General features: G+C 62.7%; 51 protein-coding genes and 2 tRNA genes (1 of these 53 cut by a window edge). 24 read left to right on the plus strand and 29 right to left on the minus strand.

All coding sequences use genetic code 11. The features are described from left to right. Positions 1-248 precede the first annotated feature (248 nt). Together NCR40_RS08975 and NCR40_RS08980 are read right to left on the minus strand one after the other, a co-directional pair. On the minus strand, positions 249-1001 hold the full coding sequence (locus NCR40_RS08975; protein WP_250509260.1) for a 5'-methylthioadenosine/adenosylhomocysteine nucleosidase: 753 nt from the start codon (positions 999-1001) through the stop codon (positions 249-251). Next, complete coding sequence (locus tag NCR40_RS08980; protein ID WP_250509261.1) at positions 998-3361, minus strand: UvrD-helicase domain-containing protein; 2364 nt, start codon at positions 3359-3361, stop codon at positions 998-1000. The genes NCR40_RS08975 and NCR40_RS08980 overlap by 4 nt, the downstream gene beginning before the upstream one ends. A gap of 198 nt (positions 3362-3559) precedes the next feature. Between NCR40_RS08980 and NCR40_RS08985 the strand changes: the two genes are divergently transcribed. Beyond that, entirely contained in the window at positions 3560-6427 is a 2868-nt protein-coding gene (locus NCR40_RS08985; protein WP_250492593.1) for a valine--tRNA ligase, read from the plus strand. Between the two features lie 100 nt (positions 6428-6527). Continuing rightward, on the plus strand, positions 6528-7409 hold the full coding sequence (gene galU / locus NCR40_RS08990) for a UTP--glucose-1-phosphate uridylyltransferase GalU (protein ID WP_244825674.1): 882 nt from the start codon (positions 6528-6530) through the stop codon (positions 7407-7409). A 76-nt stretch (positions 7410-7485) separates the two neighbouring features. Here the strand turns inward: galU and NCR40_RS08995 are convergent, their stop codons facing one another. The 4 genes from NCR40_RS08995 to NCR40_RS09010 all read right to left on the minus strand — a co-directional run bounded on the left by NCR40_RS08995 (position 7486) and on the right by NCR40_RS09010 (position 10668). Next, positions 7486-7713 (minus strand): sulfurtransferase TusA family protein, encoded by a 228-nt coding sequence (locus NCR40_RS08995; RefSeq protein WP_062601442.1) that lies wholly within the window; start codon positions 7711-7713, stop codon positions 7486-7488. A 66-nt stretch (positions 7714-7779) separates the two neighbouring features. Beyond that, complete coding sequence (locus tag NCR40_RS09000) at positions 7780-8796, minus strand: Gfo/Idh/MocA family oxidoreductase (RefSeq protein WP_250509262.1); 1017 nt, start codon at positions 8794-8796, stop codon at positions 7780-7782. Next, positions 8793-9797 (minus strand): inositol 2-dehydrogenase, encoded by a 1005-nt coding sequence (gene iolG / locus NCR40_RS09005; protein WP_250509263.1) that lies wholly within the window; start codon positions 9795-9797, stop codon positions 8793-8795. Before iolG ends, NCR40_RS09000 begins: the two co-directional genes overlap by 4 nt. Next, positions 9787-10668 carry a MurR/RpiR family transcriptional regulator gene (locus NCR40_RS09010; RefSeq protein WP_244825677.1) on the minus strand — a complete coding sequence of 294 codons (882 nt, stop codon included), beginning with the start codon at positions 10666-10668 and terminating at the stop codon, positions 9787-9789. Before NCR40_RS09010 ends, iolG begins: the two co-directional genes overlap by 11 nt. A gap of 229 nt (positions 10669-10897) precedes the next feature. Between NCR40_RS09010 and NCR40_RS09015 the strand changes: the two genes are divergently transcribed. From NCR40_RS09015 to iolB, 7 genes are all read left to right on the plus strand, one after another. Then, the gene (locus NCR40_RS09015) at positions 10898-11950 is read left to right on the plus strand and encodes a sugar ABC transporter substrate-binding protein (RefSeq protein WP_244825678.1); all 1053 of its coding nucleotides are present in this window, start codon (positions 10898-10900) and stop codon (positions 11948-11950) included. Positions 11951-12077: 127 nt separating this feature from the next. Beyond that, on the plus strand, positions 12078-13244 hold the full coding sequence (locus NCR40_RS09020; protein WP_244825679.1) for an ABC transporter permease: 1167 nt from the start codon (positions 12078-12080) through the stop codon (positions 13242-13244). A 10-nt stretch (positions 13245-13254) separates the two neighbouring features. Beyond that, positions 13255-14043: an ATP-binding cassette domain-containing protein gene (locus NCR40_RS09025; RefSeq protein ID WP_244825680.1), complete on the plus strand. Its 789-nt coding sequence runs from the start codon at positions 13255-13257 to the stop codon at positions 14041-14043. A 19-nt stretch (positions 14044-14062) separates the two neighbouring features. Beyond that, positions 14063-16051, plus strand: coding sequence for a bifunctional 5-dehydro-2-deoxygluconokinase/5-dehydro-2-deoxyphosphogluconate aldolase (locus tag NCR40_RS09030; protein WP_250509264.1), 1989 nt, complete (start codon positions 14063-14065; stop codon positions 16049-16051). Next, a complete protein-coding gene (iolD, locus tag NCR40_RS09035) occupies positions 16048-17916 on the plus strand; it encodes a 3D-(3,5/4)-trihydroxycyclohexane-1,2-dione acylhydrolase (decyclizing) (protein WP_250509265.1) in 1869 nt (622 codons plus the stop codon). The genes NCR40_RS09030 and iolD overlap by 4 nt, the downstream gene beginning before the upstream one ends. 10 nt (positions 17917-17926) lie before the next feature. Beyond that, positions 17927-18829: a myo-inosose-2 dehydratase gene (gene iolE / locus NCR40_RS09040; protein WP_250509266.1), complete on the plus strand. Its 903-nt coding sequence runs from the start codon at positions 17927-17929 to the stop codon at positions 18827-18829. Beyond that, positions 18826-19632, plus strand: a complete 807-nt coding sequence (gene iolB / locus NCR40_RS09045) for a 5-deoxy-glucuronate isomerase (RefSeq protein WP_244825684.1) — start codon at positions 18826-18828, stop codon at positions 19630-19632. Before iolE ends, iolB begins: the two co-directional genes overlap by 4 nt. Position 19633: 1 nt before the next feature. On the opposite strand, the gene NCR40_RS09050 is transcribed toward iolB, so the two are convergent. From NCR40_RS09050 to alaS, 8 genes are all read right to left on the minus strand, one after another. After that, positions 19634-20332 carry an ABC transporter ATP-binding protein gene (locus NCR40_RS09050; RefSeq protein ID WP_244825686.1) on the minus strand — a complete coding sequence of 233 codons (699 nt, stop codon included), beginning with the start codon at positions 20330-20332 and terminating at the stop codon, positions 19634-19636. Further along, complete coding sequence (locus NCR40_RS09055; protein ID WP_250509267.1) at positions 20329-21066, minus strand: ABC transporter ATP-binding protein; 738 nt, start codon at positions 21064-21066, stop codon at positions 20329-20331. The genes NCR40_RS09050 and NCR40_RS09055 overlap by 4 nt, the downstream gene beginning before the upstream one ends. A gap of 76 nt (positions 21067-21142) precedes the next feature. After that, positions 21143-22270 carry a branched-chain amino acid ABC transporter permease gene (locus tag NCR40_RS09060; RefSeq protein ID WP_250509268.1) on the minus strand — a complete coding sequence of 376 codons (1128 nt, stop codon included), beginning with the start codon at positions 22268-22270 and terminating at the stop codon, positions 21143-21145. Beyond that, the gene (locus tag NCR40_RS09065) at positions 22263-23144 is read right to left on the minus strand and encodes a branched-chain amino acid ABC transporter permease (RefSeq protein WP_250509341.1); all 882 of its coding nucleotides are present in this window, start codon (positions 23142-23144) and stop codon (positions 22263-22265) included. Before NCR40_RS09065 ends, NCR40_RS09060 begins: the two co-directional genes overlap by 8 nt. Positions 23145-23214: 70 nt before the next feature. Then, positions 23215-23652 carry an acyl-CoA thioesterase gene (locus tag NCR40_RS09070; RefSeq protein ID WP_244825692.1) on the minus strand — a complete coding sequence of 146 codons (438 nt, stop codon included), beginning with the start codon at positions 23650-23652 and terminating at the stop codon, positions 23215-23217. A gap of 17 nt (positions 23653-23669) precedes the next feature. Further along, the gene (locus tag NCR40_RS09075) at positions 23670-24707 is read right to left on the minus strand and encodes a threonine aldolase family protein (RefSeq protein ID WP_250509342.1); all 1038 of its coding nucleotides are present in this window, start codon (positions 24705-24707) and stop codon (positions 23670-23672) included. A 400-nt stretch (positions 24708-25107) separates the two neighbouring features. Further along, complete coding sequence (locus tag NCR40_RS09080) at positions 25108-25344, minus strand: hypothetical protein (protein WP_244825693.1); 237 nt, start codon at positions 25342-25344, stop codon at positions 25108-25110. 124 nt (positions 25345-25468) lie between these two features. Beyond that, positions 25469-28093: an alanine--tRNA ligase gene (alaS, locus tag NCR40_RS09085; protein WP_250509269.1), complete on the minus strand. Its 2625-nt coding sequence runs from the start codon at positions 28091-28093 to the stop codon at positions 25469-25471. Between the two features lie 251 nt (positions 28094-28344). On the opposite strand from alaS, the gene NCR40_RS09090 reads away from it, so the two are divergent. Continuing rightward, positions 28345-29565, plus strand: a complete 1221-nt coding sequence (locus NCR40_RS09090) for a CaiB/BaiF CoA transferase family protein (RefSeq protein WP_250509270.1) — start codon at positions 28345-28347, stop codon at positions 29563-29565. 16 nt (positions 29566-29581) lie between these two features. Here the strand turns inward: NCR40_RS09090 and NCR40_RS09095 are convergent, their stop codons facing one another. Further along, positions 29582-29782, minus strand: coding sequence for an ornithine carbamoyltransferase (locus NCR40_RS09095; protein ID WP_244825697.1), 201 nt, complete (start codon positions 29780-29782; stop codon positions 29582-29584). A 373-nt stretch (positions 29783-30155) separates the two neighbouring features. On the opposite strand from NCR40_RS09095, the gene NCR40_RS09100 reads away from it, so the two are divergent. Further along, a complete protein-coding gene (locus tag NCR40_RS09100) occupies positions 30156-31865 on the plus strand; it encodes a glutamine--tRNA ligase/YqeY domain fusion protein (RefSeq protein WP_244825698.1) in 1710 nt (569 codons plus the stop codon). A gap of 123 nt (positions 31866-31988) precedes the next feature. Then, positions 31989-32972 (plus strand): transporter substrate-binding domain-containing protein, encoded by a 984-nt coding sequence (locus tag NCR40_RS09105; RefSeq protein WP_244825699.1) that lies wholly within the window; start codon positions 31989-31991, stop codon positions 32970-32972. Positions 32973-32974: 2 nt separating this feature from the next. Here the strand turns inward: NCR40_RS09105 and NCR40_RS09110 are convergent, their stop codons facing one another. The 3 genes from NCR40_RS09110 to NCR40_RS09120 form a co-directional block, all read right to left on the minus strand. Then, positions 32975-33424: an NUDIX hydrolase gene (locus tag NCR40_RS09110; protein ID WP_250465229.1), complete on the minus strand. Its 450-nt coding sequence runs from the start codon at positions 33422-33424 to the stop codon at positions 32975-32977. Between the two features lie 36 nt (positions 33425-33460). Beyond that, positions 33461-33859 carry an RT0821/Lpp0805 family surface protein gene (locus tag NCR40_RS09115; protein WP_244825701.1) on the minus strand — a complete coding sequence of 133 codons (399 nt, stop codon included), beginning with the start codon at positions 33857-33859 and terminating at the stop codon, positions 33461-33463. Between the two features lie 152 nt (positions 33860-34011). Next, the gene (locus NCR40_RS09120; protein WP_250509271.1) at positions 34012-35355 is read right to left on the minus strand and encodes a cytochrome-c peroxidase; all 1344 of its coding nucleotides are present in this window, start codon (positions 35353-35355) and stop codon (positions 34012-34014) included. 243 nt (positions 35356-35598) lie between these two features. Here NCR40_RS09120 and NCR40_RS09125 point away from each other — a divergent pair, with 243 nt between their 5' ends. Further along, positions 35599-37161 (plus strand): acid phosphatase, encoded by a 1563-nt coding sequence (locus NCR40_RS09125; RefSeq protein ID WP_250509272.1) that lies wholly within the window; start codon positions 35599-35601, stop codon positions 37159-37161. 46 nt (positions 37162-37207) lie between these two features. On the opposite strand, the gene NCR40_RS09130 is transcribed toward NCR40_RS09125, so the two are convergent. Continuing rightward, the gene (locus NCR40_RS09130; protein ID WP_250492607.1) at positions 37208-37894 is read right to left on the minus strand and encodes a GntR family transcriptional regulator; all 687 of its coding nucleotides are present in this window, start codon (positions 37892-37894) and stop codon (positions 37208-37210) included. A 130-nt stretch (positions 37895-38024) separates the two neighbouring features. Here NCR40_RS09130 and NCR40_RS09135 point away from each other — a divergent pair, with 130 nt between their 5' ends. Further along, positions 38025-39215, plus strand: a complete 1191-nt coding sequence (locus tag NCR40_RS09135; RefSeq protein ID WP_250509273.1) for an amidohydrolase family protein — start codon at positions 38025-38027, stop codon at positions 39213-39215. Beyond that, a complete protein-coding gene (locus NCR40_RS09140; protein ID WP_250509274.1) occupies positions 39212-40516 on the plus strand; it encodes a cyanate transporter in 1305 nt (434 codons plus the stop codon). The genes NCR40_RS09135 and NCR40_RS09140 overlap by 4 nt, the downstream gene beginning before the upstream one ends. Here NCR40_RS09140 and NCR40_RS09145 read toward each other — a convergent pair. Next, a complete protein-coding gene (locus NCR40_RS09145; protein ID WP_244825711.1) occupies positions 40416-40871 on the minus strand; it encodes a response regulator in 456 nt (151 codons plus the stop codon). The two genes, NCR40_RS09140 and NCR40_RS09145, sit on opposite strands and share 101 nt — an antisense overlap. A gap of 368 nt (positions 40872-41239) precedes the next feature. Here NCR40_RS09145 and NCR40_RS09150 point away from each other — a divergent pair, with 368 nt between their 5' ends. After that, positions 41240-41662 (plus strand): ribbon-helix-helix domain-containing protein, encoded by a 423-nt coding sequence (locus NCR40_RS09150; RefSeq protein WP_244828079.1) that lies wholly within the window; start codon positions 41240-41242, stop codon positions 41660-41662. Positions 41663-41700: 38 nt separating this feature from the next. Then, positions 41701-42744: an extracellular catalytic domain type 1 short-chain-length polyhydroxyalkanoate depolymerase gene (locus NCR40_RS09155; protein ID WP_250509343.1), complete on the plus strand. Its 1044-nt coding sequence runs from the start codon at positions 41701-41703 to the stop codon at positions 42742-42744. Between the two features lie 128 nt (positions 42745-42872). On the opposite strand, the gene rpoD is transcribed toward NCR40_RS09155, so the two are convergent. The 3 genes from rpoD to NCR40_RS09170 all read right to left on the minus strand — a co-directional run bounded on the left by rpoD (position 42873) and on the right by NCR40_RS09170 (position 45653). After that, complete coding sequence (rpoD, locus tag NCR40_RS09160) at positions 42873-44933, minus strand: RNA polymerase sigma factor RpoD (protein WP_250509275.1); 2061 nt, start codon at positions 44931-44933, stop codon at positions 42873-42875. Between the two features lie 103 nt (positions 44934-45036). Then, positions 45037-45252: a hypothetical protein gene (locus NCR40_RS09165; RefSeq protein WP_244825715.1), complete on the minus strand. Its 216-nt coding sequence runs from the start codon at positions 45250-45252 to the stop codon at positions 45037-45039. Positions 45253-45371: 119 nt separating this feature from the next. Beyond that, positions 45372-45653 carry a hypothetical protein gene (locus tag NCR40_RS09170; RefSeq protein ID WP_244825717.1) on the minus strand — a complete coding sequence of 94 codons (282 nt, stop codon included), beginning with the start codon at positions 45651-45653 and terminating at the stop codon, positions 45372-45374. An 871-nt stretch (positions 45654-46524) separates the two neighbouring features. Between NCR40_RS09170 and NCR40_RS09175 the strand changes: the two genes are divergently transcribed. After that, on the plus strand, positions 46525-47547 hold the full coding sequence (locus tag NCR40_RS09175; protein WP_250509276.1) for a S1 family peptidase: 1023 nt from the start codon (positions 46525-46527) through the stop codon (positions 47545-47547). Positions 47548-47702: 155 nt separating this feature from the next. Here NCR40_RS09175 and NCR40_RS09180 read toward each other — a convergent pair. Next, positions 47703-47779 (minus strand) — tRNA-Arg (locus NCR40_RS09180). A 109-nt stretch (positions 47780-47888) separates the two neighbouring features. Next, on the minus strand, positions 47889-48719 hold the full coding sequence (locus NCR40_RS09185) for an undecaprenyl-diphosphate phosphatase (protein WP_250509277.1): 831 nt from the start codon (positions 48717-48719) through the stop codon (positions 47889-47891). Positions 48720-49284: 565 nt separating this feature from the next. Here NCR40_RS09185 and NCR40_RS09190 point away from each other — a divergent pair. The 3 genes from NCR40_RS09190 to NCR40_RS09200 all read left to right on the plus strand — a co-directional run bounded on the left by NCR40_RS09190 (position 49285) and on the right by NCR40_RS09200 (position 51336). Continuing rightward, complete coding sequence (locus tag NCR40_RS09190) at positions 49285-50187, plus strand: aldose epimerase family protein (protein ID WP_250509278.1); 903 nt, start codon at positions 49285-49287, stop codon at positions 50185-50187. A 113-nt stretch (positions 50188-50300) separates the two neighbouring features. After that, a complete protein-coding gene (locus NCR40_RS09195; protein WP_250465238.1) occupies positions 50301-50987 on the plus strand; it encodes a peptidoglycan DD-metalloendopeptidase family protein in 687 nt (228 codons plus the stop codon). 28 nt (positions 50988-51015) lie between these two features. After that, the gene (locus NCR40_RS09200) at positions 51016-51336 is read left to right on the plus strand and encodes a hypothetical protein (RefSeq protein ID WP_370652024.1); all 321 of its coding nucleotides are present in this window, start codon (positions 51016-51018) and stop codon (positions 51334-51336) included. Between the two features lie 38 nt (positions 51337-51374). Here the strand turns inward: NCR40_RS09200 and NCR40_RS09205 are convergent, their stop codons facing one another. The 3 genes from NCR40_RS09205 to NCR40_RS09215 all read right to left on the minus strand — a co-directional run bounded on the left by NCR40_RS09205 (position 51375) and on the right by NCR40_RS09215 (position 52146). Continuing rightward, positions 51375-51518, minus strand: a complete 144-nt coding sequence (locus NCR40_RS09205) for a hypothetical protein (RefSeq protein ID WP_250509279.1) — start codon at positions 51516-51518, stop codon at positions 51375-51377. 289 nt (positions 51519-51807) lie between these two features. After that, positions 51808-51987: a hypothetical protein gene (locus NCR40_RS09210; protein WP_250509280.1), complete on the minus strand. Its 180-nt coding sequence runs from the start codon at positions 51985-51987 to the stop codon at positions 51808-51810. 82 nt (positions 51988-52069) lie between these two features. Next, a tRNA-Pro gene (locus NCR40_RS09215) sits at positions 52070-52146 on the minus strand. Positions 52147-52284: 138 nt separating this feature from the next. On the opposite strand from NCR40_RS09215, the gene NCR40_RS09220 reads away from it, so the two are divergent. Together NCR40_RS09220 and NCR40_RS09225 are read left to right on the plus strand one after the other, a co-directional pair. Continuing rightward, entirely contained in the window at positions 52285-52743 is a 459-nt protein-coding gene (locus NCR40_RS09220; protein ID WP_250509281.1) for a SixA phosphatase family protein, read from the plus strand. A 139-nt stretch (positions 52744-52882) separates the two neighbouring features. After that, the gene (locus tag NCR40_RS09225) at positions 52883-53695 is read left to right on the plus strand and encodes a GNAT family N-acetyltransferase (protein ID WP_250509282.1); all 813 of its coding nucleotides are present in this window, start codon (positions 52883-52885) and stop codon (positions 53693-53695) included. A gap of 18 nt (positions 53696-53713) precedes the next feature. On the opposite strand, the gene ppx is transcribed toward NCR40_RS09225, so the two are convergent. Continuing rightward, on the minus strand, positions 53714-55225 hold the full coding sequence (gene ppx, locus NCR40_RS09230) for an exopolyphosphatase (RefSeq protein WP_244825732.1): 1512 nt from the start codon (positions 55223-55225) through the stop codon (positions 53714-53716). A 252-nt stretch (positions 55226-55477) separates the two neighbouring features. Here ppx and ppk1 point away from each other — a divergent pair, with 252 nt between their 5' ends. Then, a protein-coding gene (ppk1, locus tag NCR40_RS09235; protein WP_244825734.1) for a polyphosphate kinase 1 crosses the window boundary here: on the plus strand, positions 55478-57381 show its 5' portion. The gene runs 160 nt beyond the window's last position; only the first 1904 of its 2064 coding nucleotides appear in the window; its start codon is at positions 55478-55480; its stop codon lies off the right edge, out of view.

A 57381-nucleotide genomic window follows, 5' to 3' on the forward strand; every position in this document is an offset into this window, starting at 1 on the left:
TTCGGGCCTCGTTGGTCGGACGACGCCGGCGTTTTCGCGCCGGCTTCGGCTCCGATGCAAAGCTACGGATAAGCGCTGACGGCAGCGCTGTGTCTCGGATCAGGCCGGGATGGCGGTCGTCGAAGCAGCGGTTCGCGCTTCTTTGCGGCATGCCGATATCCGCGCTTGGGATGCATTGTATTGAGAATCATTCTCAATTACAAGCGGCAAATGGTCTGGCGGCAGAAGGGAAAACCCGAGCGTTGGAGCTAATGCACAGACCGAAGAAACCGCACCAGAATCCCCGACGAATACGCACCCGCGATCGCCACGAGAAACTCCGCGAACGATTCAGGCGCGGCGGCATCGGCGGTATCCGAGATGGTGCGCACGACGGCGCACGGCACCGCGTGTTCGAAACAAACCTGCGCGAGCGCCGCGCCTTCCATTTCGACCGCGAGCGCATCGGGCAAGGCGTCGCGAAGCGCCAGCACGCCTTCGTTGCTCGCGACGAAGCGATCGCCACTCACGATCAACCCGCGATGCACACGCGGCGCATGCACCGCGAAGCGCTCGGCAAGCGCGCTGCCCTCATCGGCGATGAAACTCGCGGCGGCCAGCGCGAGCGCATCGGAAAAGCTGGGATCGGCGGCGAAATGAGAGCGGGCCAGAAGCGGCACTTCATAGCGCGGAAAAAGCGGCGAGGCATCGAGATCGTGCTGCAGGAGCGTATCGCCGATGACGATGTCGCCCACCCGGACATTTGCATGCACGCCGCCCGCGACACCCGTGAAAACGATCGCATCGACCCTGAACACGTGAATGAGCGCGCTCGCCGTCGCCGCCGCCGCGACCTTGCCGATGCGCGCGAGCGTCGCCACCACGCGCACGCCATGCGCGTGGCCGACGTGATACTCGCGCTGACCGAGCGTCACCGTCTCGACTGCGCCCGCCGCATGCATCTGCGCGACGAGATCGCCCAGTTCCTGCGGCAGCGCCGCCATGATGCCGAGCATCGTCATTCGACCGCTTGCAGTTTCGCCACCGCGAGCGCGAGCCATTTCTCGCCGTGCCGCTTGAAGCGAACCTGCGCGCGCGCATCGCCGCCGGAGCCTTCGAGCCCGATCACCGTGCCCTCGCCGAACTTCGTGTGGAACACCGCTTGTCCAACCTTGAAGCCGCTTTCCGCCGCGCGCTGCTCGTTGGCGAACGACGGCAACGCCGGTGCGGACGCGGCGGAACCGCCGTAAGCCGAACCGCCGCGCTCCTGGCCTGGGCGCGCGAACCAGTCGCGGCCCCAGCCGGCGTTATCCGCGCGCCCGCCCCAACGCGCGCCCGGCTCGATCTTCGGCGTGAGCCACTTGAGCGAGCCTTCGGGCAATTCGTCGAAAAAGCGCGAGCGAATGTTGTAGCGCGTCTGTCCATGCAGCATCCGGCTCTGCGCGAACGACAGATAAAGCCGCTCTTTCGCCCGCGTGATCGCCACATAAGCGAGCCGCCGCTCTTCTTCGAGGCCGTCGGTTTCCTGCGCGCTGTTCTCGTGCGGAAAGAGCCCTTCTTCCAGTCCGGTGATGAACACCGCCGTGAATTCCAGCCCTTTCGCCGCGTGCACGGTCATGAGTTGCACGGCATCCTGGCCGGCCTGCGCCTGGTTGTCGCCCGCTTCGAGCGATGCATGCGAGAGAAACCCCGCGAGCGGCGTCATGGTATCGGGGTTCTGCGCGGGATCGGCAATGCCGGGCGCGTCCAGCACTTCGATCTCGCCGTCCTCGCTCACGATTTCCGGCGCCGCCGTCGCGCCGGGGCGCAGCGGCACGGAACGCGCGGGAGTATCGAGCCCGTAGCCTTCCTCGCTCACGAACGCCGCCGCCGCGTTGACCACTTCCTGCAAGTTCTCCAGACGGTCCTGGCCTTCGCGCTCGGTCTCGTAGAACGCGGCGAGACCGCTCGCGCGCACGACGTATTCGACCGTTTCCGGCAGACTCATCTGCTGCGTTTCGGCGCGCATCTTCGCGACGAGCGTGGCGAAAGCGCCGAGGCTCGAAGCTGCCTTTCCCGTGACGTAGGGCACGGCGGCGGCCATCGAACAGTTGTAGAGACGCGCGGCGTCGGCGAGTTGCTCGATGGAGCGCGCACCGATGCCGCGCGTCGGGAAATTGACCACGCGCGCAAACGCCGTGTCGTCGTTCGGGTTGTCGATCAGACGCAGATACGCGAGCGCATGCTTCACTTCCTGACGCTCGAAGAAGCGCAAGCCGCCATACACGCGATACGCAATGCCCGCGTTCACGAGCGTGTGCTCGATGGTCCGCGACTGCGCATTGCTCCGGTACAGCACCGCAATCTCCCCGCGCGCGAGACCCGTATTGATGAGCGCCTTGATCTCCTCGACGATCCAGCCCGCTTCCTGCGAATCCGTCGCGGCTTCGTAGACGCGCACCGGTTCGCCGTGCCCCGCATCCGTGCGCAGGTTCTTGCCGAGCCGCCGCGAGTTGTTGGCGATCAGGAAGTTCGCGGTATCGAGAATATGGCCGTGCGAGCGATAGTTCTGCTCCAGCTTGATGAGATTGCGCACGCGGAATTCGCGCTCGAAGTCGTGCATGTTGCCGACGTTCGCGCCGCGAAACGCGTAGATGGATTGGTCGTCGTCACCGACCGCGAAGATGGCGTTGCTCTCGCCCGCGAGCTGCTTGAGCCACGCGTACTGCAGCTTGTTGGTGTCCTGAAACTCGTCGACGAGGATATTGCGAAAGCGCGCCTGATAATGCGCGCGCAGCGGCGCATTGAACGCGAGCAGTTCGTGGCAGCGCAACAGCAGTTCGGGGAAATCCACGACGCCTTCGCGCTGGCATTGCTGATCGTAGGCTTCGTACAGTTCGACGAACTTGCGGTTGAAGGCGTCCGTGGCGTCCACGTCCTTCGGACGCAAGCCCTGCTCTTTCGCGTTGTTGATGAAGTACTGAAGGTTCTTCGCCGGATATTTTTCGTCGTCGACATTGAGCCCTTTCATCAGCCGCTTGATGGCGGAGAGCTGATCGGCGGTGTCGAGAATCTGGAAAGTCTGCGGCAGCCCCGCGTCGCGATAATGCGCGCGCAGCATGCGGTTGCACAGGCCGTGGAAGGTGCCGATCCACATGCCGCGCGTGTCGATGGGCAAGAGCGCCGAGAGCCGCGACATCATTTCGCGCGCGGCTTTGTTCGTGAAGGTCACGGCGAGAATGGTCGGCGGCGACGCGTAGCCCTGCTGGATCAGCCACGCAATTCGCGTGATGAGCACGCGCGTCTTGCCGCTGCCCGCGCCGGCGAGAATCAGCGCGGGCTCGTTGGGCAGCGTCACGGCGGCGAGTTGTTCGGGGTTGAGGTTCGCGAGCAGGTCGGGCATGGGAGCAGGTGGACGGCGAAAAGCGGGCCAAAGTCTCTGGCGGCGGGCCGACCATTATAAGACCGCGCCGATGGCGTCGCCGGCGCCTGGCATCCGCGCCTGGCCGCAAGCCACCCCGAATTCGTCCGATTGACTCGCTCGAACCTTATAATCAGGGATTACCCCGCACTTTTCACGCATTTTTCGGCAGATTTCACGATGAGCGACAACACGCTTGCGAAGAGCTTCGAGCCTCAGAACATCGAGTCCCAATGGGGCCCGGAATGGGAAAAACGCGGCTACTCCGCCCCGACCTTCCAGGAAGGCGCGAAGAATTTCTCCATTCAACTGCCGCCGCCGAATGTCACCGGCACGCTGCACATGGGCCACGCGTTCAACCAGACCATCATGGACGGCCTGACGCGCTATCACCGCATGCTCGGCGAAAACACGCTGTGGGTGCCGGGCACGGACCACGCGGGCATTGCCACGCAGATCGTCGTCGAACGCCAGCTCGACGCCAAAAAAATCTCCCGCCATGACCTCGGCCGCGAGGAATTCCTGAAGCGCGTCTGGGCGTGGAAGCAGGAATCCGGCTCGACCATCACGAATCAGGTACGGCGTCTGGGCGCTTCCATCGACTGGTCGCGCGAATACTTCACGATGGACGACAAGATGTCCGCCGCCGTGCGCGACGTCTTCGTGACCTTGTACAAGCAAGGGCTCATCTATCGCGGCAAGCGGCTCGTGAACTGGGACCCGGTGCTGGGCACGGCCGTGTCCGACCTCGAAGTCGTCAGCGAGGAAGAAAACGGCAGCCTTTGGCACATCAAGTACCCGCTGCCCGACGGCTCCGGCCATCTGACGGTCGCGACCACGCGGCCCGAAACCATGCTCGGCGACGTTGCGGTGATGGTGCATCCCGAAGACGAGCGGTATCGGCATCTGATCGGCAAGACGGTCGTGCTGCCGCTTGGCGACCGCGAGATTCCGGTTATCGCGGACGACTACGTGGACCGCGAGTTCGGCACGGGCGTCGTGAAGGTCACGCCCGCGCACGACTTCAACGACTACGCGGTCGGCCAGCGCCACAAGCTGCCGCAGATCGAAATCCTCACGCTCGACGCGAAGATCAACGACAACGCGCCCGCGAAATATCGCGGCATGGATCGCTTCGACGCGCGCAAGGAAGTGGTGAAAGATCTCGAAGCGCTCGGCCTGCTCGAGTCCGTGAAGCCGCACAAGCTCATGGTGCCGCGCGGCGACCGCACCAACGTGGTCATCGAGCCGATGCTGACCGACCAGTGGTTCGTCGCAATGACCAAGGCCGCTCCGGAAGGCACGTTCAATCCGGGCAAGTCGATCACGGAAACGTCGCTGGACGTGGTTCGCGGCGGGCAGATCAAGTTCGTGCCCGAGAACTGGACCACAACTTACTACCAATGGCTCGAAAACATCCAGGACTGGTGCATCTCGCGCCAGTTGTGGTGGGGCCATCAGATTCCCGCGTGGTATGGCGAAAACGGCGAGATCTTCGTCGCGAAAACGGAAGACGAAGCGCGCGCCGAAGCCGACGCCAAGGGCTACAAAGGTGCGCTGCGCCGCGACGAAGACGTGCTCGATACGTGGTTCTCGTCCGCGCTCGTGCCCTTCTCGTCGCTCGGCTGGCCGGACGAAACCAGGGAACTGAACGCGTTCTTGCCCTCCACCGTGCTCGTGACGGGCTTCGACATCATTTTCTTCTGGGTTGCCCGGATGGTGATGATGACCACGCACTTCACCGGCAAGGTGCCGTTCCACACGGTCTACGTGCACGGCCTCGTGCGCGACGCGGAAGGCCAGAAGATGTCGAAGAGCAAGGGCAATACGCTCGATCCCATCGATATCGTGGATGGCATCGAGCTCGAACCGCTCGTTGCCAAGCGCACCGCCGGCCTCATGAATCCGAAGGCCGCCGCGCAGATCGAAAAGAAAACGCGCAAGGAATTTCCGGAAGGCATTCCGGCCTTCGGCACCGACGCGCTGCGCTTCACGATGGCTTCCATGGCCACGCTGGGTCGCAATGTGAATTTTGATCTGGCACGCTGTGAGGGTTATCGCAATTTCTGCAACAAGCTCTGGAACGCCACGCGTTTCGTGTTGATGAATTGCGAAGGCCACGACTGCGGCTTTGCGAACCCCGGCGACTGCAAGCCGGGCGATTGCGGCCCCGGCGGCTACACCGATTATTCGCAGGCGGACCGCTGGATCGTGTCGCTCCTGCAGCGCGTCGAAGCGGAAGTCGAAAAGGGTTTCGCGGACTATCGCTTCGACAACGTTGCGAGCGCAATTTACAAGTTCGTCTGGGACGAATACTGCGACTGGTATCTCGAACTCGCGAAGGTGCAGATCCAGACCGGTACGCCCGAGCAGCAGCGCGCCACGCGCCGCACGCTGTTGCGCGTGCTGGAGACGGTGCTGCGGCTCGCGCATCCGATCATCCCGTTCATCACGGAAGCGCTGTGGCAGAAGGTGGCGCCGCTGACCGACGTTTTGCCCGAAGGCACGAAGGAAGGCGAGTTGTCGATCATGACGCAGGCCTATCCGCGCGCCGAGACGAAGAAGATCGACGAAACGGCGGAACAGTGGGCGTCCGAACTCAAGGCTGTCATCGACGCATGCCGTAATCTGCGCGGCGAAATGAACCTGTCGCCCGCGGTGAAGGTGCCGCTGCTCGCACATGGCGACGCCGCGCGTCTCCATACGTTTGCGCCGTACGTCGCCGCACTGTCGCGTCTTGCCGAAGTGAAGATCATCGACGACGAAGCCGCGCTCGATGCCGAAGCGGAAGGTGCGCCGGTGGCGATCGTCGGCGCGAACAAACTCGTGCTGAAGGTGGAGATCGATGTCGCCGCCGAACGCGAGCGTCTCACGAAGGAAGTAGACCGCCTGACTGTCGAAGCAGGCAAATGTAACGCGAAGCTCGGAAATGAAAGCTTTGTTTCAAAAGCGCCGCCCGCCGTCGTTGAACAGGAGCGAAAAAGGCTGGCAGAATACGAAACCACTATCGAGAAGCTTCGGGCGCAAATTTTGCGGCTGCCTGTCTGATTGGGCTGTCGTGAAGTAGCATCGCCGCGTGATCGGGGATGTTCGTCCGTTCGCCCAACTGCTCGACGTTCCAAATGATTAAGAGGATCAGGGTTATCACATGCTAAAAGTTACCAAAGCGGTTTTCCCCGTCGCGGGTCTCGGCACTCGGTTCCTCCCCGCGACCAAGGCGAGCCCGAAAGAAATGCTGCCCGTCGTCGACAAGCCGCTGATTCAATATGCGGTGGAAGAGGCAATGGCCGCCGGTATCACCGAAATGATCTTCGTGACCGGGCGCAGCAAGCGCGCGATTGAAGACCACTTCGACAAGTCTTATGAGATCGAAGCCGAACTGGAAGCGCGCGGCAAGGACAAGCTGCTCGAACTCGTGCGCAGCATCAAGCCGAGCCATGTCGATTGCTTCTACGTGCGTCAGGCCGAAGCGCTCGGTCTCGGCCACGCGGTGTTGTGTGCCGAAAAGCTCGTCGGCGACAACCCGTTCGCCGTGATCCTCGCGGACGACTTGCTGTACGGCAAGCCGCCCGTGATGTCGCAGATGATCGAAGTCTTCGACCACTATCACAGCTCGGTGATCGGCGTCGAGGAAATCCCGGCGGAAGATTCGAAGTCCTACGGCATCATTGACGGCAAGGAGTGGGAAGACAACATCTTCAAACTCTCGGGTATCGTCGAAAAGCCGGAACCGGCCGTTGCGCCGTCGAACCTCGGCGTGGTCGGCCGCTATGTGCTGAAGCCCCGCATTTTCGATCACATCCGCTCGATCAAGCCCGGCGCGGGCGGCGAACTGCAACTGACGGACGCCATCATGTCGCTCCTGTCGGACGAACAAGTGCTCGCGTACAAGTACCACGGCACGCGCTTCGACTGCGGCAGCAAGCTCGGCTATCTGAAGGCGACGGTGGAATTCGCGCTGCGCCATCCGGAAGTGTCGAAAGACTTCGACGAGTATTTGCGCACGCGCTCGCCGAACCTGGCTAGCTGAGTTGAAGTAAGTCGAAGTCGCCCGCGTCGGCAGGCGAAAAAAAAGCCCATCGCGTCATGTGATGGGCTTTTCCTTTTCAGCGGCGTCGCATCAGAAAGGTGAACACTTTGTCCTGCGTGGTTACTTCGACGATCTCGTTGCCGGTCTGCCTTGCAAACGCCGCGAAATCGCGCTGCGATCCGGGGTCGGTGGCGAGCACCTTCAGAATCTGGCCGCTCGTCATGTCGGCGAGTGCTTTCTTTGCCCGCAGGATCGGCAACGGGCAGTTGAGCCCGCGCGCGTCGACTTCCTTGTGAACTTCCATCGCGATTTGAATTCCGTTAAGCCTTGCGTGTTGCGAAACATCGAAGGCCCGATTCTAACGCAGCGTTCACAAGTCCACCGGGCGGCCGGTCTCGTACGCCTGCCGCATGGCGATGCCAATCCTCGTCGCCTCGCGCGCATCGTCGAGCGTGAGGCCGGTCGCCGTGCCATCTCGCACGAGCGCGACGAAGGCTTGCGATTCGCGTAAAAACGCATCTTCGAAGCGCTCGAAGAAAGTCGGCGTGCAAACGTTTCGCATGCCGTGTGCATCGGCGATCTCGACGCGGTTCGCACGCGGATTGCGCCCAATGGCAAGCGCGCCCGCCGTGCCGATGACTTCTGTCTGCGTGTCGTGGCCATGAGCCATCGTGCGGGAAGCGAATAGCACGGCAAGCCGGCCATCGTCGAATTCGATCGTGCCCACGCCATTGTCGATATCGCCACATTCGCGCAAGCCTTCGTGGATTGCTATCGTGCCGCTCGCGAACACGCGCTTGGGCTTCGGATTACCGAGCATCCAGCGCGCGAGGTCGATGTCGTGCACGCTGCAATCGAGAAAGAGTCCGCCCGATGTCGGCGCGAAACGCACGAAAAAACCATCCGGATCATTCTTGTCGCAGGTCTGCGAGCGCACCATGAACGGCCGGCCGATCGCGCCTTCGCCAATGCGCTCGAAGGCATCTCGATAACTCGCATCGAAACGGCGCACGAAGCCGATCATTACATGCAGATGCGCATGCCGCGCGTGTTCCTCGATCACGCTGTCGCATTCGGCGAGATCGAGCGACAGCGGCTTCTCGCAGAACACATGTTTGCCCGCGCGCAACGCGGCGATGATCTGCCGCGCGTGCAGCGAAGTCGGCGTGACGAGCCACACGGCGTCGATGGACGGATCGGTCAGCAAGTCGGCGTAATCGGCATGGAGCGCGATTTCCGGCAGGTTGTCGCGAGCCCATTCGCGCTCTTGCTCAACCGGGCTGCACGCCGCGACGAGCCGCGCGCCCGGCACATGCCACGCGAGGTTTTCCGCGTGTCTGCGGCCGAGCCGCCCCAGCCCGACAATGCCCACCCGCACCGCGCTCATGCCGCGTTCTCCCCGAGCTTCACGATGCGCTTTTCGCGCCACGAAAGCGTCGCGGCCTCGGCGAGTTCGAGCGCCTTGAGGCCGTCGGCAACAGTGGTGCGCACGGGCTTGCCATGGGTCACGGCATCGAAGAAATGCGCGATTTCCGCGGCATACGCCGCGCGATACCGTTCGAGAAAGAACGCCTCGGGCACGTCGCTCGACACGCCCTTGGTCGAATATGCCGTCACTTCGGTCGGACGCACGTTGCCCGCTTGCAGCATGCCGAGACTGCCGAGCACCTCGAAGCGCTGATCGTAGCTGTAGCCCGAGCGCCGCGCCGTGTTGATCTGGCAGAGGCGTCCGCGTTTCGTGCGGATGGTGACGGCTGTCGAATCGATATCGCCGGCTTCCGCGATGGCGGGATCGGACAAACAACTGCCCGTGGCGTGCAGCGTGTCGGCTTCGTCGTCGAGCATCCAGCGGAAGATGTCGAAGTCGTGGATCAGCATGTCCTTGAAGATGCCGCCCGAATGCTTGATGTATTCCACGGGCGGCGCGCCCGGATCGCGGCTCGTCACGATCAGCATTTCCGGTTCGCCGATCTCGCCCGCTTCCACGCGCGCCTTCAATGCCGAGAAAGTTGGGTCGAAGCGCCGCTGAAAGCCGATCATGCAGACCACGCCCGCTTTCTGCACGGCATCGGCGCAGGCGCGCGCGCGTTCGAGCGTGAGGTCCACGGGCTTCTCGCAGAACACGTGCTTCTTTTGCGCCGCCGATGCGAGGATCAGGTCCGCATGCGTGTCCGTGCTCGAACAGACGACCGTTGCGCCCACCGAGGCGTCGCCCATGGCGGCATCGACATCGGCGACTTGCGCGCCGTATTGCGCAGCGAGCGCCGTAGCGGCCTCGCGGTTCACATCGACGACATACTTGAGGCGCACGCCAGGCTGCCGCGCGAGATTGGCCGCGTGAATCTTGCCAATGCGCCCTGCTCCGAATACCGCCACGTCAATCGTCATAGCCGCCTGTCTCCTTGGATTCTTCTACGTTGAGTTCGAGCCGGTACGCGAGCGCGATGAACAGCGCCTGGCACAAGCAAATGGTGCTCGTGAGCGAGCGGAACGCGAACGCGCTGCCCTCCTTCACGAGCAGACTCGCGCTCGCGTGACGCGCGAGCGGCGAAAGCTGGCTGTCGGTGATCACGAGCGTCTTCGCGCCGTGATGCTGCGCGGCGCGCACGCAATACTGCGTTTCCTTGCCATAAGGCGCGAAGCTGATGGCCACGACCACGTCGCCCTTTCTCACGCTCTTGACCTGTTCGCGGAACATGCCGCCGATGCCGGAGATCAAATGCACGCGCTTTCTCGTGTGCTGCAACGCGTAGACGATATAGCTCGCCACCGCGAACGAGCGCCGCACGCCGATCACATAGATGTTCTCCGCGTGTTCGAGCATTTCCACGGCGGCGTCGAACTGTTCGTCGTCGAGACCGGCTTCGAGTTCGTCGAGTCCCGTGCGGCTCGCCGCGATGAATTCGCGCGCCACGGAGACACCGGAGGCATCGCCCGCCTTTTCGTCGATGAGTTTGCGAATGCGCTGCTGATAACTCTGCTGCGAGCCATTGCCGCCCGCGAACGCCTGCCTGAACACGGCCTGCAAGTCCGAGAAGCCCGAAAAACCGAAGCGCTGCGCAAAGCGCACCACGGCCGACGGATGCACGCCGCACGCGGTGGCGATATCGCTCGTACGATCCATCATCACGCTCGACCGATGCTGCTCGATATACGTCGCGACGTTCTTCAACTGACGCGGCAACGTGTCGTAAGCGTCGGTGATGCGCTGCATCAGATCGTCGACGCTCTGCACGTCGGTGCTGGTCTCATCCTGCATGGATAGCTCATGTCGATGGCGCCGCGAAGGCAGACGCCGTGGAAGCGATTATAGGAAGTCCGCAAGGAAAATGGAACGTATTTTCCATTTATGGCATCGGTGCAATTCCTATTGCAGACCGGGAAAACTTGGCCTACTCTTGGTGCTGAGCTCGAAGCGGCCCCAAGCAACGGCTGCATCGGCTCGCGGAAAAGTCAGATCAAACAACAAACCGAGATAGGTGGAGACAATGACCATTCGCAATGGACGAGCCGCGTTGCGCGCGCTCGCGGCAGCCGCAATCCTGAGCAGCACAGCCTTGTTGACGGCGTCCCCCGCTCACGCGGCGCCCGACGCCAAGTTCGTCCTCATCAGCCACGCGCCCGACTCGGACTCGTGGTGGAACGTCATCAAGAATTCGATCAAGCAAGCCGACGAGGACTTCAACGTCCAGACCGACTATCGCAATCCGCCCAACGGCGACATTGCCGATATGTCGCGTCTCATCGAACAGGCCGCCGCGCGTAATTACGACGGCGTGATCACCACCATCGCGGACTTCGACGTATTGAAGAGCGCGCTCAACAAGGTGACGGCGAAGAAGATTCCGCTCGTCACGATCAACTCGGGCACCGAAGAGCAAAGCGAGCAACTCAAGGCGATCATGCATATCGGCCAGCCGGAATACGTGGCGGGCAAGGCCGCAGGCGAAAAGGCGAAGGCCGCGGGCGTCAAATCGTTCCTGTGCGTGAACCATATCGCGACCAACACGGTGTCATTCGACCGCTGCCGTGGCTTCGCGGAAGCCATCGGCGTCGACTACAAGGCGTCCACCATCGACTCCGGTCAGGACCCGACGGAGATTCAGTCGAAGGTGTCGGCTTACCTGCGCAATCATCCCGATACGCAGGCTGTACTCACGCTCGGACCCACGCCCGCCTCGGCGACGCTCAAGGCCGTCACGCAAATGGGCCTGCAAAACAAGCTCTATTTCGTGACCTTCGACTTTTCCGATGACATCGCGAAGGGCATCAAGGACGGCACGATCAAGTTCGCAATCGATCAGCAACCGTACTTGCAGGGCTATATCCCCGTGGCCGTGCTCGCTATCGTCAAGAAGGATCACACCACGGACCCGGTGAAGATTCGCCAGATTCTCGAAGCGAATCCGAAGTTCAAGGCGCGTCTCGAAACGTATGGCCTCGCGCCGTCGTATGGACCGAAGAACATCCGTTCGGGTCCGGGTTTCATCACCAAAGAGAATCTCGACAAGGTCGTGAAATACGCCGGTCAATATCGTTGACCGTTCAGGGCGGCCGTCTTTTCAGCGCCGCCCGCTATCACTGCATTTCCGCGGAACGTCGTGTGTCTGCTGCGTCTATTCCCGACGCGGCAGGAGCGCGCGCATCGGTATCAGTCAAGGAGCCATCATGGGCGTAGCCGGCAAGCATTACCCTCCACATGCGAATCCACAGCCAGAGTCGGCCGAGACGCAGGAGGCAGCAAAGCCCTCGGACGAACGCGTGCGCCGGCAATCGTGGTTCGGCCATCTGCTGAACCGGCCGGAGTTCGCCGCGATCTCGGGCACCGTGCTCGTGTTCATCGTGTTCGGCTTCGCGGCGGGTTCGTCGGGCATGTTCAACCTCGACGGCGTGATGAACTGGTCGCAGGTCGCCGCCTACCTCGGCTTGCTCGCGGTCGGCGCGTGTCTTCTCATGATCGCGGGCGAGTTCGATCTGTCCATCGGCTCTATGATCGGCTTCGCGGGCATGATGGTCGCGCTGCCCTCGGTTTATCTGCACTGGCCGTTCTCGCTGTCGATTCTCTTCGCGTTCGTCGCTTCCATGCTGCTCGGCGCGTTGAACGGCTACCTCGTGATGAAGACGCGGCTGCCTTCGTTCATCGTCACGCTCGCGTTTCTGTTCATCCTGCGCGGCCTCACGCTCGCGCTCTCGATCATGTTCGCGGATCGCACCATCATTTCCGGCGTCGGCGATCTCGCTCAACAAGACTGGCTCGCCGACACGCTCTTTCGCGGCGTCGCGCTGCACGGCCTCTTCGCGTGGCTCGCGCACATGGGGATCGGTCAGTTGCTCGATAACGGCCAGCCGCTCGTGCCGGGCATTCCGAAGGTCATCATCTGGTGGCTCGCGCTCGCCGCCGTCTGCGCCTTCGTGCTCGCCAAGACGCGCTACGGCAACTGGATTCTCGCGGTCGGCGGCGACGCCAACGCGGCCAAGAACGTCGGCGTGCCGGTACGGCGCGTGAAGATTTCGCTGTTCGTGCTCACCGCCTTCTGCTCGTGTCTCTTCGCCGTGCTGCAGGTGTGCGATATCGGCTCGGCAGCGGCCGATCGCGGCTTGCAGAAGGAATTCGAGGCGATCATCGCGGCGGTCATCGGCGGGACGCTTTTGACGGGCGGTTATGGCTCGGTCGTCGGCGCGTGCTTCGGCGCGCTCATCTTCGGCGTCGTGCAGATCGGCATCACTTATACGAACGTGAGTTCCGACTGGTTCCGCGTCTTTCTCGGCGTGATGCTGCTGCTCGCCGTGCTGTTCAATCACTACGTGCGCCGTCGCGTATCGCAAGCTCAGTGAGGCCAACGCCATGAACGACGACAACATTCTCGCGCTGGAAAACGTCAGCAAGTTTTTCGGCAAGGTCATCGCATTGAACGGCGTGACCTTGCGCCTGCGACGCGGCGAAGTGCATTGCCTGCTGGGCGATAACGGCGCGGGCAAGTCCACGCTCATCAAGACGCTGGCGGGCGTGCATACGCCGTCCGCCGGCGACTATCTCGTCGATGGCAAGCCAGTGCGCTTCGAGTCGCCGAAGGAAGCGCTGGATTTGGGCATCGCCACGGTTTATCAGGATCTCGCGCTCGTGCCGCTCTTGTCCGTTGCGCGCAATTTCTTCATGGGCCGCGAGCCGCAGAAGAAACGCTTCGGTCTCTTCAGCGTGATGGATCTCGATCTTGCCGCGGAGACTTCGCAGGCAAAGCTCGCGGAAATGGGCATCAACGTACGCGATCCGCATCAGCCTATCGGCACCATGTCCGGTGGCGAGAAGCAATGTCTCGCGATTGCGCGCGCCATTCACTTCGGCGCACGCGTGCTGATTCTCGACGAACCGACCGCCGCGCTCGGCGTGAAGCAGAGCTTCAACGTGCTGAAGCTGATTCACAAGGCGCGCGAAAAAGGCATTTCCGTGATCTTCATCACGCACAACGTGCACCACGCTTATCCGATCGGCGACTCCTTCACGCTGCTCAATCGCGGCCGCTCGATGGGCACCTACACCAAGGACACCATCTCGAAGAACGAAGTGCTCGACATGATGGCGGGCGGCGCCGAGATGCAGACGATGATCAACGAACTCGAAGGCGCGACGATCTGAGGATCGAGGACCACAAGCCATGCCAGAACAACACACCTCACGTTTTGCAGCGGACCGCGCGCACGATATCGTGTGCCTCGGCCGCCTCGCGGTCGATCTCTACGCGCAACAGGTCGGCGCGCGGCTCGAAGACGTCGCGACGTTTGCGAAGTATCTCGGCGGGTCGTCGGCGAATATCGCGTTCGGTTGCGCGCGGTTGGGGCTCAAGTCGTCGATGCTCGCGCGCGTCGGCAACGATCACATGGGACGCTTTCTCGTCGAAACACTCGCGGGCGAAGGCTGCGATGTGAGCCACGTGCGCACGGACTTCGAGCGTCTCACCGCGCTCGTGCTGCTCGGCATAAAAGATCGCGATACCTTTCCGCTCGTGTTCTATCGCGAGAATTGCGCCGACATGGCCGTGGACGAAAACGATTTCGACGAAGCGTATATCGCCTCGTCGAAGGCATTGCTCATCACGGGCACGCACTTCTCCACGGAACAGGTGAATCGCACGAGCCGCCGCGCGCTCGAATACGCGCGCCGAAACAACGTGCGCACGATTCTCGACATCGATTATCGGCCGGTGCTGTGGGGTCTGACAGGCAAGGCCGACGGCGAAACGCGCTTCGTCGCCGATGAAAGCGTCACCGCGCATTTGCTGCATATCCTGCCGCTGATCGATCTCGCGATCGGCACGGAAGAAGAGTTCCGGATTGCGGGCGGCAAGGACGATCTGATCGATGCGCTCGCCATGGTTCGTACCGTTACTCATGCCACGCTCGTCGTGAAGCGCGGGCCGCTCGGCTGCTCGATCATCGAAGGCGCGGTGCCCGCTTCCATCGACGATGCGCCCATTCATGGCGGCGTCGAAGTCGAAGTGCTCAACGTGCTCGGCGCGGGCGATGCGTTCGCGTCCGGCTTCCTCTCGGGCTGGCTGCGCGACGAATCGCTCGAAGCGTGTGCGCGCGCGGCAAATGCGTGCGGCGCGCTCGTCGTTTCGCGTCACGGCTGCGCGCCCGCCATGCCCACGCCCGAGGAACTCGTGTACTTCCTCGCGGCCGCAAAAGAAGACCCGGCACGCATGCGCCGTCCGGATCGCGATGCAAGCCTCGCGCGTCTGCATCGCGTGAGCCCCAAGCGCAAGCAATGGGACGAAGTGCTCGGCTTCGCGTTCGATCATCGCAACCAGTTTTTCGAGCTTGCGCAGCAGACCGGCGCAAACGAAACGCGCATTGCGAAGCTGAAGGGTCTTTTCGTCGATGCCGTCGCGAAGACGGAAGAAGAACGCGGACTGGCCGGCCGTATCGGCGTATTGATCGACGACCGCTACGGACAGGATGCGCTCAATGCCGCGACTGGCCGCGGCTGGTGGATCGGCCGTCCGGTCGAGTTGCCGGGCTCGATGCCGCTCGTGTTCGATCACGGCCGCGACGTCGGCACGACGCTCATCGAATGGCCGCGCGAGCATATCGCGAAGTGTCTCGTGCACTATCACCCCGATCATCCGCATGACGTGCGCCTCGAACAGGAAGCGCAACTGCGCGCGCTCTACGATGCAACACAGGCGAGTGGCAATGAACTGCTGCTCGAAGTGATCGTGCCGAAGAACGGACCGCCCGTGGAGGACGACACGGCGTATCGCGCATTGAAGCGCCTCTACAACCTCGGCATCTATCCCGAATGGTGGAAGCTCGAACCGATGAGCGCACAGCAATGGCAGGCCGTCGATGCGCTGATTGCCGAGCGCGATCCGTATTGCCGCGGCGTCGTGCTGCTCGGGCTCTCGGCGGCGGTCGATCAGTTGCGCGATCGCTTCAAGGCGGCGGCATCGTCCAAAACGTGCAAGGGCTTCACGGTCGGACGCACCATCTTTCACGAGCCGAGCCGCGCATGGCTCGCGGGCGAAATCGGCGACGACGAGTTGATCGCGCGCGTTCGCCACACGTTCGAAACGCTGATTTCCGCATGGCGCGAGGCGCGCGCGTCGCTGAATGCCGTGCAGCCAAGACAGGAGCAAGCAGCATGAATCAGCACGCTACCATCCGGCTGACCACCGCGCAGGCGCTCGTGCGCTATCTCGCCGCGCTGCGCACGGAAAGCGGCGAGGCGCTCTTCGGCGGCGTCTTCGCAATTTTCGGGCACGGCAATGTCGCGGGCATCGGCGAGGCGTTGTATCGGCATCGCGAGGAATTGCCGACGTATCGCGCGCACAACGAGCAAGCCATGGCGCATAGCGCGATCGCGTTTGCGAAGGCGCGTATGCGGCGCCGCATGATGGCTGTCACGACGTCCATCGGGCCGGGCGCCACCAATCTCGTGACGGCGGCCGCGCTCGCGCATGTGAACCGGCTGCCGGTGCTGCTTCTGCCGGGCGACATCTTCGTGTCGCGCGCGCCCGATCCGGTTCTGCAACAAGTCGAGGACGCACACGACGGCGGCGTTTCCGCGAACGATGCCTTGAAGGCCGTATCGCGCTATTTCGATCGCATCGTGCATCCGGCGCAGTTGTTGAGCGCGTTGCCGCGCGCGATCCGCGTGCTTACCGATGCCGCGCTCTGCGGTCCCGTCACGCTCGCGCTGCCGCAGGACGTGCAGGCGATGGCCTACGACTATCCCGCTTCGTTCTTCGAGCCGCGTGTGGTCGAGTTCCATGCGAGCGCGCCTTCACCGCATGAAATCGCGCGCGCCGCAGCGGCCTTGCGCGAGTCGCGCGAACCGCTGATCGTCTCGGGCGGCGGCGTGCTGTACGGCCTCGCCGCCGACGCGTTGCGCGCCTTCGCGCACAAGCATGGCGTGCCCGTCGCGGAAACGCAGGCAGGCAAAGGCGCGCTCGCTTGGGACGACGCCCTGAACGCGGGCGGAATCGGCGTGACGGGCGCGGCATCGGCGAATGAACTCGCGCAATCGAGCGATTGCGTGCTCGCGGTCGGCACGCGCTTGCAGGACTTCACCACGGGATCGAACACGCTCTTTGCGCATGCGCAACTCGTTTCGATCAACGCCAATTCTTTCGATGCCCTGAAGCAAGACGCGCTGAGCGTCGAAGCCGATGCACGCCTCGCACTCGATGCGCTTTCCGAAGCGCTCGGCGACTGGCGCGCGTCGTCGCAATGGACCACGCGCGCCAAACGTCTCGCCGACGACTGGCGCGAGACTGTCGCGCACGTGACGAACACGCCCGTCGCCGACAACGCCTTGCCGCGCGAAGCGGATGTCATCGGCGCGGTGCAGCGCTCGAAAGCCGATTCGCCGGCTGACGATATCGTCGTGTGCGCGGCGGGCACCTTGCCGGCCGACCTGCAGAAGCTGTGGCGCACGAGCGCGCCGGGCGGCTATCACGTCGAATACGGTTATTCGTGCATGGGCTACGAGATCGCGGGCGGTCTGGGCGCGAAGCTCGCGCGGCCGGAGCGCGAGGTGATCGTGATCGTCGGCGACGGCAGCTATCTCATGATGAACAGCGAGTTGGCGAGCTCCGTCATGCTCGGCGCGAAGCTGATCGTCGTGTTGCTCGACAATCGCGGCTATGGCTGCATCAACCGTTTGCAACAGGCATGCGGCGGCGCGCCCTTCAACAACCTGATCGACGACTGCAAGCAAGGCTCGCTCGGCGCACCGACCATCGATTTCGCGATGCACGCGCGTGCGCTCGGCGCGTTGTCGGAGCATGTGGCGAGCATCGACGACTTGCAGGCCGCGATGCAACGCGCGCGCGCCGCCGAGCGCAGCTACCTCATCTCCATCGACACCGACCCCGCGCGCACGACCGACGAAGGCGGATGGTGGTGGGAAGTCGCGGTGCCCGAGGTATCGGATCGCGATGCGGTCTTGTCGGCGCGCGAGCGTTACGAGCGCGCGTTGAAAGCACGCAGCGAAGGCAACTCTATCTAGGACCGCGCACATGTCTTTGCACGTACGGATCGGAATCAATCCCTTGTCGTGGATGAACGACGATTTGCCATCGCTCGGCGGCGAGACGCCCTTGTCCGTCGCGCTGACCGAAGGCCGGCGGATCGGTTACGAAGGCTTCGAACTCGGCAACAAGTTTCCGCGCGAGCCGCAGGCGCTCAAGACGCTGCTGGCGCAATACGACCTCGCGCTGGTGTCGGGCTGGTACTCGGGCAGACTCGCCGAGCGCAGCGCGGAAGAAGAGATCGAAGCCGTGGGTGCCCATCTCGACTTGCTCGCGCAAAACGGCGCGAAGGTGATGGTCTATGGCGAAGTGGCGAATTCCATTCAAGGCGCGCCGCGTCCGCTCTATCAGCGCCCGCGTTTTCTTGCGGATGCGCAGTGGCAACAGTATGCCGAGCGGCTGAATCGTTTCGCGGAATACACGCTGTCACGAGGCGTTCGGGTCGCCTATCATCATCACATGGGCGCGTATGTGGAGACGCCCGCGGACGTCGACCGTCTGATGGCGGAGACCAACGACGCGGTGGGCCTTCTTTTCGATGCGGGTCACATCACCTTCGCGGGCGGCGACGCATTGACCACGCTGCGCAAGCATATTGCGCGCGTGTGCCATGTGCATTGCAAGGACGTGCGCCCGGAGATCGTGAAGCTGGCGCGCAATCGCAACTGGAGTTTTCTCGATGCGGTCATCAACGGCGCCTTCACCGTGCCGGGCGATGGCGCGGTGGATTATCCCGGCATCGTCGCGTGTCTGGCCGAGCATGATTACGACGGCTGGCTCGTCGTGGAAGCGGAGCAGGACCCGGTGATCGCGCGGAGTTACCAGTATGCCGACAAGGGTTATCGCACGTTGCGCACACTTGTCGATGCCACATTCAAGGAGACGGCATGAGCCTGTTAGTGAAGGCATCGCGCGAAGGCCAGACGATCGCGCGTGTGACACCGGAATCCGCTGGCTGGAAGCATGTCGGCTTCGCGGCGTACCGGCTGGAAGAAGGTGAAGTGCTGCATGTCTACGACGCCGGGCGCGAGAGCTGCATCGTCGTGCTGACGGGCACGGTGAGCGTCGAGGCGGGCGACGAGCACTGGCAGTCCATCGGCTCGCGCGACAGTGTGTTCGAAGACGCCGCGCCCTATGCCGTCTACGTACCGCCGAAGCTCGCGGCAATCGTGCGGGCGGAGCGCGAAACGGAACTCGGTGTGGCGAGCGCGCCGGCGACGGGCGTGTATCCGCCGCGACTCATCGAGCCCTCGCAAATGAAGCGTTCGACGCGCGGCAAGAACGCGAATACGCGACACGTATGCGATATTCTTCCGCAGACCGAGGCTGCCGAGTCGTTACTCGTGGTCGAAGTTCGTACGCCGAGCGGCCATGCGTCGAGCTATCCGCCGCACAAGCACGATCACGACAACGTGCCTGTCGAAAGTTCGCTGGAGGAGACTTATTACCATCGGCTGAATCCGCCGCAGGGCTTTGCGTTTCAGCGTGTTTATACCGACGAGCGCGATCTCGACGAAACCCTGGCGGTGGAGAACCGCGACGTGGTGATGGTGCCGCGTGGGTATCATCCGGTCGTCGTGCCTTATGGCTACGATAATTATTATCTCAACGTGATGGCGGGCGATAAGCGCACGTGGCACTTTAAAAACGATCCGAAGCATGAATGGATCGTGGAGCGGGATAGCAAGGAGTGAGTTAACCCACCGACAGCCATTCTCGCTGCACATCGGCGCGTGTTTCCAGCTCCCCCAACGCCCCGTCGAACTGAACCGCGCCGTGCCCCATCACCGCGACGCGCGCATCGAGCATGCGCGCGATCGTCAGGCGCTCTTCGATCAGCAGTATGGCCACGCCGCGTTCGCGCAGACCCGCGAGGCAGGCCGCCACTTGCGTCAGCACTTGCGGCGCGAGCCCTTCGCCGGGTTCGTCGATGACCACCAACGACGGATCGCCCGCCAGCGTTCTCGCCAGCGCCAGCATTTGCTGTTCGCCGCCCGACAACGCGCCGGCCTTCACTCGCGCGCGCTCCCGCAACACGGGGAAGAGGCGATAAGCATCGTCCACACTGAAGCGCGTGCCCGGACGCTCGCCGAGCACGAGATTGTCGCGCACGCTCAAGCCCGGAAACACATCGCGCGTTTCAGGCACGTAGCCAATTCCCATGCGCGCGATGCGAAACGGCCGCAGCCCGACGAGCGATGCATCGCGAAACCGCATCTCGCCCTCGCAGCGCACGAGGCCCATGATGGACTTCGCGAGCGTCGAGCGCCCCGAACCATTGCGGCCCACGAGCGCGACGATCTCGCCTTCGGCTATCGACAGGTTCACGCCGTGCAGCACCTGTGCCGCGCCATGCCACGCGCGCAGATCGTGGATACGCAACCCGGCGCTCATCGCGATTCCCCCAGATACGCCTCGCGCACCGCGCGATCGTCGCGAATCGCCGCAGGCGTGCCGGTAGCGATCACGCGCCCTTGAACCAGCACGGAGATGCGATCCGCGAGGCCGAACACCGCGTCCATGTCGTGCTCGATGACGACGAGCGTGCGCCCTTGCGTCGTCGCCCGAATCAGCGCCAGCGCGCGCGATGCCTCCGCGCGGTTCATCCCCGCCGTGGGTTCGTCGAGGAGAATGAGCGGCGCATCGGTGGCAAGCGCGATGCCTAGATCGAGCGCGCGCTGTTCGGCATACGTGAGCCGTGCGGCGGGTACGTCGGCGTGAGCGGCCAGGCCGATGGCATCGAGCATGGCGCGGGCGCGGTCTTCGAGCGCGCGCGACGGCAGCCAGCGATCGATCCTGCGCGACGAAGCCGAGCCCAACGCCGCACAACGCAGATTGTCGAGCACGCTCAAGCCGGTGAAGACGCTCGTCGTCTGGAAGCTGCGCGCAAGCATTCGGCTAATGCGTTGCGGCGCGCGACCGGTGATGTCGATACCGATCGCCACGATGCGCCCTTCGTCGGGTTTGGTGCGCCCGGAAATGGTGTCGAAGAGCGTGGACTTGCCTGCGCCGTTCGGGCCGATGAGCGCATGACGTTCGCCGCTTTGCACTTGCAGATCGATACCGCGCAGAACGCGCGTCGGCCCGAACCGTTTCGCGATGCCGCGCAATTCGAGGGCGATGGTCATGGCGTGTACCCTTTGCGGCCAGCGGCAAAGATCGCCCTGAAGCGCTCGCCGAACTCACGCGGTTCAAGACCCATGTTCATCGCACGCCCCGCGCCCGTCGATCGATCCACGCGAGCCCAACGCCGAGCGCCAAGCAAGGCAACGCGATCCACCAAACGCCGTGCGGCAACGCGCTTGCATCCGCTTGTCGCGCATAGAGCGTCTCCACCGCGATGACCACGGCCGCACCGAACGCCAGCGTGCTCGACATGGCATACATGGTCGAACGAAGCGGGCGCGTGCGCATGCGCGTGAAGAAGCCAGCGACGCCATCGGGCGCCGCGACGATCACCCACACGAAGCACAGTCCGAGATACATCGGCCAGGCAGCGGACACGCTCGCCACCGCCACGCTGAAAAACGTGAGCAGCACCGCCCCGGCAATCGGCCCAAAGAAGCTTCCGGTCCCGCCGATGACCGTCGCCACCAGCACACTCGTCGATCTCGCAAGCCCGACGCTTTCCGCCGATGCCAGTTCGACATTCACGAGCGACAACACGCCTGCAATGCCCGCGAAGAACGCGGATACGACGAGCATCGTGAAGCGCACGCGCCGTGGCGACGCGCCTATCGCCGCCGCGCGCACGGGATTGTCGCGCACGGCGTTCGCGAGGCGACAAAGCGGCGTGCGCGAGAACGCGAACATCGCGCAAGCCGACACGACACACCAGCACGCGATCAACGCATACGCCTGCCGCAACGGGCCGAATGTCCATCCGAAGAGCGCAGCGCCGCTCGCGCGATCGATCGCCACGCCACCCTCGCCGCCGAACCAGCCCGGCACGAGCCAGACGCTTGCCGCAACCAATTCGCCGATGCCTAGCGTGATCATCGCGAAAGCCGTGCCGCCGCGTTGCGTCGAGATCGCGCCGAAGACGATGGCCGCGAGCACCGCAAAGCATCCGCCGATCAATGGCAGCAATGGCAACGGCACGCCAAAGCGATTGAACACATGCGCGGCGGCGAAAGCGCCGAACCCCGCATAAACCGCGTGACCGAAGGAAAGCAAGCCCGTCTGCCCGAGCAGCAAGTTGTACGAGAGCGCGAAGACGATGAGCGTCGCCGTCTGCGCGAGATACGCAAGCAGCCAGGATCGATCGAAGCAAAGCGGCGGTAGCGCAAGCGCCGCGACGAGTGCGAGCCACGGCGCGAGGGACTTAAGCATCGCCCGTCTCTTCACCGAAAAGTCCGCGTGGACGCGCCGCCAGCATCGCGACGAGCAACAGGTACGGCAGCACGGGCGCGAGTTGCGCGACGCTGAGCGCGGCCCAAGCGTCCGGCAAACGCACGCCGAACCAGGCAGCAATGCTCCCCGCCGATGCCGTCGTGCCCACGGCGAATGTTTGCACGCAGCCGATCAAGAGCGACGCGACGAGCGCCCCCGAAAGCGAGCCCAGCCCGCCGATGACCACGACGACGAACACGATGGGACCGACGGCGTCGGCCATCGACGGTTCGAGCACGGCAAGCGGCGCGCCGATCACGCCCGCGAGCGCCGCCAGCGCCGTGCCGGCGGCGAACACCGTCGTGAAGACGCGCGGGACATCGTGGCCGAGCGTTTCGACGGTCGCGGAATGCGTGAGCGCCGCGCGCACCACGAGCCCCGTCTTCGATACGCGCAACACGACATGCAACGCGCCGAGCATGAGGATGGCAAGCAGCATCATGAACACGCGGTAGCGTGGAAACGCGGCGCCGTACCAGGTGAAGAGCGGCCCTTCGAGCACGGAGGGAATCGTCGCGGGCAACGGTCCGAGCCCCCATACGAGCTTCACGCCCTCGCCTATCACGATGGCCGCGCCGAACGTGAGCAGCAACTCGGCGAGCGCGCCGCGCGCATGCACGCGCTTGAGCAGAAAGCGCTCGAACAACGCCCCCGCGCAGCCGACGATCAAAGGCGCCACGACGAGTGCCAGCCAGAATCCGCCATACGAAGCCAGCGCCTGACCGACATACGCGCCGAGCATATAGAAGCTCGCGTGCGCGAAGTTGAGCACGCCGAGCATCGAGAAGATGAGCGTGAGGCCCGCACAGAGCATGAAGAGCAGCAGCCCGACGCTCACGCCGTTGAGCAGGCTCACGCTGAACCACTGAAGCACGGAACAATCCTCAAGCGTTGACGAGCGGCTTCAAGGCATCGACAAGACGCTCGGGCAAAGGCACCGGCCGGCGCGTCATGCGGTTCACATAGACATGCACGAAATGGCCCTGCGCCGCCGCGCTCTTTGCGCCTTGCGTGAAGATGCCGACCTCGTAGCGCACGCTCGTCGTGCCGAGCTTTTCCACGCGCAAGCCCGCATCGATCAGATCGGGAAACGAAACCGACTCGAAGAAATTGCAGCGCGTTTCCACGACGAGCCCGATCGTCTCGCCGCCCGCGAAGTCGAGCACGCCCGAGCGCAGCAGATACTCGTTCACGACGGTATCGAAGTAGCTGTAGTAGACGACGTTGTTGATATGACCATAGACATCGTTGTCGGACCAGCGCGTGCTGATGGTGAGGAAGTGCGGATAGTCCGCGCGGCGCGTGGGTTGCGGTTTGCTCATCGTCGGCAGCGGCTGCATCAGCGGTTGATCGCTGCGAGTGCGCGGACTTCGTCGGCGAAGCGCTCGACGGTGTCCTCGCGCGTGTCCCATGCGCACATCAGGCGGCAGCCGCCCGACCCGATGAACTGATAGAACTTCCAGCCTTTCGCGCGCAAGGCGGTGGCGACGTGCGGCGGCAATTCCGCGAACACCGCGTTCGATTCCGGCTTGAAGAGCACCTGCACGCCGGGAATATTCGCGAGACGCTCGGCCATCGATTGCGCCATTGAGTTGGCGTGACGCGCGTTGCGCAGCCAGACATCGTTATCGAGCAAGCCGAGCCACGGCGCGGAGATGAAGCGCATTTTCGATGCAAGCTGCCCCGCCTGTTTCAGCCGGTAAGCAAAATCCACGGCAAGCGCCTTGTCGAAAAACACGACCGCTTCGCCGACCGGCAAGCCGTTCTTGGTGCAGCCGAAGCACAGCACGTCGACGCCCGCGCGCCAAGTAATCTTCGACGGATGCACGCCGAGCGTGGCGACCGCGTTGGCGAAACGCGCGCCATCCATATGCACGGTCAGATGCCGCCGCTTGGCGATGGCCGCAATCGCGCGCACTTCCTCGACGGTATAGACCGTGCCCACTTCCGTCGATTGCGTGAGCGAGACGACTTTCGGCTTCGGATAATGGATATCGGCGCGTCGGGTGACGAGTTCCTCGATCGCATCGGGCGTGAGCTTGCCGTTCTCGCCCTTGGCGGTCAGAAGCTTGGAGCCGCCGGAGAAGAATTCGGGGCCGCCGCACTCGTCGGTTTCGATATGCGCGAGCTCGTGGCAAATGACCGAGTGATACGACTGGCACAGCGACGCCAGCGCAAGCGAATTGGCCGCCGTGCCATTGAAGACGAAGAAGACTTCGCAGTCGGTCTGGAACAGATCGCGGATGCGGTCGCACACGCGCGCGGTCCAGGAATCGTCGCCGTAAGCAGGTTCGTGGCCGCTGGTGTTGGCCTTGACGAGCGCATCGAGCGCTTCGGGGCAGATACCCGCGTAATTGTCGGAGGCGAAGTGCTGGATGGATTCGTTCGGCGCGGTCATGGAATTCGCTGGAAGACTGGTAGAAGGCGCTGCACGAGCTTCGTGACCCGGGACGAGTGAAGATCGCGTGGTCGCCATCGTTGCGTGCCGTGCAAGCAGTCCGCTCATTTTATCCGCATCGCGCCGTGCATGATTCGAATGCGATTGAGCGATAGATCGTGTGCCGCGCCCGTTCTAATCGCGGGACACTTAGGATACCGACGGGCAGCGTCGAACGATTGCGCTATCGGTCTTGATTGCGCGTTGCCGCTACGAGCATTGACGACGTGGTGCCGTCAGCGCGCCGCTCCAATTCAACATGTCATCTGACGAAAAAGCGCGCCACCGAAGCCGGCGGCGCGCTTTATGGCGTAAACAATAACTTGGGTCGAGGCTGCGCTTACTTCGCTGTCGTGCCGCTGGCGGCGTTGGCTTGCTGCGCGGCCTTGTCCTTCTTGTTCGCTTCGTGATGGCCGATCGCGCAGCCACCCGCCGCGCCCACCACGCCGTGCTTGCCCGCGACGTGTCCCGCCACGCCGCCGACTGCCGCGCCTTCGAGACATCCCTTGGCCTGTGCTGCGCCCGTGGCGGCGATCATTGCGCCAGCCAGCACGATCGATGCAATCTTGTGGTTCATGTTTGTTCTCCCCTTTTGGTTGAAAGTACCGGAGAAGATGCACGAGATGTGCCTGACAGGCTGTAATGAAAAACGGCCCGGTGACTTTCGCCGACCGGACCGTTTCAAGCACTTCCACCGCGCTTTAAAGCTGCTGCTGCACCCAGCCTGTTACGCCTGCGAGTGCGGCCGGCAGCTTGGCCGGTTCCGTGCCGCCCGCCTGCGCCATGTCGGGACGGCCGCCGCCCTTGCCGCCCACTTGCTGCGCGACGAAGTTGACGAGCTCGCCCGCCTTGACCTTCTTCGATGCATCCGCCGTCACGCCCGCGATGAGACTGACCTTGCCGCCTTCGACGGAAGCCAGCACGATAGCCGCGCTCTTGAGCTTGTCCTTCAGCTTGTCGACGGTTTCGCGCAGCGTCTTCACGTCCGCGCCTTCGAGTTGCGCGGCGAGCACTTGAACGCCCGCGACATCGACGGCTTGCGAAACGAGTTCATCGCCCTGGCTCGATGCGAGCTTCGACTTGAGCGCGCCCAGTTCCTTCTCCAGCGACTTCACGTGCTCCTGAACCTGCGCGATACGCTGCGTGAGTTCGGACGGTTGTGCCTTGAGGGCGCCCGCCGCCGCGTTGATACGCTGATCTAGCTCCTGCACATAGCGCACGGCATTGTCGCCCGTGATGGCTTCGACACGGCGAATGCCCGCCGCCACGCCGCCTTCCATCACGATCTTGAAGAGGCCGATGTCGCCCGTGCGCTGCACGTGTGTGCCGCCGCAGAGTTCGCGCGAAAAGCCCAGGTCCAGCACGCGCACCGTGTCGCCGTACTTCTCGCCGAAGAGCGCCATGGCGCCGCCCTTCACCGCTTCGTCGTAAGACATGACGCGCACGACGCCCGGCGCGTTCGCAAGCACTTCCTGATTGACGATCTGCTCGACGCGGCGGATCTCGTCGTCCGTCATCGGCGCGTTGTGTGCGAAGTCGAAGCGCGTCTTGTCGGCGTCGACGAGCGAGCCTTTCTGCTGCACATGTCCGCCGAGCACTTCGCGCAACGCCTTGTGCATCAAGTGCGTGGACGAGTGATTGCGTGCGGTGCGCGCGCGGCGGATGGCGTCGATCTGCGCCTTCACCACGTCGCCGACCTTGAGCGTGCCCTGCTCCACCGTGCCGTGGTGGCCGACGACATCGGCCTGAACCTTGAGCGTGTCTGCCACCGCGAAGCGCGCGGAGGCATTCGCGAGCACGCCCTGATCGCCCACCTGACCGCCGGATTCCGCATAGAACGGCGTGTGATCGAGCACGACGACCGCCTGTTGGCCCGCTTGCGCCTCGTTCACCGACGCGCCCTCCACATACAGCGCGATGATTTTCGCGTCGTCGAAGATTTCCTTCTCGTAGCCGTGGAACGTGGTCTTGGCGCCCGAGTATTCGAGGCCGGCCGCGAGCTTGAACTTGCCCGCCGCGCGCGCCTGATCGCGCTGACGCGCCATGGCGTCGTCGAAGGCGGGCTCGTCCACCGTCACGCCGCGTTCGCGGCATACGTCGGCCGTGAGATCGAGCGGGAAGCCGTAGGTATCGTGCAGCTTGAACGCGAGTTCGCCGTCCAGTTGCTTCACGCCCTTCTTGTCGAGTTCGGCCAGTTCGCCTTCGAGAATCGACATGCCGTGCTCGATGGTCTCGAAGAAGCGCTCTTCTTCCTGCCGCAGCACATCGGTGACGCGCTGTTGAGCATCGACAAGTTCGGGGTAAGCCGCGCCCATTTCCGCGACGAGGTCCGGCACGAGCTTGTGGAAGAACGAGCCGCGCCGGCCGAGTTTGTAGCCATGACGAATGGCGCGGCGCACGATACGGCGCAGCACGTAACCGCGGCCCTCGTTGCCGGGAATCACGCCATCGACGATCAGGAACGAGCACGCGCGGATATGGTCGGCAATGACCTTCAGCGAGTTGTTTTCCAGATCGGCCGTATGGGTCTCGCGGCCCGCGGCCTTGATGAGCGTCTGGAAGAGGTCGATCTCGTAGTTGCTGTGCACGTGCTGCAGCACGGCGGCGAGACGTTCGAGGCCCATGCCGGTATCGACGCACTGCTTGGGCAGCGGCGTCATGTTGCCTTGCGCGTCGCGGTTGAACTGCATGAACACGAGATTCCAGATCTCGATGAAGCGGTCGCCGTCTTCCTCCGGCGACCCCGGCGGGCCGCCCCAGATTTCCGGACCGTGGTCGTAGAACACTTCGGAGCACGGACCGCACGGTCCGGTGTCGGCCATTTGCCAGAAGTTGTCGGATGCGTAGCGCGCGCCCTTGTTGTCGCCGATGCGGATGATGCGTTCCGCCGGCACGCCGATTTCCTTTTCCCAGATGGCGTACGCTTCGTCGTCTTCCTGATAGACCGTGACGGTGAGCTTTTCCGGCGGCAGCATGTAGACCTTCGTCAACAGCTCCCAGCAGTAGTGAATGGCGTCGCGCTTGAAGTAGTCGCCGAACGAGAAGTTGCCGAGCATCTCGAAGAACGTGTGATGCCGCGCCGTATAGCCGACGTTCTCCAGATCGTTATGCTTGCCGCCCGCGCGCACGCTGCGCTGCGCGGTGGTTGCGCGCGAGTACGGCCGCGCTTCGGCGCCGAGGAACACGTCCTTGAACTGGACCATGCCCGAGTTGGTGAAGAGCAGCGTCGGGTCGTTGCCCGGCACGAGGCTCGACGAACGGACGATCGTATGTCCCTTCGATTCGAAAAACTTCAGAAATTTCTCGCGTATTTCGGCGGCTTTCATGGCGTACGGGGCGTTTTGCGTGTTCTGCTGGTTTTCTGACGAAGCCTTGGTAAAGCCCGTTTGAAGCCCTTCTGATGCGGGTTTCGGCAAGACTTAAGGCTATTCCGAGTAATTTTTGATTATACGGGATTCGCGGTGCCGAACCGGGGCGCGGCAGGCGTCTGCAACGGATAAAGCGCCCTCGCGCGCCCGTCCGTTCTATGCGACAGTCGCGTGGTCAGAAACCAGATCCGAGACGAGAGACACGACGCATGGGAGCACTCAGCCATATCCGCGTACTCGACCTGACCCGCGTGCTCGCGGGACCGTGGTGCGCGCAGACGCTCGCCGACCTGGGCGCGGAGGTCATCAAGATCGAGCGGCCCGAAACCGGCGACGACACCCGTCACTGGGGCCCGCCCTATCTCAAGAAGCCCGATGGCGAAGACACGCGCGAGGCCGCCTACTATCTCGCGGCGAATCGCAACAAGCGCTCGGTAACGGTCGATATCGCGAGCGACGAAGGTCAGCGGATCGTGCGCGCGCTGGCCGCTCGAAGCGATGTCGTGCTGGAGAACTACAAGGTCGGTCAGTTGAAGAAGTACGGGCTCGACTATGAATCGCTGAAAGAAGTGAAGCCGGATATCGTCTATTGCTCGGTAACAGGCTTCGGGCAGACCGGGCCATATGCGGAGCGCGCGGGCTACGATTTCATCATTCAGGGCATCGGCGGCTTCATGAGCATCACCGGCGAGCGCGACGGACAACCCGGCGGCGGTCCGCAAAAGGCAGGCGTCGCCATCGCCGACCTCATGACCGGCATGTACGCGACAGTCGGCGTGCTGGCGGCGCTCTCGCACCGGGATCGCACGGGCGAAGGGCAATATATCGACATGGCGCTGCTCGACGTGCAGGTCGCCATGCTCGCCAACATGAACACCAACTATCTCGCGAGCGGCAAGCCGCCGGTGCGCTGGGGCAACGCGCATCCGAACATCGTGCCGTACCAGACGTTTCAGACGAGCGATGGCTGGATCATCGTCGCGGTCGGCAACGACGGGCAGTTTCGCAAGTTCGTCGAGGCAGGCGCATGCGCGCATCTCGCCGACGATCCGCGCTTCGCGAAGAACCCGTCACGCGTGCGCAATCGCGACGTGCTCGTGCCGCTTCTCGCCGACATGGTCGCCACGCGCGGCAAGCACGAATGGCTCGCCGCGCTGGAAGCGGCGGGCGTGCCGTGCGGCCCGATCAACGATCTCGGCGAAGTGTTCGACGACCCGCAAGTGCTGGCGCGCAGGATGCGTATCGATCTGCCGCATCCGGAAGGCGGCGACGTGAAGCTCGTGGCAAGCCCCATCAAGATGAGCGCGACGCCGCCCGAAGCACGCACGCATCCGCCGATGCTCGGCGAACACACCACGAGCGTGCTCAAGGACGTGCTCGGTTACGACGATGCGCGCATTACGCAGTTGCGAAAGGGCAAGGTGATTTGAGCGCGATACGCCGGTATCAACGCGTTCCCGCGCCGATCAGCCCGCCCGCCGCCGCCCCGGCGATGGTCCCGAGCGGCCCGCCCGTGAGCACGTAGCCGAGCGCCCCGCCCGCGCCCGCGCCGATGGCCGCGTGAGCCTGTTGACGCGACACGCCCGCGCAGGCTGTGAGGCTCGTCACGAGCGCGGCCACCGCCGCGAGCTTGATGATCTTGTTCATGGTCGAATTCCCTGTGTTGTCGTTGTGTTGTCGTTGTGATGTCTTGTAGTCGCACCGCTTGCCGGCTTGCAACCCGACCGGCGAGCCGATCATAAAAGCCCGCGCGCCCCGCCCACAACGCGATTTACCTTCCGTTACCCTCGTTACGGTGACCGAATAAGTGCTTCACAGGTGTAACGCGGGAGCCGGAATATGCAGGCCGATCCGCAGCGCATGGAAAGGCGGCATCGGCGAAACCCGCGAGCGCCTGCCCGCGCGGGTTGCGTAAGGTAGAATCATCCCGATATACCTAGCATTCGAACGCGTTCCGAGCCGCGAGGAACGTTTCCCGAACCGATCACACGCGAGCGCATCCGTTGGCACTTCTTTTCGCATGAACACCGATCGCAACGACGCCCCGGCGCCATCCAATTTCATTCGCAACATCATCGAAGACGACAACCGTTCAGGTAAGTGGTCGCAGCGTGTCGAGACCCGCTTCCCACCCGAGCCGAACGGTTATCTGCATATCGGTCACGCGAAAAGCATCTGCGTGAACTTCGGGCTGGCCGCGGATTACGGCGGCGTATGCCATCTGCGTTTCGACGACACGAACCCCGAGAAGGAAAGCGTCGAGTACGTGGATTCGATCATCGACGCGGTCGAGTGGCTAGGCTTCGAGTGGAACAAGGACGGCCGCGAACACAAATACTTCGCGAGCGACTACTACGACAAGCTGTACGAATGCGCCGAGCTGCTCATCAAGAAAGGCCAGGCCTACGTCGATAGCCAGACCGCCGAGGAAATGCGCGCCACGCGCGGCTCGGCAACCGAAGCGGGCATCAACTCGCCGTATCGCGACCGCACGCCCGATGAAAACCTCGACCTCTTCCGCCGCATGAAGGCGGGCGAGTTCAAGGAAGGCGAGCACGTGCTGCGCGCGAAGATCGACATGGCGGCGCCGAACTTCAACATGCGCGATCCGGTCATCTACCGCATCCGCTTCGCGCACCACTACCGCACGGGCGACAAGTGGTGCATCTACCCGATGTACGACTACGCGCATTGCGTATCGGACGCGCTCGAAAACATCACGCACTCGCTGTGCACGCTGGAGTTCGAGGATCACCGGCCACTCTACGACTGGTTCCTGGCGCAACTCGCCGACGACGGCGTGTTCGCGCGTCCGCTGCCGCAGCAGATCGAATTCTCGCGCCTGAACCTGACGTATGCCATCACGAGCAAGCGCAAGCTCCTGCAACTCGTGCAGGAGAATCACGTGGACGGCTGGGACGACCCGCGCATGCCGACCATCGTGGGCGTGCGCCGCCGTGGCTTCACGCCGGAAAGCATCCGCTTGATGGTGGAGCGCGTGGGCGTGACCAAGGTCGATTCGTGGATCGACATGAGCGTGCTCGAAGGCGCGCTGCGCGACGATCTCGACGAGAAAGCCCCGCGCGCAATCGCGGTGCTCGATCCGCTCAAGCTCATCATCGACAATTATCCGGAAGGACAAAGCGAGGAATGCAGCGCGCCCGTGCATCCGCATCATGCTGAACGCGGCACGCGCAAATTCCCGTTCTCGCGCGAATTGTGGATAGAACGCGAAGACTTTCAGGAAACGCCGCAGAAGGGCTACTTCCGCCTTTTCCCCGGCAACAAGGTGCGGCTCAAGTACGGCTTCGTGGTGGAGTGCACGGGCGCGGACAAGGACGAGAACGGCAAGGTGATCGCCGTGCATTGCAACTACTTCCCGGACAGCAAGTCGGGCACGGACGGCGCGAACGCGTACAAGGTCAAGGGCACGATCCACTGGGTTAGCGCCGCGACGGCCTACGCGGCCGAAGTGCGGATCTACGACCGCCTGTTCAAGGAGCCGCAACCGGGCGCGGGTGGCGCGGAATTTCTGGATGCGTTGAATCCGGATTCGAAGCGCATCGTCAATGCGTTCCTGGAACCCAGCGCGCGCGAAGCCAGCGCCGAAGACCGCTTCCAGTTCGAGCGCCACGGCTATTTCGTCGCGGACCGTCTGGATTCGCAACCGGGCAAGCCGGTGTTCAACCGTATCGTCAGCTTGCGCGATAGCTGGGGCAAGCCTGCCTGAGCGTCGCCATTCTAGTTGCAGAGTAACGGGCGCCGCACGCAAGAGGCGGCGTCCGGTCCCGCATCCGCGGTGCGAACAAGACAAACAGAGGGCCAGCAACACGCGCTTCCAGCGAGGACATCCATGAAGCAGTACTCAAGCGCGCCGCGAGCGGGCGCGTTCCGGGTCATTGTCGGAAACGTTTGCATCGCGACGTCCGCCGCGCTGTCTTTCTGCTCTCCGGCATGGGCCGCCACGGCGAAAGAGCTCGCTTCCGCGCAGGCCGCCGTCGATCAGCTTCCGCCTTCGGCCACGCTGCGCAAGATCGCCGAGAACGGCGCGATCGTCCTGGGCGCGCGTGAATCGTCGGTGCCGTTTTCTTATCTGAACAAGCAGCAGCCGGTCGGCTACTCCTACGACATTGCGCTCAAAGTCGTCGATGAAGTGAAGCGCCGGCTCAACATGCCGAATCTCACGGTGAAGAACGTGGTCGTGACCTCGTCGAACCGCATCTCCTACGTGGTGAACAATCAGGTCGATCTGGAATGCGGCAGCACCGCGCATCTGGCCGAGCGCGATCCGCTGGTCGCGTTTTCCAACAGTTTCTTTCTGTACGGCATTCGCATGGTCGTGAAGCGCAAATCGGGCATTCGCGATTACGACGATCTCGCGGGCAAGACCGTCTCCACCACGGCAGGCACGTCGGACGAACGGCTGCTGCGGGAGATGAGCATCGAGCGCAAGCTGAATCTGCGTATCATCAGTGCGCGCGATCATGCCGAGGCATTTCAGGCGCTCAAGAGCGACCGCGCAGTCGCCTTCGTGATGGACGACCCGCTGCTCTACGGCAAGATCGCGCAGGAAGGCGCGGCGCGCCGCGACTACATGGTGACGGGCGAATCGCTTTCCAATGAATCGTACGGCTGCATGATGCGCAAGGGCGATCCCGAGTTCAAACGCATCGTCGACGATGTGATCGCCGGCATGCAGCGCTCGGGCGAAGCGAAGAAGCTCTACGACACCTGGTTCATGCAGCCCATACCGCCGGACGGCATCAATCTGCAGTTTCCGTTATCGGCGGACATGAAAGCGCTGTTCGCCAATCCGACCGACCATCTCGCCGAATGAATTCAGAGTGTGTCATGCAGTTCGGCCAATGACAGCGTGGTTTGAAAGAGCTTCGCGAGGCTGCGGCTCGCGAAGCTGTCCACGTCGGCGGGACTGACCCAGCGATAGCCGTCCATCTCGGGAATCATGGTGCCGTCGCTGTAGCGCGGAAAATACGATTCGCACACGCAGTCTTCGAGCTTCACTTCGTCGTCGCTCACGCGCACGGCGAAGAGATGCAAGTCCTTGTCGCGACGATACACAAAGCGTCCGAGGTCTTTGAGACGCGCGGCCGGCAGCACGATGCCCGTCTCCTCGCGCAACTCGCGCAAGGCCGCGTCGATAGGCGCCTCGCCGGGATCGCCCTGTCCTTTCGGCACGTCCCAATGCGTGGTTTCGGTCGCGTGGCACAGGAGCACGTCGCCCCGCGGGTTCAGGATCACCACGCCGCACGATACGGTACGGGCGGTCATCGCGCGACGGCTCCGTTCAACATGCAAACCCGCACGTCATTGCTTCTTGAGTTGCCACTTGCCGCTCGCCTGCTTGCAGGCAGACGGCGTCCAGGTCTGCGTCTGCCCCTTCGCAATGGCCACGATCTCGACCTTGCGGCACTTGAGACCGGCGTCTTCGAAGGTCTCGCGCGGCGTGATGGTGCCGTGGACCGGCACGGTATTGCCCGCGTCCTTGTTGTCCCAGTCGAGCGATTCGCCGTCTTTCTTGGTTTCGAGCGCGGTCTGCGCGGCGCGGTTGAGCGCCTGCAAGTCGCGCTGCTTCATGTAGGTGATGGGCGTGTTGTTCAGAAAACCGAGATTGGCCGCAAACGCCGAAGCGCTCGCGGCGACGAGCACGGTGGCCGTCAATGTCCGGATGCAGGCGCGCGCCAGCGGTCGATATTCGATCGGCATAGATTCTCCTCGTTGCAATGCGTTCGATACGGCGCCGTAGACGAGGCGCGTATGACGAGCGGCGGCAAAGCGCGCGCTCGGGCCTTTGAGGGCCGCAACGAGGATAGCATGACACAAGGCGATCGGCCGCCTTGCGGGCTATATCGCGGGCTTTAGTTCGATGCCGCCTTCATGTCCTGGATCGCCGTGCCCTTTTGCGAATTCTTGTCGGTGGCGGGATCGTAGCCGTCGGTGAGCGTGCCGAGGAAGGCGACCACGTCCTTGATCTCGGCTTCGTCGAGTGCGGGCTTGTCGCCGCGCTTGCGATCGAACGGCGCCTCGGTATTCACGTTCTCCCAGTACTTGCGCGGCAAATCGTCGAACTTTTGCACCGCGCCCTTCTTCGAGACCGGATAGAACTTCTCCGGGTTCGTATCGCGCTCGACATAGAAGCGCACGACTTCATCGAGCGAATGATAGATGCCGTTGTGGAAGAAGGTCTTGCGCGTCGCCACGTTGCGCAGCGACGGCGTGCGAAAGAGTCCGCAGAACTCGTCGCGGCCCTTCAGATCGGTGCGCTCGGGTCCGCATGCGCCCAGATCGTGAAAGTTCGGATTCTTGTTGATCGGCAATGCGCGATTGCGCGGCACGCCGATGGCGATCAGGCCGAAGTCGCTGAACTGCGGCGGTGTGCCGTCCTTCGCGCGCTGGCTGATATGACACGCCGCGCAATTGCCCTTGCTCTCGTCGTTGAAGAGCTGCAGGCCGTGCATCTCGGCGTCGTTGAGCTTTGCGCGGCCGGCAAGGAATGCGTCGAACTTGCTCGTGTAGGGGAAGAACTTCTGCGGCGTCTGCTCGAACGCTTCCAGCGAACTCAGCACGGAGGCGAACAGACGGTCGTCGCTATCGAATACGCTCGCACCGAACGCGCGGCGGACATCGTCCGCATACGGCGCCGCCCGGACCGCCGCCGCGACCTTCGCGGGCGTGCTGCCCATCTCGAACGACGACAGCAGCGGAATGCGCGCCTGGTCCGCGCCATGGTCCACGCGGCCGTCCCACGTCAGCCCGCCGGTCGGGCCGGCATCGACACTTTCGTCGCCTTCGTCGTCGGAATCGTGGAAGTGCTCGGCGAATTGCGGCACGGACTGCAAGTACTTGAGCGACGGCACCGCCCGAAAGCCAGGCCGATGCATATCGCTGCCGCCCAGCTGCACGGAGAACGCGTTAGGCGGACCGAAAGCATGACTCGGACTATGACAGGACGCACACGCGAGCTTGCCGGAGCCTGACAGCGACGGGTCCATGAAGAGCTTCTCGCCGACCGTCTGCATTGCCTTCACTTGCGCGAAAACCTCCGCGCGCGACTGCCCTTTCGATGGCGCGGCTTGTGCCGGAGCCGTTGCCAGATCGGCTGCGTGGGAATCGCATCCGCTCAACGCGACGGATGAGGCGGCCAGCAACAGGGAACATAAAACGAACGGCAGACGCATCGAAGGCATGGATTGCGGACGCATGAAATTGAAAGATGCCGCAGGGTATGACGCTCATGTGTCTCTCATGTGACAAGCGCCGACGCCGTCATACGGAGGGCCACGCATGATGGTTATTTCACCAACCTTACGCATTCGAAAGCGTTATTACATGTTCGCGTAATTGATCGTGGTCACACTTCGCACGCCGGCACTAAAAGGCACTTGAAGGCGTTTGCCGAAGTCGCCTGCATTCGGCGCCGGCTCCCCAACACAAGAGAGACCTCGATGAACAAGAAACTCGTTTGCGCAGTGCCGCTCGCATCGGCGCTGGCAATCGGCTTATACGCATGCGGCGGCGACGACCACCACGACAACGACATCTCGTCGGTGAAAAACGTCGTGGTCATCTACGCGGAAAACCGCAGCTTCGATAACCTCTACGGCAGCTTCCCCGGCGCGAACGGCTTGCAGAGCGTGACGGCGGCAAGCGCGCAGCAGCTCGACCGCGACGGCAGCGTGCTGCCGACCCTGCCGAAGATCTGGACGGGTCTGACGGCAACGGGCGTGACGCCTGCCGTCACCGAGGCGATGACGGCGAATCTGCCGAACGCGCCTTTCGCCATCGACGATCCGGCGGGCTTCAACACGCCGCTCTCGCTCACGACGCGCGACCTGTATCACCGCTTCTATGAAAACCAGATGCAGATCGACGGCGGCAAGAACGACAAGTTCGCCGCATGGGCGGATTCGGGCGGCATGGTGATGGGTCACTACAGCACGCCGCCGCAAAAGCTGCCGCTGTGGAAAGTCGCGCAGCAATACACGCTCGCCGACAACTTCTTCATGGGCGCGTTCGGCGGTTCGTTCCTGAATCACCAGTGGCTGGTTTGCGCGTGTACGCCGGTTTATCCGAACGCCGACAAGAGCGTGGCGAAGGCGTCGATCTCGGCGGTGAACGTGGATGGCGTGTCGCTCACGCTGGCGTCGAACTCGCCGGCCTCGGCGCTCACGGGCATTCCGAAGTTCGTCAACTCGGGCAATCTGACGCCCGACTTCTACGCGATCAACACAATGCAGCCGCCGTATCAGCCGAGCGGCAACACGCCGCCGACGGGTGGCGATCCGACGCTTGCCGACCCGAACGCCGCGACGACGCTGCCGCCGCAGACGCAGCAGCATATCGGCGACCTGCTGAACAACGCGGGCATCAGCTGGGCATGGTATGGCGGTTCGTGGGGCGCGGCGCTGGCGAGCCGTTCGGTGATCGGCGGCTCGGTGAATTCGGTGCCGAACTTCCAGACGCATCATCAGCCGTTCAACTACTTCGCCGATCTCGCGCCGGGTTCGACCAACCGCGCGCAGCATTTGCTCGACGGCGGCACGAACGGAACGGAGTTCATCAAGGCGATCGACGCGGGCACCTTGCCGCAAGTCTCGTTCTACAAGCCGCAGGGCAACCTGAACGAGCACGCGGGTTATACGGACGTGGCCTCGGGCGATCAACACATCGCCGACTTGATCACGCATCTGCAGAACAGTCCGCAGTGGAAGAACATGGTCGTGGTCGTGACGTACGACGAAAACGGCGGCTTCTGGGATCACGTCGCGCCGCCGAAGGGTGACCGCTGGGGTCCGGGCACGCGCATTCCGGCGCTCATCGTCTCGCCGTATGCGAAGAAGGGTTTCGTCGATCACACGCAATACGACACGACGTCGATCCTGCGCTTCATCACGAAGCGTTTCTCGCTGCCGACGTTGCCGGGTCTGGCTTCGCGCGATGCCGCGTTGAAGGCGAACGGCGCGCCCGCAATGGGCGACCTGACGAACGCGATGAACTTCTCGCAGTGATAAGTCTCCGAGCTTGACCGGCGGGCCGCCTCTTGCGGCCCGTTTTTCATGCGCCCGCGAAAAGCGACGCCAGATCGCTGCTGCGCTGGCCGCCCGCCTCGGTCAGCACACGCGCCTCGAGTTCATCGATATGCTCGCGCATGACGGCAAGCGCGGTGTGCAGATCGCCGGCTTCAAGCGCATCGACGAGACGCCCGTGTTCGTCGGATGCGCAATTCGACACCTTCGACGGATCGAACAACGCTTTATACAGCTCCGTCCTGGCGACGAGCCGCGCGAGAAACGCCTCGACTTCCGGCGTGCCCGCGAGCTGCGCAAGCAGCAGATGGAACTGTCCCGCGAGCCGCACGCATTCTTCCACGACGCCGGTTTTGAGCGCGCGCTGCTCGCTCTTCACATGCGCACGCAACGCACGCTTTTGCGGCGTCTTGAGCGCGCCGCACAGGCTCGCCACGATGCCCGCCTCCACCACTTGCCGCGCACGATAGACCTCGCGAATATCATCGACGGAAGGCGACGGCACGAACGCGCCGCGATTGACTTCGAGCGTGAGCTTGCCTTCCGCGCCAAGCCGCGCGAGCGCCTTGCGAACGGCGCCGCGCGTGCAGTCGAACGCCGCCGCGAGTTCGCGCTCGACGAGTTGCGCGCCCGGCGCGAGCTTGCCCTGCAAGAGCGCGGAAGCGACCGCGCCGTAGACGCGCTCTTCCGGTGAAATGTCCTTTTGCGATGCCATGAATGCGTGCGGTGCTTGTTGTTGATCCGCATTGTAGCGAGTGCCCGGCAAATACGGGTTATCAGCGATGCCGCGATTTTGGTTGACCAATATTTGCTAATATGGTCAACCAAACAGGAGGCTCTCGGGTATGAAACCGGCAATCTGGATTATCGGCGCACGGCCGTTCGGCGGCGATTCCGTGGACGTCTGCGTGCGCGCGCGCACCATCGACTCCATCGCGCCGCATGGCGAAAAGACGCCTGCCGCGAGCGATACGGTCGTCGACGGCGCGGGCATGTTGCTGCTGCCTGGCTTCGTCGAAGGCCACACGCATCTCGACAAGACCACGTGGGGCATGCCGTGGTATCGCAATGCGGTGGGGCCGCGTCTTGTCGATCGCATCGAGAACGAGCGGCGCTGGCGCGCCGAGAGCGGTCACGATGCGGCCGAAGCGTCGCGCGCGCTCGCGCTGGCATTTCTGCGTCAGGGCACGACGCGCATTCGCACCCACGTCGATATCGATACCGACGCCGGCCTGCGTCATCTGGAAGGGGTCGCCGCCACGCGCGCCGCGCTCGCCGATGTGCTCGACATGCAGATCGTCGCGTTCCCGCAATCCGGTGTGACGACGCGCGCGGGCACGCGCGAGCTGCTCGATACCGCATTGCGAAGCGGCGCGGACGTGCTCGGCGCGCTCGACCCGGCAGCCATCGACGGCGATCCCGCTCTCTCGCTCGACATCACCTTCGCGCTCGCCACGAAGCACGACAAGCCGATCGACATTCACCTGCACGAACCCGGCGATCTCGGCGCCTTCACCTTCGATCTGCTGCTCGATCGCGTAAAGGCGCTTGGCTTCGAGGGGCGCGTCGTGGTGAGTCACGCGTTTTGTCTGGGCCAGTTGCCCGATGCGCGGCGCCACGCGTTGCTCGAACGCATCGCGCGCCTGAATGTGGCGCTGCTCACCACGGCGCCCGCCTCCGTGGCCGTTCCGCCGTTTCGCGAGGCGCGCGCGGCGGGCGTGACGCTCTTCGGCGGCAACGACGGCATCCGCGATACATGGACGCCCTTCGGCTCGCCCGACATGCTCGAACGCGCGATGCTCATCGCGATGCGTTTCGACCTGCGCCGCGACGACGATCTCGCCGCAGCCTTCGCATGCGTATCGAGCGAAGCGGCACGCGGTTGCGGCTTCGCGGATTATGGCCTTGCCGCGGGCATGCGCGCGGACCTCGTGCTCGTCGATGCCGAAACGGTCGCGCAGGCCGTCGCCATGCGCCCCGCTCGCCGCTTCGTGATGTCGAACGGCACGATCATTCCCGCGGACTTCACGCGATGAAAGCACGCGCATCGAACCTTGTATGGCTGGCGGTGATCGTCGCAATCGGTTTGAATCTGCGGCCGCTGCTCACGTCGATCAGTCCGCTGATGAACGTGATCCTGCCCGCCACCGGCTTGTCGTTTCGTGGCGCTTCACTGCTCACCGGCCTGCCCGTGGTCGCCATGGGCGTCTGCGCATTCGGGGCGAGCGCGCTGACCCGGGCTATCGGCAATGCGCGTGGCGTGGCTATCGGGCTCGTGGCGATCGTCGCGGCGTGCGCGGCGCGTGTTTTCGCGGGCGAAGCGGCGGCGTTGATCGCAAGCGCGGCGGTCGCGGGCACGGGCGTCGCGGTCATTCAGGCGCTTCTGCCCGGTGTCATGAAAACGCGCTTCGCCGCGCGCCTGCCCTTTGCGATGGGCCTCTACTCCGCATCGATCATGGCGGGCGGCGGACTCGGCGCGAGCATCACGCCCAACGTGGCCGCGCTCGCAAGCTGGCAAACAGGTCTCGCTGTCTGGGCGATACCCGCGCTCATCGCGCTCGCGTTGTGGCTGCTTCTGATGCGCGCGGATGCCTTGCCTCGTCCCGCCGTCACACGCGATACGACTTCTAAGCCTTCGCTCTTTTCGAATCGTCGCGCGTGGGCGCTCGGCGTGTTTTTCGGGCTCGTCAACGGCGGCTATACGAGTCTTGTCGCTTGGTTGCCCGCGTACTATCAACAACTCGGTCAGGGCGTCCGCGAAAGCGGCACGCTGCTCGCGTTGCTCACGGTGTTTCAGGCGTCGTCCGCGCTGCTCTTGCCGATGGCGGCCGCTCGCTTCGGACGCGCTCGCGACCGGCGCGCGTGGATCGCAGCCGGCCTTGCCGCTCAACTCGCGGGATTCGGCTTGCTGCTGTACGCGCCGCTCGCGTTGCCCGTTCTGGTCGTGGCGTTGCTCGGCGCGGGACTCGGCGGCGTGTTTTCGCTCACGCTCGTATTGACGCTCGATCACGCCGACGACCCCGAACTCGCCGCGCGTCTCGTCGCGTTCGTGCAGGGCGTGGGCTTCGTGATCGCGGCGGCAGCGCCGGTGATTGCCGGCATCGTGCGCGACGCAAGCGGCGGCTTCGCGATGTCGTGGGCCATGCTCGCGGCGAGCCTCATCGCGATGATCGCGCTCAATGCCGTGTTCGGCCCGCTGAGCTATGCGCGCGCGATGCAGCGTCAGCGTGCGGACTTCAACGCACCGCGTGGCACGCGAAGTATTCGTCGAGCAGATCCGTCATCTGCCACACGGGGCACGGGCGGCGGCAATGCCCGTCGTAGCCCGCTTCCTTGAGACGCCCGAGCGGCTCTTCGGGAAGAAAGCTGCTCATCGCGATGATCAGGCGGCCCGCGTCGTCGTCCTGACGGCGCACTTCGCGCACGAGTGCATAGTTGGCGCAGCCACCGATGCGCGTATCCAAGAAGACCAAATGCGGCCGCCACTCCTCGACGATGCCCTTGAGCGATGTCGCATCGATGGCAAGCTGCGTCGGAAATCCCTTCAGCTCGAACAACGACACGAGCGATATGCCGAGCGCCCGCTCCGCGTACGCGACGAGCACGCGCCGCGCATCCGGCCGCACCCGCAGCTTCTTGCGATTCCAAAGCGAGCACTGAGCTGGACTGGTTTCGTATGCTCGATTATTCACGTCATCCTCTGGCGACACAGGTTTGCCAGCCGCACACGCGGTGCATCCAATGCGCCATGTTGGGGCGCAAATGCATCCTGGGTGTGCAGCGCAAGTGTTGTACGAACCGGTTAATCCAGCCAAAGCCAGCCAATTTCAGCCGGAGCCTTGGCCCGTGGGGCGTTCGTCGGCGCGGTGAAGCAACGTGAGAAAACATAGGGCAGGAAGCGGGCCAGAACGAATGCCGACCCCGCGCGCAAAACCGCTGAAATGTCTGACTAATTCGCGCTAATCGGGCGAAAAAGCACATATCGCTTTTTCTTGACGTGCTCTCTAAACCAGCCTATAACCATCCATATGGATGGTCAAAGGATGGAAGAAACGAATTCATGGCGAGGCAAATCTTGGATGCCGCACGTTCCAAAGGCGGCGAAACGGAAAAAATCACGATCAATCTTGGCCCGGTGGATCTCGGCCAAATCGATCTGCTCGTGGAAGAAGGTTTCTATTCGAACCGCACGGATCTGATCCGTACGGCTATCCGCAACCAGCTCTCGGTGCATGCCGTGGTCGTCAAGGAAACGGCGACGCGGCGCGCCCTCGTGCTGGGACTTCAATACTTCTCGAAGCAGGATCTGGAAGCGGTGCGCGCGGCCAATGAAAGGCTCAAAATTCAGGTACTGGGTCTTGCCAGCATTGCCGCCGACGTCTCCCCGGAACTTGCCCTTGCCACCATCGAATCGATACTGGTTCGCGGTGCGCTGCACGCATCGCCGGCTGTGAAAGCGGCGCTTGCAGATCGAATCCGCTGACCTGCCGATGCAGGCCGGAAACGACTACGGAAACCATGATGAAACTGAACGAAGGATTTCTCGACTCCATGAAAGAGGCGTTCGAACGCTTTCGCAATAGCGACAGCAGCGGCGCCGTCGAGGTCGTCAAGCGCGCGATGCGCGGCGCCACGCACGCAACGCACGCGTCTGACGCATCGGATGCTTTCGTCAAGGCACCGCCGCAACCAGCGCCCGCCTCTGCACCGGACGCCGAAGATCGCGGACACTTCAGCACGCGGCGCTTCACGGGCGCGGCCGGTCAGCGCGACTACAAACTCTATGTGCCGGCCGGTTATCGCGATGAGCCGTTGCCGCTCATCGTCATGCTGCACGGCTGTACGCAAAACGCCGACGACTTCGCGGCCGGCACGCAAATGAACGCGCTTGCCGACGCGCACAACTGCATCGTCGTCTATCCGGTTCAGCCGCAAAGCGCGAATCCGTCGAAGTGCTGGAACTGGTTCAAGTCGTCGGATCAGCAACGCGACGGCGGCGAACCGTCGATCATCGCGGGAATCACGCGTGAAGTCATGGCGAGTCATCGCGTGGACCCGAAACGCGTCTACGTCGCGGGCTTGTCCGCCGGCGGCGCAATGGCGGCGATCATGGCGCAGCGCTATCCGGATCTCTATGCAGCGGCGGGCGTGCACTCCGGCCTTCCCGTGGGTGCCGCGCACGATCTGCCGTCCGCGCTCGCAGCAATGCGCGGCGGTCAGGGCAACGCCGCGAACCAGCGCGCGGGAGGCGGAGCGCAGTGCCCGTTGATCGTCTTTCACGGCGATGCCGATGCCACGGTGAATTACGCCAACGCCCACAAGCTCGTCGACGATTTCACCGCAAGCGGTTCCGACCGCGAGATGCACGACGGCATGGCCGGCGCACGCAAATACACGGTCCAGCGCTTGAAGTCGGCAAACGGGAAAATCGCGGAGTTATGGACCATTCACGGCGCGCCGCACGCATGGTCAGGCGGCAGCACGCGCGGAACCTACACCGATCCGGCCGGACCTGACGCTAGCGCCGAGATGCTGCGTTTCTTCCTCGCGCATCCGAGGAGTTGATCGCCGCGCAACGGTTCGGGCGGCGCAGTCCGCGCGGTTCGGATTCGGGTCTTTGCCGCGACGAGAATCATGACGTCGCTGGCGGGGCTTGAACCAATCGCTTTGCCTCGACACATGTCCTTGACGTTTCAGAGGTCGAGAAACGAGCGCAGCTTGTCGGCGCGGCGGGGATGCATCAGCTTGCGTATGGCCTGGCTTTCTATCTGGCGAACGCGCTCGCGCGATACGCCCAGATGCGAGCCCAGTTCGCCCAGCGTGAATTCGGATACCGTGTCTATTCCAAAGCGCATGCGCAGCACACGCGCCTCGCGTGGCGAAAGCGCGTTGAGCGCGTCGTCGATGGCGGCGCGCATGTCCGCGTGCACGGCGGCATCGAGCGGCGATTGCGCGTTCGTGTCCTCGATCATGTCGCCGAGCGTGGCGTCGGCGTCATCGCTTGCAGGCGTTTCCAGCGAGATGAGATGCAACGCGATCTTCTGGATACCGCTGATTCTCTCCTTCGGCAACTCCATGCGTTCGGCGAGCACCGCAGGCTGCGCGGGCCGTCCGGTCTGCTGCATGATCTCGCGTGAAATGCGATTGAGCCTGTTGATGGTTTCGACCATGTGCACCGGAACGCGAATGGTGCGCGCCTGATCCGCGAGCGCGCGCGTGACCGACTGCCGAACCCACCACGTCGCATAAGTCGAAAACTTCCAGCCACGCCGATATTCGAACTTGTCGACGGCTTTCATCAGACCGATATTGCCTTCCTGAATCAGGTCTAGAAAGTGCACGCCCCGGTTCACGTATTTCTTGGCAATCGAAATGACGAGGCGCAAATTGGCCTCGATCATCTCGGCCTTCGCGCGTCTCATGCGCGACTCGGCCGCGAGCATCTGACGGCTGGTTTGCTTGAGCCTTTGCAACGGCATCGCGGCGCTCGATTCAAGCTCGATCAGCTTGTGCTGCTCGGTCTGGATGGCCGGAAGACTGCGGTAGAGCGACGCGCCGTACTCATGCGAGTTCGCTGCCGCAGCCGTATTGGCGGTCCACTCGAGATCGGTTTCATGACCGGGAAACGACGCCACGAATTGCTCGCGCGGCATGCCGCAATAATCGATCGCAATGGACGATATGCGCCGCTCGACCATGCGAACTTGCGCGACTCGCTGCTGCATGTCGGCACAAAGCCGATCCACGGTCCGATTGGTAAAACGAATGCGCGCGAGTTCGGTGCGGATGCTCGTATCTGCAAGCGGGCTTTGGATTGCATCAACAGCCATGCGGTCGAAGGATTTTTCGACACGCGCAAAGATGGCCAGGCTGTCGTTCGTGAGCCGACTCAGCCTTTCCTGCTCGGCGCGGTCGGAGTCTTCGAGACTGGTTTCTTCGTCGGCATCGCTCGGTGCGTTGGGCTCACTGGACTCATTGGGCGCATTGGACGCATTGGACGCATTGGACGCATTGGACGCATTGGACGCATTGGACGCATTGGACTCATTGGACTCATTGGGCGCCTGCGCGAACGGCATTGCGTCCGCATCGTCCTTGTCGTCGATGCCATCGACGAATTCATCGATCGACAGCGTGCCCGCCTCGACCTGCGCCGCGCTGGCAAGGATCAGCGAGATGGTCGCGGGGCACGCTGCAATTGCCTGGATCATCTCGTGAAGACTGTCTTCGATACGCCGCGCAATCTCGATCTCCGCCGCGCGCGTCAGCAATTGCTTCGCGCCCATCTCGCGCATATACATGCGCACGGGATCGGTCGTGCGGCCGAACTCGGAATCCACCGTCGACAAGGCGACTTCGACATCCTCGTCGGAGTGGTCCTCGAGCATGGCGACGGCGGTCGCGTCGTTCAGAAGCAGGGGTTCGGTGTCGGGCGCCTGTTCAAAGACCGCGACGCCCATGTCGTTGAAGGTTCGAGCAATGGCTTCTCGCGCGGCTTTCTGCGCGAAGTCGCCGGGAAGATGGTCGTTGATCTGCGCATGCGTGACGAAGCCCTGATCCTTGCCCATCTGGATGAGCGCGCGTATTTCACGCTGCCGCGTGTCGTCTTGTGCGGCTTCGGCGTAGGCAGCCGCCGAAACGACGGCAAGCGCCGGCTTGCCCTTGCGCACGCGTGAGGCGCGCGCTTTCCGCATCGTCCTGATGGGATTTTCAGGCAGGTCTTTCGTCGCGTCTTCCTGATTGAAACTGGCCATTCTTTCTCCGCTGCAAGCATGCTTGGCGATGTGAGACGTTAGCCAGAGGCACGAAGGCCTGCGCAGACGGAATCACGGGGTTTCGATAGACCCGATGCGGACACTAGCCGAAGCGAGCGTCGAGCCAGTCTTGCGCCCACTTTTTAGCGAAGGCGACTGCATCGTCACGCGAGTCGAAGCCAGCGAGATCGCCGCTCGATAGGACATCGGATTCGCTGCCGTCCGCGTTGGTGGTGATGATTCGCGCATGCGCCATATATTCTCCGTCGGCCCTGCGCGGTGTCGGGTCGATGCGAAAGCGGGCTCGCGTAATCTCCATGGCGTCTCCTGGTTGATTGCCGTGAGGCGCCCTGGCATCACAGCTCTTAGCTAAAGCACATTCAGGCTTAGGGAAAAATCATGCAGGCGCGACGTCTCCCGATCTGCTCGATCGATCATTCAGTCGAAGAACGTTCTGTCTTGCGGACATTGATCGATCATCTGTTCCGCATAAGCAGTCGATGCGCGGCGCGCGTCACCCGCGCTTTGAAAAGGCTCGTCCATGCTAAGCCTGAAAACACGACTGCGCGCCACGCCAGTCTCGACTTGCGGTTCCTGAATGCGCACGGCGGCGTCGAATCCCTCGTCGTAGTTATGACCATGACCGGAATCTGCGGGCCTATGCGAGAAAACGAGCGGATAAATTTCAAGGCCGCGATATAGGCGGAATTCAACTGTCATGGGATGACCTCGCGCCGCCGTGGGCGGCATATCAATGATGGAGCGTGGAGCAATATCGGCGCTGTTCGCGATGTCGGCGACGTCTATGCAACTGACCGCAACGACTGACCGCATTGCACGGTCTCCGATAATAGGCCGATCCCGTCAGGGCCCACCGTGAGAGCAACGTATGCGGTTTTCACACAAAGTCGCGACTCAATCGGCCAAGCCCATCCTACGCGCTTTAGTGATTTTGTACAGCGAAAGTTTCAGTACCGGCGTTCAATGATCTTATCTGTCTATCATCGCGCGACCTGCATCGCGCACCCCGCCAAAAAGCGCGCGAACTCACCCGACCGAAAGCGCGTCATGTTCCGCATCTTCCGGTGTCGCGGCTTCGAAATACATATGGCGCTGACGTTCGTTTGCGAAAGACTTGTATGACGTGAGTTTGCGGATCAAGCACAGCGGCAACTCGAGTGCGCCCGGGTAGTGCGGCAGCGATCACGCGCGGCTCGTCTTGTCTCATCGCCGAAAGCGCGGGACAAGCCGCTATCGACTTTTTGCCCCGGCCAATAGCCGCGAAGCAGCCGCCCGAAATGTCTTGACCCTGCCGAATTGACTGCGTATCGTCGGCTGGACACGCTTCGAATTTATCTTTTGCCCGCGCGCCTTTGCAGCTTTCTGCCCTCCCCTTGAATGCGCGTCTCTTTCTCGGCTTGAACGGTCGACAGGATAATCGGGGAGTACTGATGATATCGACGCGGTATTTCGACTTGTCCCGAGTTCACATCGCTGATGCGTGGCGCCGATGTTTTCTTCACGCTTGCTTGCAAACGCGCGGCAAGAAACGCAAAGCGCCATTCGATCACATCACGCCGTCCCGACTCTGATGAATACCGACTCCATCGAACTCTATGTAAGCCCGAACGGCGATAAATGGCTGTTGCATACCGGCGCGGACAAAATGCCCGTGGTTCGACATGTGCCGAATGCCGCATCGGGAGGACGCGTATCCGAGTTATCGCTGGATGCGTTTTTGTCTTCGGGTGAAGCCGCGCCGCAGCGTGACGCTTTGCTTGAACTCGTCGGGAGAATGATTCCGCGCGAGCAACCCGATAAGCCCGCCACGTTCAAGCCCGCGGCCGAAGCGCTGCTCCTTACTGCGGCCCGGGTCCGCACGTTCGTGCAAGAGCGTCATCTAACGAATGCGAGTGGCTTTTTCTTTGCTCGCGATCAGCGCCTGTTTCTCGTCACGAGCCGTCACGTCGTCACCGATAAACCGAGCCAGCATTTTCCCGATCGTATCGAGATCGAATTGCACACAGACCGCGACAACCTCGGTGCATCGACGTGGTTCAACCTGCCGTTGTATGCACAGAGCGTGAGTCTCTGGCGCGATGGGTCGGACGACGGCGGCGCGATCGACGTCGCCGTGCTGGAGATTCGTCGCGACCGGTTGCCCGTAACGGCGGTGTTCGAGGCGTTCGGGCCGGAGCATCTTCCCTCGCCCGAAGATGTCATGCCAACGGGCGCGTCCGTGCTGATCGTCGGCTTCCCGCTTGGTTTTCACGACTCGCTGCATCATTTGCCGGTGGTGCGGCAAGGCATTATCGCGTCGGCATTCGGCCTGCGCTTTCAGGGCAAGGGATGCTTCATCACGGATGCACGCACGCATCGCGGAACGAGCGGCGCGCCTGTGGTCATGAGCAATCCGTCGATGGCGAACACGAGCACGGGTGCGAGCTTGCCGTGGGTGTTGCTCGGCATTCATTCATCGACCATCGACATGGGAACAAGAGACGTCCACGCCGATGAAAGCCTCGGTCTCAACAGCGCGTGGTACTCGGACATTCTGATGACACTGACGAGCGATCATCCGCGCGTGGCGAAGGAACCAGCCGAAAAGACATGACTCGATTCGGATCGCCAAGTAATCATTCCGCTCGCAGCGGATGACGAAGTTCACGCTTGGCGAGTGCGACGAACACAGCGAATGGTCGTCGAAAATACGGCGGAACGATTTGCAAAAAGATGCGCCTGAACGCGCTTCGGAACAACCGCTGATTCTGGCCCGCCCTACACGACTCGAACGTGTGACCTACGGCTTAGAAGGCCGTTGCTCTATCCAGCTGAGCTAAGGGCGGTTACGAGGAACCACTTGAGACATGGGCGCGTGGCAGGCCAAGCGAGACCGGCCACACCCAAGAGAGCGAGGATTTTACCTCAATCTGCAAGCGGCGCGGCCAGACTTGATTACAACGGCTGCGGATGCATCATGAACCATCCGAAGAAGAAGATGCCGGCGATCACGCAATACACGCCGAACGATGCCAGCTTGCCGTGACCTTCGAAATAACGCATCAGGAAACGCACGCTCAGATAAGCCGCGATACCCGTCAGCACGCCGCCGAGCAACGCATCGAAAAGCTGACCGGGCGCGTGAAAGAGCTTCGGCAATTCGAGCACGCCGGCCGCGAAGATGATCGGCGTGCCAAGCAGAAACGAAAACTCCGCCGCCGCTTCAGCCGTCAGGCCGGCGCCGACACCCGCGATGATCGTGAGACCGCTGCGCGAGAAGCCGGGAATCAGCGCGCCGATCTGCGCAAGACCCACCAGAAACGCCTGCTTGAACGTGAGCTTTTCAGGCGCGCGTGCTGCACGGGCGCGTTGCAGCTTGTCGCCGAACCACAGCAACACGCCATTGACGATCAACGCGGCCGCCACGATACGCAGATCGTGAAACAGCGCTTCGAGCCGCTTTTCGAGCAACAGCCCGACGATGCCCGTCGGAATGGTGCCGATGATGAGCGCCCACATCATGTGACCGTCGTCGTTGCGGCGACCGCCGAGCGAAGCGAACCAGCCGCCGATCAGCGCGACCCAGCGCTTGCGGAAGTACCACAGCAACGCGAGCGCGGTGCCGAGATGCAAGGCGACGAGAAACGACAGCAGTTGCGGCGCGTGCTTGTCGATATGCATGCCGATCAAGCCGGGAACGAGCAGCGTATGTCCAAGGCTACTGACCGGAAAGAGTTCGGTCACGCCCTGCAGCACGCTCAGAAAAATAAGAAACCAGAGAGTCACGCGTCGGTCCTTTTCATGAAAGAGGAAGGAAGACGCGCCGCGGAGTGCTTTCCTCGCTCCAAAGCGCAAGGCCGAAGGCGGCGAGACGAAGATCGAAGGGGATGAGGAAATGGTGCGGCGCGCAAGTCGGGACCGATTATGCACAGCCGTAGTTGGACCGCCAAGCGGAAAACGTACAAACGCGTGCGACAGGCGTCACCGATCTATAAACGTCAGCGAAACCGAATCAATCAGTAATTTATAAGAAAGCGATATCGAATCAAGCCGAAAGAACCTCGACGAGCAGCCGGCGCGCTGCTCAGCCCTTCAGCTTATAAAGAAAGATTGCCGTGCTCGCGCCGAAGAGGCCGAACATCGCGACGCCCATTGCCATCGCCAGATCCATGGTGACTCCCTGTCCGTCTGATTTCCAACATTCGGTTGCTATAACAACACATCGTCAGATGAGACGGCAGTCGCAATTTCCCGCAAAGGGTTTCTCCGTAGGACAAAGCAAGGCAGAATCGTCGGGGTTTCAAGGCCCGTTTTCAGCGCGATCATCATTTCACCGGAGCGTCTTCGCACCATGTCATCTCAACCAGACGTGATTTATATCGAGCGCGATGGCGCCGAAATCCTGCTCGCGCCGAGCGCCGGCGGCCGCCTCATGACGTGGCGAGTGAACGGCGAGCCCGTCATCCACTGGCCCGATGCGCCCGACTGGAGCAATCCGCCCAAGATTCGCGGCGGCAATCCGCTGCTGTTTCCGTTTCTCGGCCGGCATTTCGTCGACGGCGAAATCAACAAGTGGCGCGATCAGGACGGCGTCGTCCACACGCTCTCGACACACGGCTTCGCGCGCGACCTGCCGTTCTCCTGTACGCGCGATGCCGACGGTCACGGCCTGCGCATGACGCTCGTCGACAGCGACGCCACGCGCGCAGGCTATCCGTTCGCGTTCCGCTTTGAGGCAGCGTACCGGCTCGTCGATGCCACGACTCTCGAAGTCGAACTCACGACATCGAATCCCGGCGAAGTGGCGCTGCCCTATTACGCCGGACATCACTTCTATTTCCATCTGCCGCACGATCAACGGGCACAAAGCAGCGTGGAGCTGCCGCGCACCGAGCGCCGGCATCAGTTGGCCGGTGGCGCGATCAGCGAGGCGACGCCTGGCTCGCCGCGCTACTCGCTGGGCGACGCGAGCATCATCGACAACTTTCATTGCTTCACGGGTCCTTCCGATCAGCCCGTGCGCCTGAACATGCCGGGCCTGAAGCGCACCGTGAGTTTCGAGCTGCATCAGCCCGATTCGGTGCCGTGGTTTGCCGTCACGACCTGGACCGAGGCGGATACATCGGACTTCTATTGCGTCGAGCCGTGGATCGGCTTGCCCGATGCCATCCATAACGGTCTTGGCCTGCGCTGGCTCGCGCCGGGCAAAACGGAGACCGCGCTGCTCAGGCTCGTCGTCACGCGCGCTGACTAAACGTTGCAAACGGCTTTCTGTCAGGGGAAACCCGAAACGGTAAAATCCTGCCTTCGATCCGCCGCGCAAAATTTCAAACGCCCGTCGCGCGGCGGCGCCTTACGAGGTCAGGTTTGCATAAAAGAATCCGCCAGTTCGTTTTTACATCGCTCGTCGCGGCGGTCGTGACGCTTTCCGCTTGCGGCTCCGGTCCGGTTGCGCCCGGTTACTATCGCGTCGAGCGCGGCGATACGGTCACGAAGATCGCGCGCGCCAATCGCACCACCGTCGCCAATCTCAAGCGCTGGAACAGCTTGTCGAATCCCGATGCAATCGAAGTCGGACAAGTGCTGCGCGTGGTGCCGCCGGAAGGCTCGGCGACGGCTTCATCGAACGTGGCGAGCACGAGCACACCGAAGAGCGCCGACACCGCACCGGCGACGAAGCCCGGACCGGGCATCACGCTCGTCTGGCCCGCACAAGGCGACGTCATCCGCAACTTCAACGGCAGCAACTCGAAGGGCATCGACATTGCCAATTCAGCGGGGACGCCGATCGTGGCCGCGGCGACGGGCAGCGTCGTCTATGCGGGCAACGGCTTGCGCGGCTACGGCAACATGTTGATCGTCAAGCATAACGAGGACTACCTCACCGCCTACGCGCACAACAGGACGCTCTTCGTGAAGGAAGGCCAGACCGTGCAGCAGGGCCAGAAAATCGCCGAGATGGGCGATACCGACAGCGACCGCACCATGCTGCATTTCGAGGTGCGTTACATGGGCCGCTCGACGGACCCGGCGCGTTACTTGCCGTCGCGTTGAACGCAGACGGACCATAAGAGGAAGATCGATGATTTCGATGAAGAGAATCCACCCGGGCGCAGTCGTTGCCGCTCTCGCGCTTACCGGCGCGCTCGGCGGATGCGCCCACGGCCCGACCATGACCTACTTGCCATCCGGCGACACGGGCTTCGCCATCAACTGCAGCGGCGGCGATGCGAGCACGAGCTGGGCGGCCTGCTACAAGCAAGCGGGCGAAGTGTGCGGTGCATATGGATACGACGTGGTGTCGAAGGACAATGACAACGGCGCGACTTCCGGTGGCACGGTCGCGGGTATCTTCGGCGCGAACATCAAGAATCGTTCGATGGTGATCCGCTGCAAGCAGTGACGCTTGCATGCGTGCCTGCGTGAGCGCTCAAGGGAACATCACGCGCTCGCGGGCTTGGTCCGATCGCGCTTCGGCGCTTTCTTTCGCCAGCGGCCGGACAATGGATCGATACGCGCGGCAAACGCAAAGAGGAATGCAAGCGCGAGCGGAGCAACGATAGCGAAAACCGACAGCAGATTCATGGCGAAACCAGAATGCACTAAGTCGTCGGATATTAACCTTGCGGCAAATGTTTCGCTTAGATGTCAGTTAGAAGTTAAGGTCAGTATGGATGACCGACGCGTCGTTCCTACCGCGCAAACGTGTGGCGCCGGCGTACTGAAACTTGCACGCCGTTACGCTCGGAAACAAGCGCACACAGTTGCCGAGGCCAAGCCTCCATAAAATGTCTGTAGCCCGCGCTTCTCTCTGCGCGAACAGTCCGCGCGGGTTAGAAGCGCCGGCGCTCATGCGTCGGCGCTTCGCCTTCTTTCACTTTGGATCGGCCGACGTCGGCGCGATGAGCATCGACGGCGGGGTGTCGTCGGTCGGTACGCCCTTATAGTCGGGCGGGTCTTGCGGAGGATGCTTTTGATTGGCGGGTTCAGTGCACGCAGCCAGCGTGAGTGCAAGCATGGCGGCACCTAGAACGGACACGAAGTTACGCAGCATGAAGTCCCCAAGAAGACGTCAAAACCAACGTCATAAAGACGAAGGGGTTACAAGCCGTGACTTGTAACCCCTTCGTGTATGGTGGTCGGAGCGAAAGGATTCGAACCTTCGACCCTCTGATCCCAAATCAGATGCGCTACCAGGCTGCGCTACGCTCCGACAAGCCGCAGATTATAGCTTGCTTGCCGCGACGCCGCAAACACTTCCGGCAGAGGGAACGAATGTTGCCACTTTAGCGAGTGACGGCCGCCGCCCGGTCATGCAAGTTATTGCCATTTCGAATTCGCGGAGACAACGATGAACCTCATTCTCTGGCGTCACGCCGAAGCCGCAGATCAGGCCGCAAGCGATCTCGCGCGTCAACTCACCTCGCGCGGACGCAAGCAGGCGCAAGGCACCGCAAAGTGGCTGAAGGCGCGTATCGACGACGATGCGGTCTTCATCGCAAGCCCGGCCACGCGCACCATTCAAACCGTCGAAGCCTTCGGCGATCAGTATCGCGTGGTCGATCAACTCGCGCCCGGCCGACGTGCACAGGACGTGCTCGATGCCGCCGGCTGGCCCGATGGCATCGCGGAAACGGTGGTCGTCGTGGGCCATCAGCCTACGCTCGGACACGTTGCCGCGTGGCTCATGACCGGCGACGAAGCGGACTGGTCGATCAAGAAATCAGGCGTCTGGTGGTTCCAGTCGCGCTCGCGTCACGGCGACGGCCAGGTCGTTCTGCGCGCGGTGACGAACCCCGATCTGCTCTAGCCGAAAGGCCGTGTAATCGCAGGTTCAACAGAATGTCGTTTCATCGAAACGTCACTGCGATGCCATGCGAGCGTCATTGCGCGTTACTACATTGGCGAGGACCGAAACCCTCAAGCTTTCGTCCTGCCGAGGAACGCCAATGCTCGATATGCCGACGCCCTTCCTGCCAACCGGAGCGTCATCGTCGCTCTCGCTCGATTCGCGCCGCCAGCTTCCGCGTACCGCGGAAACCATCACCGGGCAGCATCGGCTGCAAGTGTCGTGGGCGAGTTCCGGCGACGCCGTGCGTGAAGCCCAGCGGCTGCGTTACCGCGTGTTCTCCGAGGAGATGGGCGCGCACCTCTCGGGGCCTGCGGGCCTCGACGTCGATGTCTTCGACGCCTACTGCGATCATCTGCTCGTGCGCGATCTCGATACGCTGAAAGTGGTCGGCACGTATCGCGTGCTGCCGCCGCATGAAGCCGCGCGGATTGGGCGGCTGTATGCGGAAGGCGAGTTCGATGTGTCGCGGCTTGCGCATCTGCGGCCGAAGCTCGTCGAGGTGGGCCGCTCGTGCGTGCATCCCGACTACCGCAACGGCGCGGTGATCATGTCGCTATGGGGCGGGCTCGCGGCCTACATGAAGCACAACGGCTACGAAACGATGCTTGGCTGCGCGAGCGTCGGCATGGTCGACGGCGGGCACTACGCGGCGAACCTTTACACGTCGCTCGCCGCCGATGCCCTCGCCGCCCCTGAATATCACGCGTTCCCGCATACGCCGCTGCCGGTGGAGGAATTGCGCACGGGCGTGGAAGTGAGCCCGCCGCCGCTCGTGAAGGGTTATCTGCGTCTAGGCGCGAAGATATGCGGCGCGCCTGCGTGGGACCCGGATTTCAACACGGCGGACTTTCTTACCCTCTTCCGCCTGTCGGATATCAACGCGCGTTATGCGCGGCACTTCATCGGTTGATTCAAGGCGCGGCGTTCGTCAATCGCCGGTATAGACCACGCGATACGGGCGCCCGATCTTTTCCCACTCCATGGCTTCCTGAACGAGGCTGTAGTCCGTGAGCGGATTGCTCGCGACCCACTCGTTGGACAGCCGCACTTCGAAGCCTCCCGCCGCGCTCTTCACCTCGATGCCGGGCAGCCCCACATCCGCGCGCCGGCGCGACAGCAACACGGCAAGACGCAGGCAAAACAGCAATGTCCAGTCGACATCGCGCGCTTGCGCGAGCTTGCCGAGCTTGCCCGCGTGACCCAGCACGAGCGTCGCGAGCCGCGCCTGGTCCGTGCGCGAAAAGCCCGGCATGTCCGCGTTGCTTGCGATATACGCCGAATGCTTGTGATACGCGCTATGCGCAATCGACAAGCCGATCTCGTGAAGCGACGAAGCCCACGCGAGGAACATGCGTTCTTCCTCGCGACGTTCCGCATCGGGTTCGCCGAGCTGATCGTAGAAGCTGATCGCGAGCGAGCCGATGCGTTCGGCCTGCGCGGCATCGACGCCATAACGGCGCTTGAAGCCTTCCACGGTGACGGTGCGCATGTCCTGATGCTGCGAACGCCCGAGCAGGTCGTAGAGCACGCCGAGACGCAAGGCGCCGTCGGTGGTGTCCACATAATCGATACCCAGTTCCTCGAACACGCCGAGCATGATCGAAAGGCCGCCCGCGAGCACCGGAATGCGGTCCGGCTTGAGCGCGACGAGCTTCAGCCGATTGACGTTCTCCGCCTTGATGACCGCGCGCTTCAGACGCTCCAGCCCGCCGCGCGAAATGCCGTGCGTGATGCCAGGGTCGTTGAAATCGTTCGCTTCGACGAGTTCCGCGAGCGCGCGCGCCGTGCCTGAAGAACCAATGGCCTGATCCCAGCCGGTCTGCTTGTATTCGCGCGAGATGATCTGGATTTCGCGCTTGGCCGCGAGTTCGGCCTGGCGCATGGTGTATTCGTCGACGTTGCCGGCCGGAAAGAACGTGCGGCTGTGGCTCACGCAGCCGATATACAAACTCTCCATATGAATCGGCGTGTAATGCGAGCCGATGATGAACTCCGTCGAGCCGCCGCCGATATCCACCACGAGGCGCTTGCCCGCGCTCGCCGGCACCGAATGCGCGGCGCCCGCGTAGATGAGCCGTGCTTCTTCCCTACCGGCGATCACTTCGATCGGAAAACCCAGCGCGCTTTCCGCCTCGCCGATGAATTCGTGCGCGTTCTTCGCCACCCTGAGCGTGTTGGTGGCCACCGCGCGCACCTGATCTGGATGAAAGTCGCGCAGACGTTCGCCGAAGCGCTTCAACGCTTCGAGCCCGCGCAACTGCGACGCACGGTCGAGCATCTTGTCCTTCGACAGACCCGCGCCAAGGCGCACGGCTTCGCGCAAGGCATCGACCTGGTAAATCTGGCTGCCTGCGGGCGTTTCTTCCACCCGCCCCACGATCAGCCGGAAACTGTTCGATCCGAGGTCGACCGCAGCAAGAAGATGAGGATGAGTGACCATCGGATGTCCAGGGATCGTGGGAGGAGGCGCGCTTTGCTGCAGCGCAGGATTCTATTCTACGTCGACTACTTATGCGCCGATGTCAATTGGTGAATCACGCTCGACCGCGGTATCACGCGCCCTGCGCTAGCGACGCTAACCACAATGTGAGTAGAATTTGTGACAATCGTTCTGTCACAATAAAGCCATCTTACTGTGAGACTATCCGAACGTTCCCTTGCCCTTCCGATCGAGACACCATTCTCCCAGCCGATGTCCATACGCTATCCGCTCTTCAACCGCGAACTGGGCATTCTAGGTTTCAACGAGCGAGTTCTGGCGCAGGCCGCCGATATCTCGGTTCCCTTGTTGGAACGCCTGCGCTTCATCTGCATCACGAGCAGCAATCTCGACGAATTCTTCGAAGTCCGCATGGCCGGGCTGCAGGAGCAGATGCGCGACAACCCCGGCTCGCTCTCGCCGGACGGCATGTCGCTGCAGCATGTCTACGATCTCGTCTCCGAACGCGCGCAGCGCCTCGTGCATCAGCAATACGTGATGCTGCATGAAATCGTCTTGCCCGCGCTCGAGATGGAAGGCATCTATTTCCATGGCGCGGAAAGCTGGAGCGAGCAGCAAAACGCCTGGGCGCGCGAATATTTCCTGAACGAACTGCTGCCGGTGCTGACGCCGATCGGCCTCGACCCGGCGCATCCGTTTCCACGCGTGCTAAACAAGAGCCTGAACTTCGTCGTCGAACTGGAAGGCACGGATGCTTTCGGCCGTCAGGCCATGATGGGCATCGTGCAGGCGCCGCGCGCGCTGCCGCGGCTCGTGCGCATGCCCGAGGCGCTGTCGGGTTATCCGCATGGCTTCGTGCTGCTGAGCACGTTCATGCAGCACTTCGTGAGCGAGCTGTTTCCGCATCTCATCGTGCGCAATTGCAACCAGTTTCGCATCACGCGCAATAGCGAACTTTTCGTCGATGAAGACGAGATCACGAATCTGCGCGTCGCCTTGCAGGGTGAGTTGCCCGCGCGGCATCTGGGCAATGCGGTGCGGCTTGAAGTATCGGCGGAGACGCCACCGCATCTCGTGCGGCGTCTGCTCGACGAAAGCCAGTTGAGCGAGCGCGATTGTTATCGCGTGAACGGGCCGGTGAATCTCGTGCGGCTCATGCAACTGCCTGAAATGGTGGACAGGCCGGACCTCAAGTTCGTGCCGCACATTCCTTCGGTGCCGAAGTCGATCGCCAACACGACCAATCTTTTCGATGCGATCGATCAGGGCGATATCCTGCTGCATCATCCTTACGAGAGTTTTCAGCCGGTGCTCGAACTGCTGTTGCAGGCGGCGAAAGATCCGCAAGTGATGGCGATCAAGCAGACCATCTACCGGACCGGCACCGATTCGCCCTTGATGGATGCGCTCATGCAGGCCGCGCGCAATGGCAAGGAAGTGACGGTAGTGGTCGAGTTGCTGGCGCGTTTCGATGAAGAGACGAACATCAACTGGGCGTCGCAACTCGAAGCGGTGGGCGCGCATGTGGTGTATGGCGTGGTTGGCCACAAGTGTCACGCGAAGATGATGTTGATCGTGCGGCGCGTGTCGCAGGGCGGCAAGATGGTGCTCAAGCGTTACGCGCATCTAGGCACGGGAAATTATCATCCGCGCACGGCGCGTCTATATACCGACTTCGGTCTCATGACCGCCGATCAGCAGATGTGCGAGGACGTGCATCATGTCTTTCAGCAGCTGACTGGAATTGGCGGAGAGATTCCGCTGCATCTTTTGTGGCAATCGCCTTTTACCTTGCACGCGAAATTGATCGATGCGATTCGCGCCGAGGCGGAGCATGCGCGCGCGGGCCGGCGGGCGCGGATCGTCGCGAAGATGAATGCGTTGCTCGAGCCTACCGTGATTGCTGCCTTGTACGAGGCATCGCATGCGGGCGTGAAGATCGATTTGATCGTGCGTGGGGTTTGTTCGCTCAAGCCTGGTGTGGAGGATCTTTCGGAGAATATTACCGTTCGGTCTATTGTCGGGCGCTTCCTCGAACATCATCGCATCTTCTATTTTTATGCGAACGGGCAAGAGGATGTGTATCTGTCGTCGGCGGACTGGATGGATCGGAACTTCTTTCGACGCGTCGAGGTGGCGTTTCCGATTCGCGATCG

The organism is Caballeronia sp. GACF4 (assembly GCF_023631025.1).
Classification (GTDB): domain Bacteria; phylum Pseudomonadota; class Gammaproteobacteria; order Burkholderiales; family Burkholderiaceae; genus Caballeronia.

Coding starts and splice junctions, on each gene's coding strand:
- NCR40_RS08975 (WP_250509260.1), bottom strand. CDS start 1,001: ATGACGATGCTCGGCATCATGGCGGCGCTGCCGCAGGAACTGGGCGAT.
- NCR40_RS08980 (WP_250509261.1), bottom strand. CDS start 3,361: ATGCCCGACCTGCTCGCGAACCTCAACCCCGAACAACTCGCCGCCGTG.
- NCR40_RS08985 (WP_250492593.1), top strand. CDS start 3,560: ATGAGCGACAACACGCTTGCGAAGAGCTTCGAGCCTCAGAACATCGAG.
- galU (WP_244825674.1), top strand. CDS start 6,528: ATGCTAAAAGTTACCAAAGCGGTTTTCCCCGTCGCGGGTCTCGGCACT.
- NCR40_RS08995 (WP_062601442.1), bottom strand. CDS start 7,713: ATGGAAGTTCACAAGGAAGTCGACGCGCGCGGGCTCAACTGCCCGTTG.
- NCR40_RS09000 (WP_250509262.1), bottom strand. CDS start 8,796: ATGAGCGCGGTGCGGGTGGGCATTGTCGGGCTGGGGCGGCTCGGCCGC.
- iolG (WP_250509263.1), bottom strand. CDS start 9,797: ATGACGATTGACGTGGCGGTATTCGGAGCAGGGCGCATTGGCAAGATT.
- NCR40_RS09010 (WP_244825677.1), bottom strand. CDS start 10,668: ATGCAGGATGAGACCAGCACCGACGTGCAGAGCGTCGACGATCTGATG.
- NCR40_RS09015 (WP_244825678.1), top strand. CDS start 10,898: ATGACCATTCGCAATGGACGAGCCGCGTTGCGCGCGCTCGCGGCAGCC.
- NCR40_RS09020 (WP_244825679.1), top strand. CDS start 12,078: ATGGGCGTAGCCGGCAAGCATTACCCTCCACATGCGAATCCACAGCCA.
- NCR40_RS09025 (WP_244825680.1), top strand. CDS start 13,255: ATGAACGACGACAACATTCTCGCGCTGGAAAACGTCAGCAAGTTTTTC.
- NCR40_RS09030 (WP_250509264.1), top strand. CDS start 14,063: ATGCCAGAACAACACACCTCACGTTTTGCAGCGGACCGCGCGCACGAT.
- iolD (WP_250509265.1), top strand. CDS start 16,048: ATGAATCAGCACGCTACCATCCGGCTGACCACCGCGCAGGCGCTCGTG.
- iolE (WP_250509266.1), top strand. CDS start 17,927: ATGTCTTTGCACGTACGGATCGGAATCAATCCCTTGTCGTGGATGAAC.
- iolB (WP_244825684.1), top strand. CDS start 18,826: ATGAGCCTGTTAGTGAAGGCATCGCGCGAAGGCCAGACGATCGCGCGT.
- NCR40_RS09050 (WP_244825686.1), bottom strand. CDS start 20,332: ATGAGCGCCGGGTTGCGTATCCACGATCTGCGCGCGTGGCATGGCGCG.
- NCR40_RS09055 (WP_250509267.1), bottom strand. CDS start 21,066: ATGACCATCGCCCTCGAATTGCGCGGCATCGCGAAACGGTTCGGGCCG.
- NCR40_RS09060 (WP_250509268.1), bottom strand. CDS start 22,270: ATGCTTAAGTCCCTCGCGCCGTGGCTCGCACTCGTCGCGGCGCTTGCG.
- NCR40_RS09065 (WP_250509341.1), bottom strand. CDS start 23,144: ATGCTCTGTGCGGGCCTCACGCTCATCTTCTCGATGCTCGGCGTGCTC.
- NCR40_RS09070 (WP_244825692.1), bottom strand. CDS start 23,652: ATGAGCAAACCGCAACCCACGCGCCGCGCGGACTATCCGCACTTCCTC.
- NCR40_RS09080 (WP_244825693.1), bottom strand. CDS start 25,344: ATGAACCACAAGATTGCATCGATCGTGCTGGCTGGCGCAATGATCGCC.
- alaS (WP_250509269.1), bottom strand. CDS start 28,093: ATGAAAGCCGCCGAAATACGCGAGAAATTTCTGAAGTTTTTCGAATCG.
- NCR40_RS09090 (WP_250509270.1), top strand. CDS start 28,345: ATGGGAGCACTCAGCCATATCCGCGTACTCGACCTGACCCGCGTGCTC.
- NCR40_RS09095 (WP_244825697.1), bottom strand. CDS start 29,782: ATGAACAAGATCATCAAGCTCGCGGCGGTGGCCGCGCTCGTGACGAGC.
- NCR40_RS09100 (WP_244825698.1), top strand. CDS start 30,156: ATGAACACCGATCGCAACGACGCCCCGGCGCCATCCAATTTCATTCGC.
- NCR40_RS09105 (WP_244825699.1), top strand. CDS start 31,989: ATGAAGCAGTACTCAAGCGCGCCGCGAGCGGGCGCGTTCCGGGTCATT.
- NCR40_RS09110 (WP_250465229.1), bottom strand. CDS start 33,424: ATGACCGCCCGTACCGTATCGTGCGGCGTGGTGATCCTGAACCCGCGG.
- NCR40_RS09115 (WP_244825701.1), bottom strand. CDS start 33,859: ATGCCGATCGAATATCGACCGCTGGCGCGCGCCTGCATCCGGACATTG.
- NCR40_RS09120 (WP_250509271.1), bottom strand. CDS start 35,355: ATGCGTCCGCAATCCATGCCTTCGATGCGTCTGCCGTTCGTTTTATGT.
- NCR40_RS09125 (WP_250509272.1), top strand. CDS start 35,599: ATGAACAAGAAACTCGTTTGCGCAGTGCCGCTCGCATCGGCGCTGGCA.
- NCR40_RS09130 (WP_250492607.1), bottom strand. CDS start 37,894: ATGGCATCGCAAAAGGACATTTCACCGGAAGAGCGCGTCTACGGCGCG.
- NCR40_RS09135 (WP_250509273.1), top strand. CDS start 38,025: ATGAAACCGGCAATCTGGATTATCGGCGCACGGCCGTTCGGCGGCGAT.
- NCR40_RS09140 (WP_250509274.1), top strand. CDS start 39,212: ATGAAAGCACGCGCATCGAACCTTGTATGGCTGGCGGTGATCGTCGCA.
- NCR40_RS09150 (WP_244828079.1), top strand. CDS start 41,240: ATGGCGAGGCAAATCTTGGATGCCGCACGTTCCAAAGGCGGCGAAACG.
- NCR40_RS09155 (WP_250509343.1), top strand. CDS start 41,701: ATGAAACTGAACGAAGGATTTCTCGACTCCATGAAAGAGGCGTTCGAA.
- rpoD (WP_250509275.1), bottom strand. CDS start 44,933: ATGGCCAGTTTCAATCAGGAAGACGCGACGAAAGACCTGCCTGAAAAT.
- NCR40_RS09165 (WP_244825715.1), bottom strand. CDS start 45,252: ATGGAGATTACGCGAGCCCGCTTTCGCATCGACCCGACACCGCGCAGG.
- NCR40_RS09170 (WP_244825717.1), bottom strand. CDS start 45,653: ATGACAGTTGAATTCCGCCTATATCGCGGCCTTGAAATTTATCCGCTC.
- NCR40_RS09175 (WP_250509276.1), top strand. CDS start 46,525: ATGAATACCGACTCCATCGAACTCTATGTAAGCCCGAACGGCGATAAA.
- NCR40_RS09190 (WP_250509278.1), top strand. CDS start 49,285: ATGTCATCTCAACCAGACGTGATTTATATCGAGCGCGATGGCGCCGAA.
- NCR40_RS09200 (WP_370652024.1), top strand. CDS start 51,016: ATGATTTCGATGAAGAGAATCCACCCGGGCGCAGTCGTTGCCGCTCTC.
- NCR40_RS09205 (WP_250509279.1), bottom strand. CDS start 51,518: ATGAATCTGCTGTCGGTTTTCGCTATCGTTGCTCCGCTCGCGCTTGCA.
- NCR40_RS09210 (WP_250509280.1), bottom strand. CDS start 51,987: ATGCTGCGTAACTTCGTGTCCGTTCTAGGTGCCGCCATGCTTGCACTC.
- NCR40_RS09220 (WP_250509281.1), top strand. CDS start 52,285: ATGAACCTCATTCTCTGGCGTCACGCCGAAGCCGCAGATCAGGCCGCA.
- NCR40_RS09225 (WP_250509282.1), top strand. CDS start 52,883: ATGCTCGATATGCCGACGCCCTTCCTGCCAACCGGAGCGTCATCGTCG.
- ppx (WP_244825732.1), bottom strand. CDS start 55,225: ATGGTCACTCATCCTCATCTTCTTGCTGCGGTCGACCTCGGATCGAAC.